The 57,671-nt window shown below is 42.9% G+C and carries 51 protein-coding genes (1 of these 51 only partly in view); 15 read left to right on the forward strand and 36 right to left on the reverse strand.

The window, feature by feature from the left end; genetic code table 11:
• Together BU202_RS02315 and BU202_RS02320 are read right to left on the reverse strand one after the other, a co-directional pair.
• A protein-coding gene (locus BU202_RS02315; protein ID WP_075104194.1) for an AcpB/EbpR/MafR family transcriptional regulator crosses the window boundary here: on the reverse strand, nt 1–537 show its 5' end (the start). 936 nt of this gene lie to the left of the window's left edge; only the first 537 of its 1,473 coding nucleotides appear in the window; the start codon lies at nt 535–537; its stop codon lies off the left edge, out of view.
• Nucleotides 527–1,867, reverse strand: a complete 1,341-nt coding sequence (locus BU202_RS02320) for an FAD-dependent oxidoreductase (RefSeq protein WP_075104195.1) — start codon at nt 1,865–1,867, stop codon at nt 527–529. Before BU202_RS02320 ends, BU202_RS02315 begins: the two co-directional genes overlap by 11 nt.
• Nucleotides 1,868–2,038: 171 nt before the next feature.
• Between BU202_RS02320 and BU202_RS02325 the strand changes: the two genes are divergently transcribed.
• Nucleotides 2,039–2,596 carry a GNAT family N-acetyltransferase gene (locus BU202_RS02325; RefSeq protein ID WP_075104196.1) on the forward strand — a complete coding sequence of 186 codons (558 nt, stop codon included), beginning with the start codon at nt 2,039–2,041 and terminating at the stop codon, nt 2,594–2,596.
• Between the two features lie 135 nt (nt 2,597–2,731).
• On the opposite strand, the gene BU202_RS02330 is transcribed toward BU202_RS02325, so the two are convergent.
• The 10 genes from BU202_RS02330 to BU202_RS02375 form a co-directional block, all read right to left on the reverse strand.
• Entirely contained in the window at nt 2,732–4,477 is a 1,746-nt protein-coding gene (locus BU202_RS02330; RefSeq protein ID WP_075104197.1) for an ABC transporter ATP-binding protein, read from the reverse strand.
• The gene (locus BU202_RS02335) at nt 4,446–6,212 is read right to left on the reverse strand and encodes an ABC transporter ATP-binding protein (protein WP_075104198.1); all 1,767 of its coding nucleotides are present in this window, start codon (nt 6,210–6,212) and stop codon (nt 4,446–4,448) included. Before BU202_RS02335 ends, BU202_RS02330 begins: the two co-directional genes overlap by 32 nt.
• 314 nt (nt 6,213–6,526) lie before the next feature.
• Nucleotides 6,527–8,266: an ABC transporter ATP-binding protein gene (locus tag BU202_RS02340; RefSeq protein ID WP_075104199.1), complete on the reverse strand. Its 1,740-nt coding sequence runs from the start codon at nt 8,264–8,266 to the stop codon at nt 6,527–6,529.
• Nucleotides 8,267–8,433: 167 nt separating this feature from the next.
• Nucleotides 8,434–9,039 (reverse strand): DUF624 domain-containing protein, encoded by a 606-nt coding sequence (locus BU202_RS02345; RefSeq protein WP_075104200.1) that lies wholly within the window; start codon nt 9,037–9,039, stop codon nt 8,434–8,436.
• An 87-nt stretch (nt 9,040–9,126) separates the two neighbouring features.
• Nucleotides 9,127–10,965, reverse strand: coding sequence for a glycoside hydrolase family 20 zincin-like fold domain-containing protein (locus BU202_RS02350; protein WP_075104201.1), 1,839 nt, complete (start codon nt 10,963–10,965; stop codon nt 9,127–9,129).
• A gap of 226 nt (nt 10,966–11,191) precedes the next feature.
• Nucleotides 11,192–11,758 (reverse strand): sialidase family protein, encoded by a 567-nt coding sequence (locus BU202_RS02355; protein ID WP_075104202.1) that lies wholly within the window; start codon nt 11,756–11,758, stop codon nt 11,192–11,194.
• 93 nt (nt 11,759–11,851) lie between these two features.
• Complete coding sequence (locus tag BU202_RS02360; RefSeq protein ID WP_075104203.1) at nt 11,852–13,342, reverse strand: ABC transporter substrate-binding protein; 1,491 nt, start codon at nt 13,340–13,342, stop codon at nt 11,852–11,854.
• 20 nt (nt 13,343–13,362) lie between these two features.
• Nucleotides 13,363–14,286, reverse strand: coding sequence for a carbohydrate ABC transporter permease (locus BU202_RS02365; protein WP_083605741.1), 924 nt, complete (start codon nt 14,284–14,286; stop codon nt 13,363–13,365).
• A 9-nt stretch (nt 14,287–14,295) separates the two neighbouring features.
• The gene (locus BU202_RS02370; RefSeq protein WP_075104204.1) at nt 14,296–15,201 is read right to left on the reverse strand and encodes an ABC transporter permease subunit; all 906 of its coding nucleotides are present in this window, start codon (nt 15,199–15,201) and stop codon (nt 14,296–14,298) included.
• Between the two features lie 2 nt (nt 15,202–15,203).
• On the reverse strand, nt 15,204–18,197 hold the full coding sequence (locus tag BU202_RS02375; RefSeq protein ID WP_075104205.1) for a glycoside hydrolase family 2: 2,994 nt from the start codon (nt 18,195–18,197) through the stop codon (nt 15,204–15,206).
• Nucleotides 18,198–18,351: 154 nt separating this feature from the next.
• Here BU202_RS02375 and BU202_RS02380 point away from each other — a divergent pair, with 154 nt between their 5' ends.
• The gene (locus BU202_RS02380) at nt 18,352–19,188 is read left to right on the forward strand and encodes an AraC family transcriptional regulator (RefSeq protein ID WP_075104206.1); all 837 of its coding nucleotides are present in this window, start codon (nt 18,352–18,354) and stop codon (nt 19,186–19,188) included.
• 225 nt (nt 19,189–19,413) lie between these two features.
• Here the strand turns inward: BU202_RS02380 and dapA are convergent, their stop codons facing one another.
• The 10 genes from dapA to BU202_RS02430 form a co-directional block, all read right to left on the reverse strand.
• Nucleotides 19,414–20,295, reverse strand: coding sequence for a 4-hydroxy-tetrahydrodipicolinate synthase (dapA, locus tag BU202_RS02385; protein WP_075104207.1), 882 nt, complete (start codon nt 20,293–20,295; stop codon nt 19,414–19,416).
• Nucleotides 20,296–20,326: 31 nt separating this feature from the next.
• Entirely contained in the window at nt 20,327–21,403 is a 1,077-nt protein-coding gene (locus BU202_RS02390; RefSeq protein WP_075104208.1) for an aspartate-semialdehyde dehydrogenase, read from the reverse strand.
• A 400-nt stretch (nt 21,404–21,803) separates the two neighbouring features.
• The gene (locus tag BU202_RS02395) at nt 21,804–22,325 is read right to left on the reverse strand and encodes a hypothetical protein (protein WP_244149006.1); all 522 of its coding nucleotides are present in this window, start codon (nt 22,323–22,325) and stop codon (nt 21,804–21,806) included.
• Between the two features lie 92 nt (nt 22,326–22,417).
• Nucleotides 22,418–22,939: a hypothetical protein gene (locus BU202_RS02400; protein WP_244149007.1), complete on the reverse strand. Its 522-nt coding sequence runs from the start codon at nt 22,937–22,939 to the stop codon at nt 22,418–22,420.
• Between the two features lie 92 nt (nt 22,940–23,031).
• Nucleotides 23,032–23,553, reverse strand: coding sequence for a hypothetical protein (locus BU202_RS02405; RefSeq protein WP_244149008.1), 522 nt, complete (start codon nt 23,551–23,553; stop codon nt 23,032–23,034).
• A 271-nt stretch (nt 23,554–23,824) separates the two neighbouring features.
• Nucleotides 23,825–24,478: a DNA alkylation repair protein gene (locus BU202_RS02410; RefSeq protein WP_075104210.1), complete on the reverse strand. Its 654-nt coding sequence runs from the start codon at nt 24,476–24,478 to the stop codon at nt 23,825–23,827.
• Nucleotides 24,479–24,976: a GNAT family N-acetyltransferase gene (locus BU202_RS02415; protein WP_075104211.1), complete on the reverse strand. Its 498-nt coding sequence runs from the start codon at nt 24,974–24,976 to the stop codon at nt 24,479–24,481.
• A gap of 37 nt (nt 24,977–25,013) precedes the next feature.
• The gene (locus BU202_RS02420) at nt 25,014–25,628 is read right to left on the reverse strand and encodes a DUF5052 family protein (RefSeq protein WP_075104212.1); all 615 of its coding nucleotides are present in this window, start codon (nt 25,626–25,628) and stop codon (nt 25,014–25,016) included.
• On the reverse strand, nt 25,628–26,008 hold the full coding sequence (locus BU202_RS02425) for a hypothetical protein (protein ID WP_075104213.1): 381 nt from the start codon (nt 26,006–26,008) through the stop codon (nt 25,628–25,630). Before BU202_RS02425 ends, BU202_RS02420 begins: the two co-directional genes overlap by 1 nt.
• A gap of 78 nt (nt 26,009–26,086) precedes the next feature.
• On the reverse strand, nt 26,087–27,757 hold the full coding sequence (locus BU202_RS02430; RefSeq protein ID WP_075104214.1) for a formate--tetrahydrofolate ligase: 1,671 nt from the start codon (nt 27,755–27,757) through the stop codon (nt 26,087–26,089).
• A gap of 215 nt (nt 27,758–27,972) precedes the next feature.
• Here BU202_RS02430 and BU202_RS02435 point away from each other — a divergent pair, with 215 nt between their 5' ends.
• From BU202_RS02435 to BU202_RS02450, 4 genes are all read left to right on the forward strand, one after another.
• Nucleotides 27,973–28,662, forward strand: a complete 690-nt coding sequence (locus tag BU202_RS02435; protein WP_075104215.1) for a phosphopantothenate--cysteine ligase — start codon at nt 27,973–27,975, stop codon at nt 28,660–28,662.
• Nucleotide 28,663: 1 nt separating this feature from the next.
• Complete coding sequence (gene coaC / locus BU202_RS02440; RefSeq protein ID WP_075104216.1) at nt 28,664–29,212, forward strand: phosphopantothenoylcysteine decarboxylase; 549 nt, start codon at nt 28,664–28,666, stop codon at nt 29,210–29,212.
• Nucleotides 29,199–29,768 carry an ECF transporter S component gene (locus BU202_RS02445; RefSeq protein WP_075104217.1) on the forward strand — a complete coding sequence of 190 codons (570 nt, stop codon included), beginning with the start codon at nt 29,199–29,201 and terminating at the stop codon, nt 29,766–29,768. The genes coaC and BU202_RS02445 overlap by 14 nt, the downstream gene beginning before the upstream one ends.
• A gap of 101 nt (nt 29,769–29,869) precedes the next feature.
• Nucleotides 29,870–31,591, forward strand: a complete 1,722-nt coding sequence (locus BU202_RS02450) for a phospho-sugar mutase (protein WP_075104218.1) — start codon at nt 29,870–29,872, stop codon at nt 31,589–31,591.
• Between the two features lie 67 nt (nt 31,592–31,658).
• Here BU202_RS02450 and BU202_RS02455 read toward each other — a convergent pair whose 3' ends face one another.
• From BU202_RS02455 to BU202_RS02470, 4 genes are all read right to left on the reverse strand, one after another.
• The gene (locus BU202_RS02455) at nt 31,659–33,878 is read right to left on the reverse strand and encodes an alpha-galactosidase (RefSeq protein ID WP_075104219.1); all 2,220 of its coding nucleotides are present in this window, start codon (nt 33,876–33,878) and stop codon (nt 31,659–31,661) included.
• Nucleotides 33,879–33,888: 10 nt separating this feature from the next.
• Complete coding sequence (locus tag BU202_RS02460; protein WP_075104220.1) at nt 33,889–34,719, reverse strand: carbohydrate ABC transporter permease; 831 nt, start codon at nt 34,717–34,719, stop codon at nt 33,889–33,891.
• A gap of 26 nt (nt 34,720–34,745) precedes the next feature.
• Nucleotides 34,746–35,639 (reverse strand): carbohydrate ABC transporter permease, encoded by an 894-nt coding sequence (locus BU202_RS02465; RefSeq protein WP_075104221.1) that lies wholly within the window; start codon nt 35,637–35,639, stop codon nt 34,746–34,748.
• 62 nt (nt 35,640–35,701) lie between these two features.
• Complete coding sequence (locus BU202_RS02470) at nt 35,702–36,961, reverse strand: sugar ABC transporter substrate-binding protein (protein WP_075104222.1); 1,260 nt, start codon at nt 36,959–36,961, stop codon at nt 35,702–35,704.
• Between the two features lie 294 nt (nt 36,962–37,255).
• Between BU202_RS02470 and BU202_RS02475 the strand changes: the two genes are divergently transcribed.
• Nucleotides 37,256–38,092, forward strand: coding sequence for an AraC family transcriptional regulator (locus BU202_RS02475; protein WP_075104223.1), 837 nt, complete (start codon nt 37,256–37,258; stop codon nt 38,090–38,092).
• Between the two features lie 483 nt (nt 38,093–38,575).
• Here BU202_RS02475 and mutY read toward each other — a convergent pair whose 3' ends face one another.
• From mutY to yjbM, 7 genes are all read right to left on the reverse strand, one after another.
• Nucleotides 38,576–39,733: an A/G-specific adenine glycosylase gene (mutY, locus tag BU202_RS02480; RefSeq protein ID WP_075104224.1), complete on the reverse strand. Its 1,158-nt coding sequence runs from the start codon at nt 39,731–39,733 to the stop codon at nt 38,576–38,578.
• A 243-nt stretch (nt 39,734–39,976) separates the two neighbouring features.
• Entirely contained in the window at nt 39,977–41,710 is a 1,734-nt protein-coding gene (locus BU202_RS02485) for an ABC transporter ATP-binding protein (protein ID WP_075104225.1), read from the reverse strand.
• The gene (locus BU202_RS02490; protein ID WP_075104226.1) at nt 41,700–43,433 is read right to left on the reverse strand and encodes an ABC transporter ATP-binding protein; all 1,734 of its coding nucleotides are present in this window, start codon (nt 43,431–43,433) and stop codon (nt 41,700–41,702) included. Before BU202_RS02490 ends, BU202_RS02485 begins: the two co-directional genes overlap by 11 nt.
• Nucleotide 43,434: 1 nt before the next feature.
• Nucleotides 43,435–44,430: a phosphate acetyltransferase gene (gene pta, locus BU202_RS02495; protein ID WP_075104227.1), complete on the reverse strand. Its 996-nt coding sequence runs from the start codon at nt 44,428–44,430 to the stop codon at nt 43,435–43,437.
• Between the two features lies 1 nt (nt 44,431).
• Nucleotides 44,432–45,346, reverse strand: a complete 915-nt coding sequence (locus BU202_RS02500) for an RluA family pseudouridine synthase (RefSeq protein ID WP_075104228.1) — start codon at nt 45,344–45,346, stop codon at nt 44,432–44,434.
• A complete protein-coding gene (locus BU202_RS02505; protein ID WP_089503430.1) occupies nt 45,346–46,164 on the reverse strand; it encodes an NAD kinase in 819 nt (272 codons plus the stop codon). Before BU202_RS02505 ends, BU202_RS02500 begins: the two co-directional genes overlap by 1 nt.
• Nucleotides 46,148–46,819 carry a GTP diphosphokinase gene (gene yjbM / locus BU202_RS02510; RefSeq protein ID WP_075104230.1) on the reverse strand — a complete coding sequence of 224 codons (672 nt, stop codon included), beginning with the start codon at nt 46,817–46,819 and terminating at the stop codon, nt 46,148–46,150. Before yjbM ends, BU202_RS02505 begins: the two co-directional genes overlap by 17 nt.
• An 82-nt stretch (nt 46,820–46,901) precedes the next feature.
• Between yjbM and BU202_RS02515 the strand changes: the two genes are divergently transcribed.
• From BU202_RS02515 to BU202_RS02545, 7 genes are all read left to right on the forward strand, one after another.
• On the forward strand, nt 46,902–47,480 hold the full coding sequence (locus BU202_RS02515) for a CYTH domain-containing protein (protein WP_075104231.1): 579 nt from the start codon (nt 46,902–46,904) through the stop codon (nt 47,478–47,480).
• 93 nt (nt 47,481–47,573) lie between these two features.
• Entirely contained in the window at nt 47,574–48,551 is a 978-nt protein-coding gene (locus BU202_RS02520; protein ID WP_075104232.1) for a ribose-phosphate diphosphokinase, read from the forward strand.
• A 9-nt stretch (nt 48,552–48,560) separates the two neighbouring features.
• Nucleotides 48,561–49,682, forward strand: coding sequence for a cysteine desulfurase family protein (locus BU202_RS02525; RefSeq protein WP_075104233.1), 1,122 nt, complete (start codon nt 48,561–48,563; stop codon nt 49,680–49,682).
• Nucleotides 49,682–50,035, forward strand: a complete 354-nt coding sequence (locus BU202_RS02530) for a DUF1831 domain-containing protein (RefSeq protein ID WP_075104234.1) — start codon at nt 49,682–49,684, stop codon at nt 50,033–50,035. Before BU202_RS02525 ends, BU202_RS02530 begins: the two co-directional genes overlap by 1 nt.
• Nucleotides 50,032–50,247, forward strand: coding sequence for a DUF4649 family protein (locus BU202_RS02535; protein ID WP_075104235.1), 216 nt, complete (start codon nt 50,032–50,034; stop codon nt 50,245–50,247). Before BU202_RS02530 ends, BU202_RS02535 begins: the two co-directional genes overlap by 4 nt.
• 109 nt (nt 50,248–50,356) lie before the next feature.
• Nucleotides 50,357–50,995 (forward strand): redox-sensing transcriptional repressor Rex, encoded by a 639-nt coding sequence (locus tag BU202_RS02540; protein WP_075104236.1) that lies wholly within the window; start codon nt 50,357–50,359, stop codon nt 50,993–50,995.
• A 3-nt stretch (nt 50,996–50,998) separates the two neighbouring features.
• Nucleotides 50,999–51,688, forward strand: a complete 690-nt coding sequence (locus BU202_RS02545) for a gamma-glutamyl-gamma-aminobutyrate hydrolase family protein (protein ID WP_075104237.1) — start codon at nt 50,999–51,001, stop codon at nt 51,686–51,688.
• Here the strand turns inward: BU202_RS02545 and radC are convergent.
• From radC to gyrA, 3 genes are all read right to left on the reverse strand, one after another.
• Nucleotides 51,685–52,365 (reverse strand): RadC family protein, encoded by a 681-nt coding sequence (gene radC / locus BU202_RS02550; protein WP_075104238.1) that lies wholly within the window; start codon nt 52,363–52,365, stop codon nt 51,685–51,687. The two genes, BU202_RS02545 and radC, sit on opposite strands and share 4 nt — an antisense overlap.
• Before the next feature lie 166 nt (nt 52,366–52,531).
• Nucleotides 52,532–53,299, reverse strand: a complete 768-nt coding sequence (locus BU202_RS02555) for a class A sortase (protein WP_075104239.1) — start codon at nt 53,297–53,299, stop codon at nt 52,532–52,534.
• Nucleotides 53,300–55,747, reverse strand: a complete 2,448-nt coding sequence (gene gyrA / locus BU202_RS02560; RefSeq protein WP_075104240.1) for a DNA gyrase subunit A — start codon at nt 55,745–55,747, stop codon at nt 53,300–53,302.
• 190 nt (nt 55,748–55,937) lie between these two features.
• Between gyrA and BU202_RS02565 the strand changes: the two genes are divergently transcribed.
• Complete coding sequence (locus tag BU202_RS02565) at nt 55,938–56,921, forward strand: L-lactate dehydrogenase (protein WP_075104241.1); 984 nt, start codon at nt 55,938–55,940, stop codon at nt 56,919–56,921.
• The last annotated feature ends 750 nt before the right edge of the window (nt 56,922–57,671 follow it).

Raw genomic sequence — 57,671 nt, forward strand, 5'->3', positions numbered from 1 at the left:
AATCTGACGAAAAGTAGTCTCGTTCTTTAGACTAGAGAGCGTCTTGGTCTGAAGAAAAAGCTGGTAATAGAAATAGCGGATTTGCAACTCGCTTCCCTTGAGGCGACCATTTCGGATACTCATCTGAAAATCCTGCAATAGATGATTGAGCGCAGCCAATTGCCGATTGAGACTGGCTTCACTAATGAGGAGATGCTGCGCGAGCGCTTGAATGGCAAATTCTTCCTTCTCAAAAAGATAGAGCAAAATCTGATACTTGGTGCTAAACTGGCACAGATAGGCCAACCACTCCGTATGAAGCAAGGTGTCTGTCCGCTGATGACTGACCTCTTCCTCTTTGATTGTGAGGGACAAGCCAAGTTTGCTTTGCCTTGCCTCTTCGTCAAAGGATTCGATATAGCGAGATAATGTGGTCCGTGACAACTGCAATCGTTGACTGATTTCCTTTAAGGAGAGACTGGAACGACTGTCTCTCAAATGCTCAACCAGAAGATAGATTGCCCGCTCTCTTTTTTCAAACAGATCTTCAATTCTCATGAGCATTCTCCTCTTGGCGATGGAGGTAGAGCTGGCAGGCCTCGGTCACAATCGGAACCAGATTGGTATAGCGCGGCAAGCACAACCAACTTTGTTCGACCATCTCCTGAGCTGTCATACCGTTTGAAATGGCGAGTGCCAAGGTATTCATTTGATGAATGTGGCGAGAAGTGGAAATCAGCTGTCCACCTAACAAGCGACCATCTGCACGTTGGACAATCAATTTAAAGGTCAACTCTTCTTTTTCCCATTGACTAAAAGGCGCTTGGATAGTCACAGTATCCACATCTGTCCAGAGTTGAGCCTGGCGCTCGGTCAGACCGACACTAGTGATATTGTAGCCAAAAAGGTGACTAGAAACGATGCGCTGTACTTCGTTTAAGGGACGTCTTTTGGTTACTAAATTGTAAGCGACTAAGCGCCCTGTTAAAATTGCATGATTGATGAGGGGAAGATAGGCCTTGCCAAAAAAAGCAAAGGGCAATTGAATCAAATCCCCAATCGCAAAGATATGGGGTTGACTGGTCTCCAAATACTCATCTACGACAATCGTCTTATCGGGATTACAGTCTACTATCCCTTCAACCAGCGCTGTATTGGGTTGAAAATTGGTCGCAAATAGCAAATAATCTGCTTCATAGCTAGCTTTTAGAGTATCAACCTTGACCTTATCACCAGCTGGCGAAAGGCTAATTTTCTCTACAATTTCTGCCGTATGTAGGTCAATCTTGCGTTTGGTTAATTCCTCTTCAATCCCTGCCATCAAGTCTGCATCGACATATTTGGCAAGAGGGGAGGTTTCTGCTTCAAACAGCGTCAGAGAAAGGGGGAGTTGACTGAGGGCATCGGCACTTTCTAGCCCAATCTGACCACCACCAATGATGATGACAGACTGCGCTTCCTCTATCTTCTGCTGACTGTTCTGGGCATCTGAAAAATACTTGGATGACAAGATCCGCTCTTGTAGCCTTTCATCTTCTAGATCCCAGACTTGCCCTGCTCCCATGGCTAAAATCAGCGCATCATAGGCTTCTTCGACCACCTGATTTCTCCTCTCAAGAGTTAGCGTTTGATGGTCAGCATCTAGTTGAACGAGCTTGGTTTCTAGCCGAATATCAATGGTCGTCTGCTGAACCTGAGCCCACAGTTCACTCCGTGCTTCTTCTAGCCTCCCTAACTCACCCTTTAGTTGCCAGTTGAAGACATTTGGAAAAAAGCCGACTTCCTTTTCCTTATCGACCAATACAATCTGCGCATCAGGATAGAGCTGCCGACATTCCAAGGCGGCGCTCATGCCTGCAAACGATGCTCCTACGATGATAATTTTCATAGCACGTCCTCCATTTTTCCTATTATACCATAAATTTGAAAGGGGTTACATCAACAAAACTCCTACTAACTATTTCAAGGTCTGTGGCACCTTTTCTCCAAGGAAAAGAGTTGTAACCCCTTTGCATCAATGATATAATAGCAATAAAACCACAGAGTTTGAGGTGCAAGAATGAAAAAAGTATATAAAGAGGCAGAAATATACGAAATCCTTAATCAGGTTTCTGCCCTGTATGATGAGATATATCGCCATGAAATTCAAAAAAACCATTCATTGAAAAGACGAATAGAAAATAGCCTTTCTTCAAATCTCCATCCGCTCATTGTCACCGAGGAACTGGATGGTCAGCTTCTTGGCTTCTTATTTGGCTTTGATTTTAAACCAGAAAATTGGTGGGCAAAACAGGTGGATAAAATTTTGCCTCTAAAGATAGACTGGTACCGCCACTCCTTTGAATTGAATGAGCTCTGTGTCCATGAACAGTATCGCGGAAAGGGTATCGGCTATCAGTTGATGGACTATTTGTCGTCAACCGACTTTGACTATATCTTGCTAAGCGCGCGGAGTGCTAATACCAAGGCGATGTCATTGTATACGAGACTTGGCTACCAGGTCCTGCACGATCATTTTTATTTTGAAGGGGGGCATACTCTTTTTCATATCATGTATAAAAGGAATAGAACAAGGCAAGGAGCTGCAGATAGAACTGGCGTTCATCAAAGCGACTGAACGATGTCCTAACCTTTATTCAATTCACTATATACGGAAAATCATTGACCTCACCATCAGAAAAACCGAATGCTTCAAGGAACATACTACTATTCCTTTGAAACATTCGGTTATTTTTTAGAAATATTGTATCAATCAAGCCTCTTTCATCATGCCTGCCTGCAATTGGTACATCTTATGATAAAGCCCTGCTTTTTCCAGCAACTCCTCATGCGTTCCACTTTCGATAATCTTGCCCTTGTCAAGAACGTAGATGCAGTTGGCATCTTGAATGGTTGATAGACGGTGGGCAATAGCAATGGTCGTGCGTCCTTGACGCATTTTTTCAAGGGAATGCTGGACGATTTGCTCGGTTTCAGAGTCGATATTGGCTGTTGCTTCATCCAGAATCAAAATCTTGGGCTGACTGGCAACTGTCCGTGCAAAGGCTAATAATTGCCGTTGACCTGTCGAAAAGCTACTGCCCCGCTCGGACACAGGGGACTTATAGCCATCTGGTAATTTCTGGATAAATTCGTTCGCATCAACAAATGCTGCAGCTGCACGCACTTCTTCATCGGAAATATCTTGGTACATCTTGATATTGGATTCGATTGTTCCGTGATAAAGGAAGGGATCTTGCAAGACAAGTCCAATCTTCTTGCGCAATTCTGCTTGTGAAAATTGACGAATATCCTGCCCGTCAATCAAGACCTGACCCGATTCAAATTCATAAAAGCGCATCAATACATTGATAATCGAAGATTTCCCAGAACCTGTTGCTCCGACAAAGGCAATCGTCTCTCCCTGCTTGACCTGAAAGGAAACGCCATCCAAAATTCGTCTTTTTCCATCATAGGAAAAAGATACCTCACGAAATTCGATAATGCCTTCTTCAATCTGCGCAGCACTATTTCCTTGAACTGGTTCAAAACCGGCCTCGTCAATCAAGTCAAAAACTCGACCTGCCGACACCATAGAGGTTTGCAAAGTAGAGAAATTCTGCGTCACTTCAATCAGAGGGTCAAACAAGCGATTGACATACTGGATAAAGGCATACATGAGCCCTGCTGAAATACCTATATTGAGACCACGGAAACCAAAATAGGCCATTAAAAGTGCGTAGGCAAGGAGTTTCAAGAGTGACATGGCAGGTCGTAAAAATAGGCTATCGAGAGCCATCGAGCGGTTAGCATAGGCCACATGCTCTCGATTGATTTCCTCAAATTCTGCTTTTAAGCGCTCTTCCTGGCTAAAAGCCTGAATAATTCGAATCCCCTCGATACTCTCTGCTAGTTTGCTATTGATGTCACTCAAAAGACTTCTAGTCTTAGCAATGACTGCTACCGATTTTTTGCGGTAGAGATTGACCAAGATAAAAATGACTGGTAGCAAAAGTGCCACTAAAGCTGTCAAGCGAACATCCAACATCAACATGGTGTAAAGCGTCACCGTAAAGATAAAGACTGCCGAGATGAAGCTCGATAAAATCCCTGAAAACATCTCTGAAACAGCCTCGGTATCGTTGGTAATTCGAGAGACAATCGAGCCAGCAGGTGTTCGATCAAAATAAGACATCCCTAAACGCTCCATGTTGGAGAAGGCATCCCTACGAATGTCACGCACAATGCTATAAGACACTCTAGCGAAAAAGAGATTTCCAAAATACTGAATAATGGTCTGCAAGACATACATCAGATAGTAACCGATTAAAAGCATAACTGCCGTCTGATTGACATGGTTCAAATAATAGTCGATAAAATGAGAGGCAATCAGGGGAATGATATTTTTCACAACGGTTGTCAACAAGAGCAGACCAAGAGCAAGTACCGTCAGCCATTTATAGGGCTTTAAGTAGGTCAATAAGCGTTTAAAAACAATCCATTGATTCGTTTTCGTCATTTGGCACTCCTTCCATTTCTAGCTGTTGTGAAGCGTAGGTTTCCGCATACCAGCCACCTTGCGCAAGCAAGTCCTCATGGCGGCCACGCTCAATGATTTTTCCGCCCTGCATGACCAAGATTAAGTCCGCATGGACAACTGCCGACAAGCGGTGGGCAGAGATAATCGTTGTCTTAGCTTGTCTTGTTTCCTTGAGGTTTTCAATAATCGCATACTCCGTTTTAGCATCGACTGCCGACAAGGAATCGTCCAAAATTAAAATTTCTGGATTTAAAATCATGGCACGGCTCATGGCCAGCCGTTGCTTTTGACCGCCTGACAAGGACACACCCTTTTCACCGATGACGGTATCAAAGCCTTCTGGCATAGCTACAATATCTTCATAGACCTGCGATAATTTTGTCGCTTCTTCTACTCTTTCTCGTGACAAGTCAGGATTACCAAAGCGAACATTTTCTAAAATCGTCGTCGCAAATAAGAATTGATCCTGCGGTACATAGCCGATGAGCTGGCGCAAGTCAGACAAGCGATAGTCCCGAATATCATGACCGTTGAGACTGATACTGCCTTTAGTCACATCGTGTTCTCGTAACAGCAGCTTGATCAAGCTGGTCTTACCAGAGCCAGTCTGTCCTACCAAACCCAAGGTCTGACCTTTTTCCAAGGCAAACTGAATATCAGAAAGTGTTTCTGTCTCTTCATAGCCGAATTGCTCTACATGATAAACCAAGCGCCCGTTTTTTACAACTTCAACAGGGAGACTGGCTTCTTTGACATCTGATTCTTGAGCGAGCAAGGCCTCAATCCGCTCATAGGAGACACGCCCGCGTTGCACCATATTAAAGAGAAATCCGACCGCCATCAAGGGCCAGACCAACATGTCCAGATAGGTCACAAAAGTCACCAAATCCCCGACCGTCACTTGGTTTTGCGCAATCATAAAAGCACCAACTGTCAAGGTCAAGACGTATGAAGCTCCGATAAAGAGCAAGACCAAGGGGTCAAACATGACATCGTATTTCATGGTGCGCATGTTTTTAGCAAAGGTCATCTCATTGACTTCCTGAAACGCCGCTATTTCTGCGTCCTGATAGCCGAAAGACTTGGTCACCTTAATCCCCGCTACGCTCTCTTGCACCTTATTGTTCAATTCCGAAAAAGCTGCCTGGGATTCTTTAAAGGTTTCATGGGTTTTACGACCTAACTTGCTGGTTGCAAGCGCCATAAATGGTAGCGGAATCACTGCAATCAAGGTCATCTGCCAAGAAATGGTGAAAAACATGGTCACCAAAGTTACCAAGGCTGTAATCGAAGCATCGACTGCCGACATAACGCCCCCGCCCGCCAAACGCGTCAAAGAGTTGATATCATTGGTTGCATGCGCCATCAAATCCCCTGTTCGGTATTTCTGATAAAAGGACGGAGACATCTTAGTAAAATGCTCAAATAGACGATAGCGAATGATTTGGCCCAAACGATAGGAAGTACCTAAAATATACATCCGCCAAATGTAGCGTAAACCATACATAGCAAAGGCTGCTAGCACTAAATACAAAAGTTGCAAAAGTAGGTCTGTCCTCGTCAAATTCCCACGTGTAATCGCATCAATGACCTGCCCCATAATTTTGGGTGGAATCAAATTTAAAACAGCGACTAAACTCAAAGAAACAATTCCAATGAGATATCGCCGTTTTTCTTCCTTAAAAAACCACCAGAGATTCTTAATAATCGACATGAATTTCCTTTCTTTTTCTCATGGTATAGTCAAATGAATGAACTTTCAGACCAGGAACGGAAGACGCGGACAGTACTTGATACTCTTCAAAAATCCAAAGCAGACGTTGTTGACTTGATTTGATGAACTTCAGTTCTATCTGCATCGGCCCTAGTCTGCTCTTGATTTTCATTGACTATGAGTACGGCAAGTCGAAAGTGACGATGTATCAAAGTTCATTCAAAAGACTATATTTCAACACATAGTTTTTATTATACCATAAGTGTCAGAAGAATTTTCATATCAGGATTGGACAAAGAGATGACCTCGCCTATTTAGGAGCCTGATTTCCCAACCTCTCGTTCCAACTGTTGTGACGCGTAGGTTTCCGCATACCAGCCACCCTGCGCAAGTAAGTCCTCATGACGACCCCGCTCGATAATCTGGCCATTTTGCAACACCAAAATCAGATCCGCATGTACAACGGCCGACAGGCGATGGGCAGCGATAATGGTCGTCTTGGATTCTCGCGTTTCTTTCAGATTTTCAATGATGGCATGCTCTGTTTTCGCATCCACCGCTGATAAGGAATCATCCAAGATTAAAATCTCGGGATCTAAAATCATGGCACGGCTCATGGCCAGCCGTTGCTTTTGACCACCTGACAAAGATACACCCTTTTCACCGATGACCGTGTCAAAGCCCTCTGGCATGGCCATAATATCTTCATATACTTGGGAGAGCTTGGTTGCTGCTACCACTTCTTCTTGTGACAAACTTGGATCTCCAAAGCGGACATTTCCCAAGATTGTGGTCGCAAATAAGAATTGATCCTGCGGTACATAGCCAATCAACCGGCGCAAGTCAGACAGGCGATAGTCCCGAATATCATGACCGTTGAGGCTGATACTGCCTTTTGTCGCATCGTGTTCCCGCAAAAGTAGTTTGATCAAACTGGTCTTACCCGAGCCGGTCTGTCCCACTAAGCCTAAGGTCTGACCTTTTTCCAAGGCAAAGCAAATATCGGCTAGGATTTCGTCCTCTCCATGGCTGAATTGCTCCACATGATAGACCAAGCGCCCATTTGCTACTATTTCAACAGGATTTTCGGGTTCTGCAATATCCGATGTTTGCGATAGCAAGTTCTGAACTCGGTCATAGGAGACACGACCACGCTGTACCAGATTGATTAAAAATCCGACCGCCATCAAGGGCCAGATCAACATGTCTAGATAGGTCACAAAAGTCACAAAATCCCCTATGGTCACTCGCCCTTGAGCAATCATGAGAGCGCCAGTAGTCAAGGTCAAAACATAAGAAGCCCCGATAAAAAGAAGAGCAAGAGGATCAAGGAGCGCATGGTAGGTCATGGTCTGCATTTTTTGGGTAAAGGCTCTCTCATTGACTTCCTGAAAGGCTGCAATTTCCTCTTCTTGATAACCAAAGGACTTGCCCACCTTGATACCAGCTACACTTTCCTGGACCTTGTTGTTTAAGTCTGAAAAGACTGTTCGCGATTCTTTTACTGCGCCATGTAGCTTGCGACCTAATTGATGTGTCGCAAGTACCATAAAAGGAAAGGGCAGCACCGCCACCAAGGTCATCGGCCAGGAAATGGTCCACACCATCGTCGCTAGAGTAACAAGAGCCGTCATGGAAGAATTCACAACTGTCAGAACCCCTACACCTGCTAGGCTGGTCAAGGCGTTCATATCATTGGTCGCATGCGCCATCAAATCCCCTGTCCGGTATGCTTGGTAAAAGGACGGGGACATCTTAGTGAAATGCGTAAACAGACGGTAACGCATGATTTGCCCCAAGCGATAGGAAGTCCCTAAAATATAGAGACGCCAGATATAGCGCAACCCATACATGGCAAGGGCAGCAAGAATTAAGTAGAGGAGCTGAACGAGCAATTCCGTTCGGGTCAAATCACCATGTGTTATCGCATCAATCACCCGCCCCATGATTTTGGGCGGAATGACATTTAGCATAGCCACCAAACTCAAAGAAGCAATTCCAATAAGATAGCGCCGTTTTTCTTCCTTAAAAAACCACCAGAGATGTCGAATCATCTTTTTCCTTTCTTCACTGAAGAGACTGGACACAAAGTCCAGCCTCAAGTTATATTGCTTTCTATCGTAAAAAGTCATGCGGCTTATGAAGCACTGGCATCACTCGTCTTATCGGGATAAGAACTTCTACTAGATAGAATGGTCTAAAGTCCTTTGCCATGCTTTCCTTAAGAATTTTCCAGCAATTCAAACATATCCTTCATTATCAAGGTAATGATGCAACTAGGAAGCGTTACACCCAGTAGGAAAATAACAGGAGCTAGTATCCTAAAAAAGACCTGACAAACCATGACATATCCCAGTAATAAGGCCATGATACCAATAGTCCTCGGTGCAAAAGCAATCACCAGTTTCACAGCATTGAGTAGATGATGTTCCAGCGAGGTCTCATAACGTGAAATAATCGCTATCAAATAGAGAACAATCACAGTTGAATAGCCTATCCAAGCATAGCCTACTACTTTTAGCACAAAATAAGTACTGCCATACACAAAAATCAAGGTCGCTCCTGCCACAACCGATAGCAAAAATAAACCTGTCATCACCACGGTCTGTTTTAAATTTTGCTGAAAGGCGTGGAAAAACGTTTTAAAAATAGCTGTATCATCCCCCTCTATCATTCGGAATAACACATAACTCATAGCGGTCAAAGACGTCCCAATCGTAAAAATGGGAAAGGATGTTAAGACGACCAAGAGATTTAACCACATTAAATTAAAGACCTTAGCCAAAAACTGCATCACTGGATTTTCTGGATCAAATAAGCGTTTCATGCAACTCCTCTCATACTTGTTGTTCTGACGAGTCAGAGGTCATGGTCTCCATCTTTTCCTAACCTGCTCCTAGAACAAGCTCTTCCCCTAACTAATCTGATCAATGCTTTCAGAACGAAGAAGATCTGCCGTCCAGAAGATGATCTCTTGAACTCTGTATAATTCGGACTCTTGGCTGACCTTGCGCCACGATACTTTATAATGATAAAACCATTGTTCAAGAGAAGAAGCAAGGTCTACAGAAGACATTTCTACATGAGGCGGTAGCTGATAGTAGCGTTCAAGCAAGGAAATCCCAATTTTTTGTAATAAGGCCATCCCATCTAAAGCAAGGAAATAAGGCTGAACCCGATACCTACTGCTGGTCTCTAAATGAGAAACCACTCGTGCTAATTCTTGTTTTATCCGCTCAATGCTTGCTAGAGCCTCTAAATAATCGTGAATCTTTTCAGCTTCAACAAGTTCAGACACCTGTTCTTTATAGTTCACTAAATCGCGCCACTTATAGGTCCATGCCTTAGACATCTGATTGATGACGGAGAGTAGTTGTCCTGAAGTATCCCGAAATTCCAAGCGTGAGATGACCTCATTTAGTTGATCGAAAGGCCGTCGTGTACGATTCCAGGAGCATTCGGCACCTATCATTAGCCCTGGTAGACTCATATCTGGATGATTGATGTGTCCGCAATCGCCCCAATCTGTATTCAGAATTCCTTCTGCCTGATATGCGATTGCATAGTCACACATTCTTCTAATATTTTCATAGGAAACTTCAATCTGTGGAACCAATTGATCCCATCCAGACACCCCTGGACAACAGTACTGATGGGCCCCAGTTGCTGCAACCTTTTGAATCGCTTCATCATCTTGGTCTGCCTCATATCCCCAGCTTAAGCAAATCGTTTCCTTGGGTAATCGTTTGAGATTCTCTGGGGCATTGACAATGATATCTCCCCAAAACATCGGAATTTTTCCTTTTTCCACTAGATAATGGCACAGTTTGGCAACAAATTGGACATACAATTCATTCACTCCAACCTTGTCTGCCATCTTCTTGCTTTTCCCTTTCCCTAAATCAAAGGTTTCATCCCCACAGATATTAAACTTATTCGATGTAAAAAGTGGCAGGTATTCCTCAATCAAGGAAATAGTAAATGCAAAACTATCGGGATTTGTGATATCAAGTGTATGGTGGAACTGGCGATCGACAAAAGAAAATGGATCATCCACCAAGTCTGGCATTTCACACAGATGCCTAAATGATTTGGTTCTTAACACTTTATAGAAGTGACCGAAGGTTGCTATACTTGGAACGAGTTCGATATTTCGCTCGATACAGTACTGATCCAGCTCCAAAATATCTTTCGCTGTTAAAGGAGTATCATCTCGCCAGACCTCACTCCACCCCTCAAACAAAAAGCTATGCTCAATATACAATTGAAACTGATTGATTTTATAATAAGCTAACTTATCAATGAAACTTTTTAGATAGGAGATTTTAGGAATTCGGCACCGAGTAACATCCAAATAATAGCCACGCGTTTGAATCGCAGGATAATCTTCAATGATTAAATAAGGAAGGGTGACAGCATACTCTGCAATGATTTGTCTGAGTGTTTGAATACCGTATAATAGTCCTTCCTTACTGCTTCCATCAATCCGAATGCCTTTTTCAGAAATGCTTAATCGGTAGTGTTGCTTGGGTAAACTCTCATCCTTGACCAATCGAATCGCTGCATGGTCACTGCTTCTCGTCACTTGCAAGTCAAATCCAAGGTATTGCTCGATATCTGCATGCAAAAATCTGACACACGCATAGACCGAATGCTCAAATGCGGGATCGATAACAATACGATCCATGTACGATAGGACGTAGTATTTTTCTTCCTGTACGTCAATGTGTTGTGGGAATGGTAAAATATTCATCTAAGACCTCCATTTAAGACCAACATTCTGTTAATTCAGTGAGGGGAATTTTTCGGATTCTACATCTCGTGAGACAAGAACCATCTTCTTTTCCACCTGCACAATAGGCTAGTAGCAAGTAACTTTGGCTGGAAAAACATGGCACAGTAACAATAGCCCCTATCCTGATGAGCTTCAAAAGCAACTAAGTCTCCATCGAACTCTACTGTAGGACTTAGCCTCGTCATCACATAAGGGGTTCGACCACTAAAAAATATGGGGTATCTGGTTTTTCCCGCCCGTTGTATTCAGGAATAGGATTCCAGATTGCGTAGAGGATATGATTTCGATTTTTTTGGATGGATAAGGGACTATTGGGGGACGTGAAGATGGAAGGCTCTACTTGTGACCATGTCTCACCAGGTGTACATAAGATTCGATTGCTCCAAGTTTTCACATCATCACTCGATGTCCGTAAGCACATATTCAGTTTTGCCTTGCTTTCTCTCACGAGATAAAATAGACCGATTGCCTCTCCTAAATCGAGCAAAGAAACCGACATGATGTTGATGGCTTGCTCACTCTGATAATCTAAAAGAAGAAGGGAATCACCAAATGATTCTCCATCATCTTCTGATAGCATGCCACAAATCGTTGAGGGAGCTTCATCTTCAGCCTCTGATCCCACAAAACGGCTATAGGCAAATAAAATGGAATTGTTGCTCAGTCTCACAAATGCTCCCTCACTATTACGTGGATTTGTTTCACTAGAAGGCAGATCCTTAACAATCTTCCCCATTGATCTATCGTTCATATCATTTCCTCAAAAAGTATCCAGCTATGGAAAACTGGATACTTCCTCCCCACTCATCTCTGACGGGATGAAGCAATCATCCAAGGGATTTTTCTACTGTTTTGCTTTCCAGTCTGCATATTGTTTTTGCACATCTTTCAACAAGTCTTGATAGCCAGCTTCATCTAAGGCCTGATAATATTCTTTCAAAGCTTTTTCAATTTCTTTTGGCTTGTACCCACCATTTTCAAGAGGACCTGCATACTTATCAACGACCGCACGGACTGCACTCACGAGAGCTTCGGTTTCTGTCGCATCATATCGGAAACCAGAAGTTAGGGACTTTTTAATGTCTGCATTGAATGTATCGTACAGCTCAACCTTATTTTCTGGCTCCCCTTTTTGGAGACTAGGCGCTTTAAAGCTAGTTGACTCCCAGGCACTGTGTTTAAATTTATCACTATTTGCAACTACATAACCGTCCTGAATGGTGTAATCTTCTCCCTCAATACCATATGTAAATAGGTCTGCAATTTCCTTGTCGGTATACAAATCACCTAAAAATTCAACGGCTGCTTTGGCTTCGGTTTCAGTTGATGTAGAGGAAATCGCATAGACAGAACCGAGAGTGGTATTAGAATCAACAAAGTTTCCAGTCATGTGGACTGTTTCAACAGCTTGTTTGTAACGGGTAGAGGCATTGGTATTATCTGGAACATCTGTCCACCAGCTGATTCCCCAGAAATCCGATTGAAGGGCATCCGATGGATTGGTATTGGTCAAATCACCTTCTTGAATATACCCCTTGTCTGCCCAATCCGCCATCAGCTTCACATATGTTACATAGTTATCTGTCTTTGTAACATCAACAATCTCTCCTGTTTCACGATCGACTCCCACATAAGATCCAAGAATCCAAGCAAAGTCATTCAACAAGAATTTATAGCCAAACGGAGTTGCTTGGGTAAACAATGGCGCTTTGATACCATCTTTTTTGGCATCTGCAAGCATAGGCTCAATATCTTTTAAAGCTGTCACCTTTGATAAATCCCAGTTATGTTTTTTGACCAAATCTTGACGGAACATCAAATCGTAGCCTTCTGCGATTTCTTTATAGACAGGGATAAAGTAGTTTTTACCGTTATAAGAAGATGCGTCCCAGACTTCCTTAGGCATAGAATCTCCTAATTTAGTATCTGGTAAGAGTTTCGAAATATCATAGACGCCGTTTGCTTTTACCATAGCATCTGTTGATACAGCTCCCATCCAGCTCGCTGTCCAAAAGAGATCAATTTCACCATTTGCCAAGGCTAAATTCGTTTTATTCGTGTATTCTCCACTTGGATATTCAGCATATTCAATATAGACATCTGCACCTATCTTCTTCAATCGTTCGTTAATCTTATCCTGCACTTTTTTGACTTGCTCACTATTAGAGGATGATAATTCTTGAACTGGTCGGACGACCTTAATCACTGTTCTACCATCTTCACTGGTTGAAGTCTTGGCTTTTTTATCAGAACTTTCACCTGAACAAGCTGTCAATAGACTAGACACTACTACGGTTGCTAGAGCAACAGACGACCATTTTGTAAACTTTTTCATTTTATTTCCTCCAAATAGTTTTATCCTTTAACTGAACCCATTGTTAATCCTTTAATAAAGTATTTTTGGAAAAATGGGTATAAGATCATAATTGGCCCGATAACGATTAAAACCGTGGCCATGGTTGCCGAATTAGATGGAATTGCCCCATGAAGCGCATTTAAGGCTTCTGCTGGGATATTGTTATTATTGATGAGCATGTCAATGCTTTTAGAAATGTTAATTAATAATAGCTGAAGAGGTCTTTTGCTATCACTTTCAATGTAAAGAAGTGCTCCTTGCCAATCATTCCAATAGCCAGTTGCCATCATAAAACCGATGGCAGCAAGCACTGGTTTCATCAAGGGTAGAATGATTTGAAAGAAGGTCCTTGCTTCACCTGCCCCATCAATCGCTGCTGAATCAACCAGCTCTTCTGGAATACTATTTTGAATATAGGTTCGCATGATAATGATATTCATCGTCCCAACAGTCCCTGGCAGAATCAACAACAGCAATGAATCCTTTAAATGATAGATGTTCGTATTCACGATATAAGATGCTAGCGCACCTCCGCTAAAGAGCATTGGAATCGTAATCAATACAATTAACAAACCGCGTAGAGCAAATGTTTTTTTCGTCAATACATAGGCGAACATGCTCATGAAGAATAAGCCTAAAAAGGTTCCTGTCACTGTAATAAAAATAGTAACTCCATACGATACAGCTAGTTGCTTCCCGTATCGCAACACGACCATAAATCCATCAACAGACCACTTATCAGGCAGATAGGTAAACCCTTTGTTTAAGATGACCGATTCATCTGTAAACGAAGCAATAAAGATGAGGAGAATAGGGAGTAAACAGATACAAGTGTACAAGCCTAGAACTCCAAACAGTACATATTGTCCCCAGCCTTTGCGCTCTCTCCTATTGGTAGGGGATTTCTTTTTTGTCAACATCATCGTTTCCTCCTAGAACAATGCATTATCAGGTTCAAGTTTACGGACAATCAAATTAGAAATCACAATTAGTATCAGACCAACCAGTGACTGCAATAATGCGGTTGCTGCTGTAAAACCAAAATTTGAACTATTAAAAATAGCATTCAATACATACGAATCAATGACCTGCGTCGTATCATTTAACATAGCTGAATTTCTCGTCACTTGGTAAAATAAACCTGTATCTGAGTGCATGACTCCTCCTACGCTGAGTAGCAGTTGAATGGTCACCATGGGCAAAAGAGAAGGCAGGGTAATATTTTTAATTTGTTGCCATTTATTAGCCCCATCCATTTCAGCAGATTCATATAAACTCTTATCGATCCCAGCCAAAACAGACATGTAAATAATAGAGCCATACCCGATACCATTCCAAATCTTCACAAGTGTCAAGATGATGGGCCAGTATTTGCCTTCTGTATACCAACTAATATCCAGTCCAAACATCTGGTTGATCATACCATTCGTTGAATTTAAGTAGGCATACACTACAAATTGTACAGCAGCATAAGAAATAAATGCGGGGATAATCATAATCGTTTGCATCGCTTTCCCTACTCTCTTAAACAGAAATTGATCAATGGCAATGGCTAACGAAATACTCAATATCGTTCCAACGACTGTAAAGATGACATAGTACATAATCGTATTCGTCAGCATATTTTGAAAAAGAGCTTTGGACGATAACAGAAATTTAAAATTCTCTAGACCGACCCAGGGACTACCAAACATCCCTAGCGTATAGTCAAAACGTTTAAAGGCTAAAATGACCCCAATCATCGGTACATAGCTAAAGAGCAACAAAATGAGGACAACTGGAATAGACATGGCCATGATGGCCCTATGCTGCCAAATATTCTTAAAAAACTTCAACATGTTCACTCCTCCTCTTTCATCTGATGTAAAAAGGTAAAACGTAATGTAAAATGAAACTTCTCTGGATCCAAACGATATTGGACATCTAAGTCTGGACCACACGATGTGCTACCTACTCCGCTTTGATCATAGTCTAGATGTAGGTAATGGTGATCTCCTTTGACTAACTCATCCCAGTGCGGTACCTCCGTGAGCTGTTGATCAGAGTAAGGCGATAAAGAAAACGAAAACGGTCGATCATCGGATTGGATGATTATCTGTTGCTGGCTATGGACATTACGAAGGACTAACTCCCTTACATCCATTCTATTTCCATTTTCTTGTGGCTTGATATAATACTCCTGTAAATCATGAACCGACTGCTCATGCAAGGCTAAAAAATTGGCGGCTTTCTTGTCCTGATAGGACTCGTTGGGACCTAAGCCGATATAGCGAACTTGCTCAAACTGTGGAGAGAGTGAATAATACAGCCCAAATCGTGGTAGATATGGCATGTCTTGGTTTTTTTCAGCCGTAACCTCCAGTTTTAGCTCACCCGTCGTGGTTACCGTCCAGAGAATATCCATTTTTAAAATCCATTGACGTCCTACACTCAACAACTTAGAAGAAAATTGAATGCTTACTTGATCCAAGTCTTCTTTGATGGAATCTTGATAGACTCTCAACAATGCCTTATCAAAATTTGCCCACTTCCATTCTTCCACAATCCGCTTATCATTATCAATCGGAGCTCGCCAGATAGACCAGTTAGCGACCACTGGGTCTAAGATCACATCATCTCCTATTTGGATGTAATCCACAAGGGCACTTTCCTTATTGAAGCGATACACTATGTCCCCACAAGAGACATGAATGGCATCCGTATCCTCCATCACCGCTAAGGGATTGAGTGCTTGAGGAGGCTGATAGCGGCTCTTAAACTCTCGTAGTGAAATCTGATCAAAGCCCAATTCGCCATATCCTAGTTTGCTAATGTATTTGACCAATATGGAAGAGACTTGATCTGCTACATCAAGTGTCATCACCTCTTGGTAATCATACACTACTAATTCTTTGGCCTCTATTTTCTCACCGTAGGCATTCAAATAATCAACGGTCACCCCAACCATATCAGAGGCATCAACATCCGTATAGCGATGCGTCAACTGTAGCTCTAGTTGATGGCTAGATGGCACATAGCTATAATCACTCACAGAGACTGGTTTAAAGACTTGTCGGTGTTCCAATGCCCCCATATGCAGCTCTCGTGTAGGGAGAACCAACCCATCCAAACAGAAGGAGCCAAAGTGTGGAAATTCGCCAAAATCACCGCCATATCGATAGCGTGGGAGGTCATGGCTCCCAATACTAATCGCATGATCTGCCCACTCCCAGACGAATACTCCGATAAATTCATCGACTTGATCAAGCAATAAACGATAGTCCGTTAAGCCTCCAGGCCCATTTCCCATAGCGTGGGCATACTCGCATAGCATTACAGGCTTTGTTAGCTGCTCTTTTTTTAGGAAATACTCATCGTTCAATTGATCAATAGAGAGATACATTCGACTATGAACATCTAACAACTCACTTGAATAGTCTTTGTCTCTATTTCGATATTCAAAGCCCTCATAATGGAGCAGACGTCCATCTTTTTCGGCTCTAGCCAAACGAAGCATTTCTTCTATCACAATACCATAACCAGCCTCATTTCCCGCCGACCACATGATAATGGAGCCGAAATTTCGAAAAGAAGAGATATTGGATTTCATTCGTTCAACGCCTGCATCGACAAACGAAGCATCTTCAGCAATCATGTTATAGTTGTCATTCCACCCCAATCCTTGTAAGGCGACCACGCCATGTGCTTCAAAATCTGTCTCACTGATGACATAAAATCCCAACTCATCACACAACTCATAAAATTCCCCTGTTTTAGGATAATGGGCTGTTCGGATGGCATTGAAATTTAACCCTTTCATCAACAATAAATCTTTTCGGTATTCTTCAAGGGTTACGACTGGACCTGTCTCTAACACGGAATCATGATGATTCACCCCAATAAGCTTTTTCTTAGCACCATTTAAGTAAAGAACATTCTGAACAATCTGAATATCCCGTAAGGCTAGTTTTTGTCGGATGACTTCACCTTCAGTCATCAGTAATAAACTATAGAGGTGTGGACGTTCATCTGACCAGAGATAGGGCTTAGGAAGCGTCAAGTGATAGGGCTTTTGTGAGTTAATCGTTTCTTCTTGAATCGTCTTTCCGAAGGGGTCTATCAACTTATACCGAATCGTATGTAATGTATCGGATGTTACAGAAAGAGAAAGTTTTGCAATTTCTGAAGAGATCGCTTCTTGCTGAATCAGATAATCCTCTATCCGTGAAGCGGCTCTTCTCAACAGATATACATCGCGAATAATTCCTGACGTCCTAAACTTGTCTTGATCTTCTAGGTATGTTCCATCACACCATTTTAAAACCACTACTTCAATCGTATTTGAGCCTGCTTCAACATAGTCACTAATGTCAAAAATAGAGGTGCTGTGACTTATTTGGGCATATCCGACAAACTGGTGATTGATATAAAGATAGTAGGCAGAATCAACTCCTTCTAATACCAGCTCTAGTCTATCCTGACCGAGATCTGACACATAAAATTCACGTGCGTAATATGCGCCCGGTAATCTGCTTGGAACAAATGGCGGGTCATATGGAATCACATACTCAACATTCGAATATTGATTCTGATCATAGCCATTTAATTGCCAACACGAGGGGACTTGGATGGTCTCATCACAGTCGACCGTTTGAAAATGATTCAATAAGGGCCGAATATTGCTAAAATATCGAAATCGCCACTCACCGTTTAAGCTTGTCAATAAGCTAGACTCTCTTCTGCTCTGAGAAGCAAGGAGCTCTTGCTCAGACTGAAATGGAATATAATAACTTCTGTGAGGCAAAGCCCCCACACGACTGACCTGTAAGTCCTCAAAAAATGCTTGTGATGTCATAAAAACCTCTTCCATTTTTTAAAACGCTTTCAACAAATTTATTTTATCAAATCTTTTCAAAATAAATATACAAAAAAGTATCAATCATTTGTTTTTTTGTTCATTCTTTGTGTATAATAGCAGTGAATATGAATTCAAAAGGATTTTATAGTATATGAGAGACGTATGGAAACATTTTGATATTTCTACAGATAATATTGTGCTTTCTGAATGTGGCATCCAACAATTTCTTCCTGGGCAACGCTATAGTTATACCGTCACAGAGAACTTTGTCCTCCACTATATCGAATCTGGCACTGGAACTGTGCGAATCAATCATAAAACCTATTACTCAGATAGCTTCAACGGCTACATACTGAAACGTGGGGAAAATGTTGATTATTTTGGAGATGAAATAGATCCTTGGAAAACATATTGGGTCGGTCTGACAGGAAGTTACTTTCAAGACTTACTAAATCGACTACAATTAAGCGATGCCGATGTGATTCAATTCAAAGAAGATAGTCCGATTATTCGGGTTATCAAAGAAATTTGCCATGAGACTGAAGCAAATCCTGAAATTTCGAATTATTGGTATAAAAGTAAAACGTATGAATTGTTATTATATTTGGAACAGGAGTTTATTTCCAATGATTTTATCAATCTCAATATGGATCCGATCCTAGGCATCTATGATTTTATTTGTAAAAATTACTACAAAGCGCTCAATGTTGATGATTTAGCAACCTTATTCGGAATCAGTCGGAGCAATCTCTTTAAACAATTTAAAAAGCTCTATCATATTACTCCTAAACAATTTATTCTCGAACTACGAATCAACAAGGCCTGCCAGCTCCTGCGGGAGACAAACAATCCCATCAAAACCATCTCCAATCAGGTCGGTTTTGAGGAATATGTTGTTTTTACGAAAGCCTTTAAACGAATCCTCCAGCAATCGCCAACAGAGTATCGAAAATCGGGTGGCCAAAAAGAAATCCATGAAATTTCTTAATATGCCATCATCCTTATTTTCAAATAAGCTACTTCTTTCTAGAAAACAATAAAGCTTCCTTAAAAGGAGAGCTTTTTCATTGCACATAATAAATAGTTAACAGACAGCCATGATGACAAGCTTGCTAGCAGGTGATTCCTACTTTTTCTTACGACCCTCGCCTGTATGTTGACTTTGAATAAAAATCAAAAAACTCCAAAATGTTCATTTCAGAGTTTTCTTTTCTTATTTTTCCATGACGGCGATAATCGCCTTTGCTTCTTCTTCCGTACAAGCAACTAGTGGTAAGCGAAGCGGCCCTACTTCAAATCCTTGGTGGTTGAGAACTGCTTTTAACGGTGCTGGGCTCGTCGTTGAAAAGAGAGCATCGACTTTTGGCAACAATTTCCGCTGAATCGCTGCTGCCTCTAGCACATCTCCCTTGTCCAAGGCATCGAACATGGCATAGAAATCATCCCCATTGGTATGTGCTGCTACGCTGATGACCCCTTGCGCTCCTAGCGCTTTAGCATGGAAGGCCTCGCCGTCTTCACCCGTATAGACCAGAAAATCTTCAGGTGCATTTTCTACGAGGTGAGAGATGGTAGCTACGCCCGTACAGTCCTTTATCGCAATAATGTTTGGATGTTGCGCCAAGCGAAGCGACGTTTCTACTGTCAAGCCTGCTACGGTGCGCCCAGGTACATTATAGACCATAATTGGCAAACTGCTGGCATCCGCAATCGCCTTGTAGTGCTGATAAAGCCCTTCTTGCGTTGGTTTGTTGTAATAAGGTGTGACAGCAAGACCAGCCGCAAAACCACCAAAGGCTGCTACTTCACGGGCAAATGCAATCGAATCCCGCGTATCATTGGTTCCGATACCTGCAATCAAGGGCACACGACCATCCACAATCCGCTGGACTTCCGCAAAGAGTTGCAACTCCTCCTCGTGGGTCAGCGTTGGACTTTCTCCCGTTGTCCCTGCCAAAATCAAGCCTTCTGTATGGTGGGTAAGGAGGTGTTCAATCAACTTAGGCAATGCCTTAAAGTTGATACTTCCATCTTCATGAAAAGGCGTCACAAGCGCCGTAATAATGCGTGCGTTTCTCAAATCCTCTAATGACATTTTCTTCCTCCTAAGTGATGATATGATTGGTTTATTTTAATTCAAATACAAGCTCTTCTGTCGGGCGAACGAGACCGCGTTCGTGTAGCGTTTCAGCGATTTGAACAGAGTTCCATGCTGCCCCTTTTAAGAGGTTGTCCGATACAACCCACATGTGAATACCTTTTTCAGCATCCAAGTCCTTACGGATACGACCAACAAAGGTTTCGCGTTTGCCAACTGCATTGATAGCTTGTGGGTAGATTTGATGGGCTACATCATCTTCTAAGACCGCACCTGGGAAGGCTGCGATGGCTGCTTTGACTTCTTCAATCGGCGCTACTTCTTTGGTTTCAATATAGACAGATTCTGAATGGGCTGACAAGACTGGAATGCGAACACAGGTCGCAGAAACGGCAATGCTATCATCTTCCATGATTTTCTTGGTTTCATTGGTCATTTTCATCTCTTCATAGGTGTAATCATTGTCGGTAAAGACATCGATTTGTGGAAGAGCGTTAAATCCGATTGGATAGTGCTTTTTGTCGCCACCAGACGGTAAAATGTTAGCTTCTACATCTTTTGGTGCCACCCCGTCATTCAAGACAGCACGGAGTTGCGCTTGAGTTTCCAAAATAGCTCCCATACCAGCTCCAGAAACTGCTTGGTAGGTGGAGACGATAATGCGTTCCAAGCCCCATTGTTGACGGACAGGCTCCAGAGCTACCATCATCTGAATGGTTGAACAGTTTGGACAAGCGATAATCCCCTTGTGGGCATCCAACGCATGCGCATTGACTTCTGGCACGACTAGCGGGACATCAGGATTTTGACGGAAATAAGAGGTATTGTCTACCACGACCGCACCTGCTTTGACCGCATAAGGAGCATACTTAGCTGAGGTTGAGCCACCTGCAGAGAAAAGGGCAATATCTACACCTTCAAAGGCATCTTCTGTCGTTTCTTCAATAACGACATCTTGTCCCTTGAATGACAAGACCTTGCCAGCTGAACGAGCAGACGCCAAATAACGCACCTTGTCAATCGGCAAGCTAGATTCTTCCAACATCTGAATCATTTGCGCCCCAACGGCACCAGTTGCACCTACAACAGCTACTGTATATCCCATAAATTACCTCTTTTTTCGAATTTTCTAAAAATTTGTATATGCTTGCTATTATACACTTTTTTTAAGGAATTGAAAAGTGATTCTTGCAAAAAATATTAAAAATAGCAAATAAAAAAGACCAAGATTTCTCCTGGTCTAAGGGCACTTTCGTGTGATAAGCAGGTTCACACAACTTATCAAGGTCCGCTCCTGCGTATTGACCTCCCTAGCGTGAAAGTGGCTACTGCCACATTCGGCTCATCGCATGAGTCTATTATAGCAGATATAGGTATGCTTGTCTAGCCATGCCCTCATCCATTCCTCTACTTCATCAAGTGGCTAGCCATTTTTTATATATACTCAATAAGAGGAGAACTGATAAACCTGAACCTTGCCAAAACCAGAAAAATCAGGAATTCGGCTACTGCCATTTGTCATCAACCTCTCCTTGAATAATTTCTACATTATAGACAATTTCTGCATTAGGGCTACCACCGTCCTGCTTATAGATAGCTGTTAGTTGACAATCAGCTATCAGAGCGTCAATATTGTCATCAATATCTCTTGATTTTTCAAGCCTTGCAGCTTCAGGCAAAACAGTTGAATTAGACACATCTATTTCTCCACCATCTTTAGAAGCATCCAGATAAATTATATGTTTACCGCTGTGGTCGAAACCGAGAGAGTAGAATCCTGTAGGAACACCAAATCCTGAAAAAACAATGTTCTGACTCCGAATATTTCCACCCAAAATAGCTCGATTGCCTGACTGATCATAAATGACAGGAACCGTTTCAATCGTATCGATACTCCAATCCACATAAATCGGGGAGAACTCTACTTTACTCACTCCGGCATAATGTTCCACGATATAGGTTGCAATTTGCTCCTCCAAGAGCGAGAAACCGTGACGATATAAGTCGTCCACTTTCTTTCTGTCCATATAAAATTTCCCACCTATTCCAAGTGCTATGACTAAAAATAGGATTCCAATCATTTTTTTCCACCTTGACTTCTTGGGTACATTCTTAGCAGCTACTGCCATTTGTCATCAACCTCTCCTCGAATAATTTCTAAATTATAGACAATTTCTGCATTAGGGCTACCTCCGTCCTGCTTATAGATAGCTGTTAGTTGACCATCAGCTATCAGAGCGTCAATATTGTCATCAATCCGTGTTGACGTTGAGAGTTTTGCTTCCTCTGGTAAACGATTTTCAGTAGACACATCTATTTTTCCACCATCTTTAGAAGCTCCCAGATAGATAAAATGTTTACCGCTATAATCGAAATCGAGATCATAGAATCCTGTAGGAACACCAAATCCTGAAAAACTAATGTTCTGGCTCCGAATATTTCCACCCAAAATAGCTCGATTGCCTGACTGATCATAAATGACAGGAACCGTTTCAATCGTATCGATACTCCAATCCACATAAATCGGTGAAAACTCTACTTTACTCACTCCGGCATAATGTTCCACGATATAGGTTGCAATTTGTTCCTCCAAGAGCGAGAAACCGTGACGATACAGGTCGTCCACTTTTTTTCTGTCCATATAAAATTTTCCCCCTATTCCAAGTGCTATGATTAAGAATAGGATGCCAATCATTTTTTTCCACCTTGACTTCTTGGGTATATTTTTATCGGCTACTGCCATTCGTCATCAACCTCCCCTCTAATAATTTTTACATTATAGATGATTTCTGCATCAGGACTACCAACGGCATTTTTAACGACACCCTGTAGTTGATTATCAGCAACCAGTGCTTCTATATTGTTATCAATTCGTGTTGATTTTGAGAGTTTTGCTTCCTCTGGTAAACGATTTTCAGTAGATACATCTATTTCTCCACCATCTCTAGAAGCTCCCAGATAAATTATCTGTTTACCGCTATAGTTGAACTCAAGAGCATAGAATCCTGTAGGAACACCAAATCCTGAAAAACTAATATTCTGACTTCGAATATTTCCACCCAAAATAGCTCGATTGCCTGACTGATCATAAATGACTGGAACCGTTTCGATCGTATCGATACTCCAATCCACATAAATCGGAGAAAACTCGACCTTGCTCACTCCGGCATAATGTTCCACGATATAGGTTGCAATTTGCTCCTCCAAGAGCGAGAAACCGTGACGATACAGGTCGTCCACTTTCTTTCTGTCCATATAAAATTTTCCCCCTATTCCAAGTGCTATGACTAAAAATAGGATTCCAATCATTTTTTTCCACCTTGACTTCTTGGGTACATTCTTAGCGGTTAGCGCCATTTGTCATCAATCTCCCTACTAAATAATTGCTAAATAATCGCTCATGTTCACATCGGGACTTCCAGCTTCATGCTTATCATTATCCTTTCATCAATCCCTTGCCAAACTTTTCCCTTATCTGACACAGGGTGAATCTCGGCTTGAAATCTATATTTTTTTCATTTTCTTCCTACAAATATTTACTAGCTTCACGAATGCTGAGAGGAGCCAATTGCTCTTTATAGCGAGCGATAAAATCCCTTACCCATACTGGATTGACTTTGGAATAATCCCGCAAACTCCAACCGATGGCTTTATTGATGAAAAACTCTGTCTGTCCGAGATTATTGACCAAGATTTTTTCTAGCAACTCCGTATCCGTATCGTGCTTGCGCAGTAATTGATGATCAATCGCAACCCTACGCAACCAAATATTGTCAGAAATACTCCAAGCAAGCAGGATGGACTTAGCTTTTGGATAACGAAAGGCAATTTCTCCCGCAATCTTATCCAGTCCATCTACTGAATCCCACCACGAGTTTGTCGTGATTAAGCGCTCCAAACGTGGTAAGTCTTTAGGAGTTAAGCTCTGCTTATTCATGGCTAGATAATCAATTGCAACATAATGCAATTCTCGATACGGATTCTCCCATGCTTGCCAGATAAAGTCCCAATGGATGGGATTGTTCTTATAAGGCTTTAGAAATTCCCTGCTTATCTTCCTGCGCACTACCGTTTTCACACCCAGAAAAGAAAACTGATACCGAAGATAGGCCGACATTTTCTCTGCATCTTGAGCAGAAGCAACGGTTTCCAATTGCTGTTGAATCACTTCTACCTGCATTTATTCCTCCACCAGACTTTTTTGTAACCAGACAATGTCGTGCCATTTGTCAAACTTATAGCCTACTTTCTTGAAATGCGCGACCTGTTCATAGCCTCGCTTCTCGTGAAAGGCGATACTAGCGTCATTGGGCAGGGAAATGCAAGCGACAAAATTCTTAAAATTCCGCTTGATTAACTCTTCTTCTAGCATATCGTAGAGAACACTTCCTAATCGTAACCCACGCTTGTTTTCATCCATATAGATGGTTAATTCTGCTGTCCAGTCATAGGCTGATTTATCGTAATAAGTCGAAGCGTAGGCATAGCCAATAACCTTCCCTTCAGATTCAGCGACCAAAAATGGATGGCGTTCTTGGACACTTGCTATTTTTTGCGCAAAATCTGCCTCACTTGGCACGTCAAAATCAAAGGTAATCGCTGTTTTTACCACATAGGGTTCATAAATAGCGCGAAGCGCTGCAGCGTCAGACACCTCTGCTGTACGGATGGAAATCATACTCTCCCTCTTTCTGTCTCGTAGGCATAGATTTGTCTCATTTTTCCAATAACTCCTTGTCATAAATCGTGTAATCGCAACGATAGATAATCAAGCGCTTGCCGTCAATCAAGAGTTCGGAAGTCTTTGGGGCATCCGAAGCGTACAAGGATACCTTGTTTCCTGCGTAGGTCGCAAGCGGTGTACCATTTTGCGAACGAATCAAAATCACCTTTTCTTTTCCTGTAAAGTCATTTTTGAATTTGGATACCATGCGGTTAAGAATCGGAACAGCTGCCTGTTGATCATCTGCGGTCGCATTCTTCTGGTATTTGAGGAAAATGTCTTCCAGACCATCTTCTACTGCAATCAAGGACGAACCTACATGGTCAATCTCATATTTGCCCAAGGTGATTTTCAAGACCGAGCTATCTCCTTTGGAATTGCCTTCACTATCCACTGAGTCAAACTCCTCATTGCGGGCAATGGACAGCGATTTTCCAGACATCTGGTCAATCAACTGGGAATTCTCATCATAAGTGCGCACGGTCATCTCAAGCCCAATCCATTCTGCCTTGGTATTCTTCCACCAGTTTTCAATCGACTGACAGCCTGACAAGATAGTGACAGATAAGCCTAGCACTAAAGCCATTTTCAATACGTTCTTTTTCATTATTTTTCTTCCTCCCTATATTTTTTTGAAAAAACTAATACAGCTAATATCAGAGATTGAATGCCTAATCCTGGTAGCGTAACAATATATAAAGGCGAATAGGTTGCAAACATTGCCATAATATGGAAAATCAAGGCAAATCTTAATCCCCATTTATGATAAGACGAAATGACAGAAAGTAATGTCGCCATCCCTAAAACTAATACTACCAAATGGGGCATTAAGAAAATCAACAGAAAAGCCAATCCATCTCCTATCGAAGCATCCCCACTCCCAGCATTTCCCTGAAAAAAAAGAAACAGACCAAATAAGTATAGCGCATCTAAAGTAAGAGCGATAATCATTCTCCGCTTCCGTTGTTCTTCTTGTTCATACGTCATTTTTCTTCCTCCTTAATCTATCATAATATTATACCAAAAAAACTGGAGAAAATCCCCAGTTTTGACGTTTGTCAATGATTAGAATAAGCCAATCGCATCTCCGTTTTCTGCCACATCCATGTTGAGCGCCGCTGGTTGCTTGGGCAAACCTGGCATGGTCATGACATCGCCTGTTAAAGCGACGATGAAGCCTGCGCCTAGTTTTGGTACAAATTCACGCACGGTGATGTCAAAGTTTTCAGGCGCTCCAAGTGCTGTCGGATCATCTGAAAAACTGTATTGCGTTTTGGCCATACATACTGGCAAGCTATCCCAACCGTTTTTAGCGAATTCTGCCAATTGAGTGCGGGCTTTCTTTTCAAAGACCACTCCTGTTCCGCCGTAAATCTCTGTGACAATCTTGGTCACTTTTTCTTCTAGACTATCGTCTGCCTTGTATAGTCGTTGATAGTTCGCTGGGTTTGTCGCAATAGTTTCTACAAGGGTTTCTGCCAAGTCCACTCCGCCTTCAGCTCCATTTGCCCAGACACTCGCAAGCTCAACAGGCACGTCAATTGTCGCACAGAGTTCTTTTAAGGCGGCAATTTCTGCTGGCGTGTCTGATACAAATTCGTTGATGGCAACGACTGCTGGAATGCCATATTTTTTCACATTTTGAACGTGACGTTTGAGGTTGGCAAAACCTGCTCGTACCGCTGCTACATTTTCTTCTGACAGCTGGTCTTTTGCTAGGCCGCCGTGCATTTTAAGGGCACGAAGGGTCGCGACAATCACCACCGCATCAGGAGCCTTAGGCAGATTTGGCGTTTTAATATCGAGGAATTTCTCCGCACCAAGGTCAGCCCCAAATCCTGCTTCGGTCACCACATAATCTGTCAAGCGAAGGGCTGTGGAGGTCGCTAGAACCGAATTACAGCCATGGGCGATATTGGCAAAAGGACCGCCGTGAACAAAGGCAGGCGTACCATAAATCGTCTGAACAAGATTTGGTTTCAGCGCGTCTTTTAACAGCAAGGTCAAAGCGCCTTCTACTGCCAAATCTCTGACATAGACTGGACTGCGGTCAAAGCGATAGCCAATCACGATACGAGCCAAACGCTCTTTCAAATCATTCACATCCGTTGCAAGGCACAAGATGGCCATGATTTCAGAGGCAACTGTGATGTCAAAACCGTCCTCACGCGGAATACCATTTAGGGGACCACCCAAGCCAACTGTCACCTTACGAAGGGCACGGTCATTCAAATCCACCACGCGCTTCCAGATAATCCGACGCTGGTCAATGCCCAAGCTATTTCCCTGATGAAGATGGTTATCAATCAAGGCAGAAAGAGCATTATTTGCCGTGGTAATAGCGTGCATATCCCCTGTAAAATGCAGGTTGATGTCCTCCATCGGCAAGACCTGGGCATAGCCACCACCAGCAGCTCCCCCCTTAATCCCCATCACAGGACCGAGCGACGGTTCCCGCAGGGCAATCATGGTCTTCTTGCCAATCTTGGAAAGCGCATCCGCTAGCCCAATCGTCACCGTTGACTTGCCCTCACCGGCAGGCGTAGGATTGATAGCCGTCACCAAAATCAACTTCCCAAGGTCATTTTCCTTGACTGCTTCAATCTTGTCAAAGGATAACTTGGCCTTGTATTTGCCGTATAATTCCAAATCATCATAGCCAATACCGACCTTCTCCACCACATCGACAATCGGCTGTAACACCACGTTTTGTGCAATTTCAATATCTGTTTTCATAGCAACTCCTCATCCTTTTCTTGACAATAGTATATCAGAAACTCGATAGAAACGCACGTTTTTAGAGTAAATTATTTTTAATATACGGTTTTTGCTTATTTTCAAGCTATTACCACACAAAACATTCAGATACGGAAGACAAATCCTTCTCTCCTTATAAAAGATAGCTATCCCTAAAACTTTACCTAAAGCAGATTTTCTAGTACAATAAAAGCATGAAAATTTTGATTACATCTGGTGGCACCAGCGAAGCCATTGACCAGGTCCGCTCTATTACCAACCACGCTACAGGTAGCCTCGGAAAAATCATGGCTGAAAAGTATCTAGCAAAAGAGCTGGAAGTGACCCTTGTCACCACAAAAACAGCTGTCAAACCCGAGCCACAGCTTGGTCTAACCATTGTCGAAATCACCGACGTCGCAAGTCTAATGGAGACTTTGGAACAACTGGTTCCCAAGCACGACGTCATGATTCATAGTATGGCGGTCTCTGACTACAGCCCTGTTTACATGACGAGCCTTGACGAGGTGAAAGCTAGCCCAAATATCGACAACCTACTTGAGAAAACCAATGCTGAAGGCAAAATTTCATCAACCGATGACTACCAAGTGCTCTTTCTCAAAAAAACACCAAAGGTCATCTCTTTCATCAAGCAATGGAATCCTGCCATCCAGCTGATTGGTTTTAAACTCTTGGTCAATGTCACAAAAGAAGAACTCTTTCAAGTCGCACGCGCAAGCCTCATCCACAATCAAGCTGATTATATCCTTGCTAATGATTTAGCAGACATTGGTCCAGAAAGACACGGTGCTTATCTGGTCGACCATGAGCATTCCTACTCTGCTCAGGCCAAGGAAGAAATCGCAGATATCATTCTCGAAAAAGTATTGGAAAAAAGGAGATAGTATGGCCCGTATCACCCTAGCCGTCACAGGCTCCATCTCAGCCTACAAAGCAGCAGATTTGACCAGCCAACTCGGAAAGCTAGGTCATTCGGTCACGGTCTTAATGACCTCTGCTGCCACCCAATTCATCACACCGCTGACCTTTCAGGCTTTATCAAAAAATCTGGTGCATACCGATGTGATGACTGAAGAAGACCCTAGCTCGATTAAGCACATCGACCTTGCCAAGCAGACAGACCTCTTTCTTGTAGCACCTGCTTCTGCCCAAACCATTGCCAAACTGGCTCATGGTTTTGCGGATAATATCGTCACAGCAGTTGCACTTGCCCTTCCTGCTACGACACCAAAACTGCTTGCTCCAGCCATGAATACCAATATGTACCTCAACCCTGCCACTCAAGAAAATTTACAGCGGCTTCAAGGTTACGGCTTTGTGGAAATCCCTCCTCGGAATGCCGTACTGGCCTGCGGTGATATTGGAACAGGTGCCCTAGCTACCATTGATATTATTTTAGAGAAAGTGAGTGAAACGCTTCATGAGACAAACTAAATCAACCCACGTTGCAACCTTAGCTATCTTTTTTGCGGTGATGATTGTGATTGATATTGTCAGCTCTGTCATCTTCAATCTCTTACCAGTCCCGATTAAGCCAACCATCGTCCATATCCCCGTGATTATTGCTTCTATCCTCTACGGACCAAAAATCGGTGCAACCTTGGGAGGTATGATGGGGATTTTGAGCGTCGTTCACAATACGATTATCCTCTTGCCAACCAGCTACCTCTTTTCTCCCTTCGTTGAAAATGGACAATGGTATTCACTCATCGTTGCTATTGTTCCTCGGGTTTTAATCGGGGTCACACCTTACTTCATCTATCGCTTATCCCACAAGCATGTAGGGCTGTTAATCGCTGGTGCCATTGGCTCCATAACCAATACCGTCTTTGTCCTGGGCAGTATCTTTTTCCTCTTTTCTGGGGTCTATAACGGCAATATCCAAGCCATGCTAGCGACCATTATCGGAACCAATTCAATCGCTGAAATGGTGATTGCAGCCTTTCTGACAGCAGCTATTGTCCCTACCCTGCAAAAAGCAAAAAATTAAAAAGAAAATCACGTGAAAGCGTGCTTTTTTTTTTCAAAAATGATATAATGAAAGCGTTTAATAGAATATCAATACTCTATAAAAAGAAAAGGAGAACTACAATGACCTATCAAGAACAGTATCAAGCGTGGCTTGACTATGCAGAACTCCCTGACTATTTACAGGAAGACTTGCGCAAGATGGATGAGAAAACCAAAGAAGATGCCTTTTATACATCTCTTGAGTTTGGAACAGCTGGTATGCGTGGATTGATTGGGGCAGGTACCAACCGTATTAACATTTACGTTGTCCGCCAAGCGACTGAAGGGTTAGCCCGCCTTATCGAATCAAAAGGTCAAGAGGCAAAAGATAGAGGAGTTGCCATCGCCTACGATTCCCGCCACTTCTCCCAAGAATTTGCCTTTGATGCAGCCCGCGTGCTCGCTCAACATGGTATCAAGGCCTATGTCTTTGAAGAATTGCGCCCAACCCCTGAACTTTCGTTTGCTGTTCGCCATCTCCACACCGTTGCTGGGATCATGATTACGGCTAGCCACAATCCTGCACCTTACAACGGCTATAAGGTATACGGAGAAGACGGTGGCCAAATGCCGCCAGCAGATGCAGACGCGCTGACAGACTATATCCGTGACATTACCGACCCATTTGCGATTGCTGTCGCTGATTTGGATGCAGCAAAAGAACAGGGGCTTATCGAAGTAATTGGGGAAGCCGTTGACAGCGAGTACCTCAAGGAAATTAAAGATGTCAATATCAACCAAGATTTGATTAACGAGTATGGTCGCGATATGAAGATTGTCTTTACACCGCTTCATGGTACTGGTGAAATGCTAGCTCGTCGTGCGCTTGCCCAAGCTGGCTTTGAATCTGTCCAAGTCGTAGAAAGTCAAGCAAATCCTGATCCAAACTTCTCAACCGTAAAATCACCAAATCCAGAAAGCCAGTCTGCCTTTGCTCTTGCAGAAGAATTAGGCCGTCAAGTGGATGCCGATGTATTGGTGGCAACCGACCCTGACGCGGACCGCCTCGGAGTGGAAATCCGTCAAGCAGACGGCAGCTACCGCAACCTTTCTGGTAACCAAATCGGAGCTCTCATCGCTAAATACATTTTGGAAGCCCACAAACAAGCAGGAACATTACCAGCAAATGCGGCCCTTGCGAAGTCTATCGTATCGACCGAACTCGTGACCAAGATTGCAGAAAGCTACGGCGCAACCATGTTCAATGTCTTGACTGGTTTCAAATTTATCGCTGAAAAAATCCAAGAATTTGAAGAAAAACACAACCATACCTACATGTTTGGTTTTGAAGAAAGTTTCGGCTACCTCATCAAACCATTTGTCCGTGACAAAGATGCCATTCAGGCAGTCCTTATCGTCGCTGAAATTGCTGCCTACTACCGCTCGAAAGGCTTGACCTTGGCAGACGGCATTGACCAAATCTTTGAAGAATACGGCTACTATGCAGAAAAAACCATTTCTGTTACCCTATCAGGTGTGGACGGAAAAGCGGAAATCAAGAAAATCATGGATAAATTCCGTGGCAATGCCCCAACCCAATTCAACCAAACAGATATTGCCTTGTTGGAAGATTTCCAAGAACAAACTGCAACAGACAAAGAGGGCAATGTAGCAACCTTGACCACTCCACCGAGCAACGTCTTGAAATATACCTTGACAGACGATTCTTGGTTTGCCGTGCGTCCGTCTGGAACAGAACCAAAAATCAAGTTCTACATCGCCACCGTTGGTACAGACATGCTCGATGCTGAAAACAAAATTGCTGCTATCGAAGCTGAAATCAACGCATTCGTAAAAGAATAAGCAACAATAAATATAAAAGTCCAACCGCCAGTCAATCGGGGTTGGATTTTTTCTATCAGAAAATAGGTTAAACATCAAGACATTCTAAAATGAACAACTCTGAACTAAAGTCTTTCTGCTGATCAGCAAAGCATTCAAAGCGAATAGGGAGTCCTGCATACATGAGCTGGTTTCCATAATAGACCTGTCCTTTGAACCGATAACGTTTGTCAGGAGCTAGTCCCTGAAGACGAAGACGTGTAAAACCTGCATTAACTGTTATCAAACGCCGATAATATCCTATGATAACCTCTTTTTGATCCTCTGAAATCACCTGCCAGGCAGTCTCTTCTCCCTCAAATGGACTAAGCAGACGCGTAAACTGCCCAAATTGGAAGGTTCTGCGATGCTCTTTATAAAAGGCAATCTGCTGGGTAATCTCCTCTAGTTCTTCCGAGCTCGATTGCAATAAATCCAACTCGTAGCCAAAACTACCAAAAAAGGCAACATTCCCTCTCGTCTCCAAAGAGGTTTCTCGACCAACTTGCTGGTTAGGAGTTGCTGAGACGTGACATCCCATACTGATTAAGGGATAAACGATAGAGGTGCCATACTGGATTTTTAAACGTTCTATGGCATCTGTATCATCACTCGTCCAAGTCTGGGGAGCATAATAGAGCATACCGGGATCAAATCGGCCGCCTCCGCTCGAACAAGACTCAAAGAGAACATGCGGAAAGGCCGTGATTAAGCTGTCATACAGGCGATACAGATTGAGGATATAGCGGTGAAAAATCTCACCTTGCTGTTCAGATGGTAGTGCGCTACTAAAGACCTCTGTCATATAGCGATTCATATCCCATTTAATGTAATCAATCTCATGATTGGCAAGTAAGGTATATAGTTGATGATGGATATTTTGATAAACATCTTCTCGTGATAAATCAAGTGTAAATTGATGGCGACCATGGGACTGGCTATGCTTAGGGTGATGCAAAATCCAGTCAGGATGCTCGCGATAGAGATTACTATCTTTATTGACCATTTCTGGTTCAATCCACAAGCCAAACTTTAGACCCATACTCTTGACTTTTTTTATCAAGCCAGTGAGACCAGACGGTAGTTTGTCTCTATTGACCTGCCAATCTCCCAAGCCTGCTCGGTCATGATTGCGCTGACCAAACCAACCATCATCTAAGACAAATAACTCCGCACCAACTGCCGCAGCTTGTTCAGCTAGTTTTACGAGTCGCTCCTCGTCAAAGTCAAATTCCATAGCTTCCCAGTTATTTAACAAGACTGGGCGCTCTTTATCTCGCCACTTTCCGCGCATCAAGTGCTTTTGATACAATTTATGATAGACTTGGCTCATACCGCTCAAGCCTGTACTGCTATAGACCATGACTACTTCAGGCGTCTGAAAACTCTGACCTTTTTCTAAAAGCCAAGAAAAACGCTCGGGGTGAATCCCCATCGTAATCCGAGATTGTCCAAAAGACGTCACATCAACTTGAGCCAGAAAATTCCCGCTGTAAACCAGAGAAAAGCCTAGCACTTCTCCTTGTTGCTCATTAGCAGTGAAACGTTTGAGAGCGATAAAAGGATTGTGCTCTGCACTACTAGCTCCTTTTAGACTATAGATGGCCTGACTACCTTGATGTAGCGGGCTATGCTTGAGATAGCGTTCCCGTCCCCAAGCTCCATCTAAATGAAGCCATTCATACTCTTTATCAGGCAAATCCAAACTGAAGGACAAGGCCTTGGTCAACCGAACGGGCTTTTCGCCCAAGTGTTGAAAACGCGCTGACCGACTAAAGGCCGCAAAATCCTTAAAAATACTGTAGGATAAGGTTAAGAGAGTCTCGCTATTTACATCTACTAGATCAATTTCCAAGGTCTCTGCTTCTTCGTCATGATTAGTATAGGTATGCGGCAACCCCTCAAGTCGAGGCTTCCCACTTAGCATACGATGGTCTCTGTAGACAAAATGAGAAAGTCTACTTCCGTCTATTTGCTCCATTTCAAATGCTGGTAGGGAAAAATCTGTCGTACCGTAACAAGCATATTCCTGTCTCGTATGCTGCAAGGATAAAAAACAATCATTGTCGTAAACATAGGAAGTATGTGGACGATTACCATTTTCTCTCAACTCATTTTCTCTTAAATATTGATAGGACACCTCCTCGCTTACCCTAGGGCCATAATAAAGATTTCCAATATGACCATTTTCTAAAATGCAAATAATATAGCTGATGTCTTTATTAAATAAATGAAACTCACCCGTTTCTTTGCGAAATTCAATTCCCATCTCTTTCCTCCTATAATTTACCACCTGATGTGGCAATCCCTTGAATAAATTGTTTTTGGAAGATGATATACAATACAACCATCGGCCAAATCGCAAGGACACTCGCTGCCATCAACTGCGGATAATTGACCGTATAAGCTCCCTGAATCTTTGAAAGAGCACTCGACAAGGTCGCCTTATCAGCATCTGAATTGATGATTAAGGGCCATAGCAAATCTTTAAAGGCAAAGAGAGCCGTAAAAATAGCTAGGGCTATCAAGCCTGATTTGGCTAAAGGTAGCATGATTTTAAAGAAGGTCTGCCCAATATTACACCCATCTAAACGGGCTGATTCTTCCAACTCTTTTGGTAATCCTGCAAAGAACTGTCGAAGCAAGAAAGTACCAAAAGCGCTAACAAGACCTGGAAAGACTAAGGCAAAAATAGTATTGCGCATTCCCAACGTATCAATCATCAGATACTGGGGAATGACAAATAATTGGGGCGGTACCATCATCTGAAACAAGACCAAGCCAAAGAGTATTTTCCGTCCTGGAAACTCTAAACGGGCAAAGGCATAGGCTGCCATAGCAGAAAACATGACCGAACTAAAAATCCGCCAGAGCATCATGAGGATGGTATTAACATATAAAATTGGAAAATTATTGGTTCGAATGACTTCGGTATAATTGCTCACTAACCATTGACTAGGTAAGAGATGAAAGGGATTCATCTGCGTTGATTCTGTCACCGTTTTAAAGGATGTTAAAATCATCCAGATAAAGGGCAGAATCATTCCCAAGGATACAATGATTAGAAAGACATGGATGCAAATTCTTGCTTTAAGTGTATATTCTTTCATATAAGATCTCCTCATCTATACAAAACTTAATTGTAGTGAACCCACTTCTTCTGTAATTTCATTTGAACGACGGTAATCAACAAAATAATGACTAATAATAGCATCACAATCGTTGAACCATAGCCCTTATCTGAATATTTAAAGGAACTATTATAGAAAAGATACACCAATGATACGGTTTTATCGTAGGCTGGACTCTTAATATCCTCCATCATATAGATGACATCAAAGACCTGCATGGACTGAATGATACTGGTTACCACAACAAAGAAGAGAGTTGGAGATACCAGAGGAAGCGTAATTTGAAAAAATTGCTTGGCAGGGCTTGCACCATCGATACGAGCGGCTTCATAATAATCATTTGGAATTTCTTGTAATCCGGCCAAGATTAAAATCATACTGTAACCAACCGTACTCCAAATACCAATCACAGCAATCGCATAAAGTGCTATTTGCGGATCCTCCACCCAGGCAATCGGTCCTAGGCCGAGTTTTGATAGCATGAGATTTAAGATACCGAAATCCTTGTTATATAGCCATTTCCATAGCATGGTGACCGCAGCGGGTGCTGCAACCATCGGAAGGAAAAAGATGGTCCGATAGACATGCTTGCCCTTCAACTTAGAATTCAGCAAGACAGCTAATAGCATTGCAAGGGCAATAGTGGCTGGAACTACCAAAATGCTATATTTCAAGGTATTCCACGTCGCCTGCCACACTTGCGCATCCCCAAGCATGCGTCGGTAATTATCCAAGCCGATAAAAATATCATTTTTCCCAAAATCACCACTCTTGTAAAAACTCATTTTAAAGGTCTGAAAAATGGGGATAATATTCAGAACGATTAACCCGATGATGGTGGGAGCAACCATTCCCCAGCCCCACAGGGCTTCATTCAAACTTCCTTTCTTTTTAAACATCTTCCTTCTCCTTGTTACAAATATAGGTCTGGAGAAATGCACCTTCTCTCCAGACCACCCATTTATTTTTCTGAAGCCAATTCTTCATTCATCATATCTGCTGTTTTCTTAGCAGCATCTTCGACTTTCTCATCACCGAGGTAAGCTGGTTTCAACAGTTCATAAGCCTTATCTTCCCATTTGGCAGTTGATTGAGAATAAGGACGAATCTGTGCATAATCTATCATATCAATATAATTTTTGATATGGAAATTTGGGTTAGAGTCAACCCAAGTATCTGCAGAACCCTTGTAGGCTGAAATCGCAACGCCTAAGGAAGCCTGCATATCCTGACCTTCTTTTGAGCTTAAAAATTCAACCCATTTCCAGGCTTCATCTGGGTGCTTGGTGTTTGCTGCAATGGCATTTCCTAAGCCGTTAAAGATTGTTGAACGCTTGCCATCTGGGCCTTTTGGTAGAACAGCAACATCCGCATTCTCACGGACATAATCGTTTTCAGTCAATCCAGAGAGACTCCATGAACCAAAGAGGCTCATCGCTACTTGTCCATTTTGGAAGGCTTCTGCGTTTTCTTTATCAACTGTAATTGCTGGAGAGAGTTTCTCTCTGACAAAGCTAAAGTAGTAGTCGATTGCCTCAATGGTCTTTGGATCATCATAGCCTGATTTTTTATCATCCGTAATGATGGTTCCACCATTTTGATAAACGAAATTATAGTAACCCACTTGATTTTGAAAACTTGCTCCAAAGCCGTATTGGCTGCCATCTGCTTTCGTTAATTTCTTAGCTACTTCTTTTAGCTTGTTCCAATCCCAAGTATCATCTGGATAAGGAATTCCTGCTTCATCAAACATCTTCTTGTTGTACCACAGACCAATCGTGTCATAGTCTTTTGGTACTGCATATTGAGCGCCCTCAATATTGTAAATGTCATTCAAACCAGTTGGGAAGTTGCTCAATTGCGCTTCCTTGCTCTTAGCTAAATAATCATCTAGCGGTAAGAGCAACTTATTTGACCCATAGCGGTAAATTTCATTTGAGTGCATCCAGAAGGTATCTGGAAGAGCTCCTCCTGTTGCCCCAGCTTCTAAAGCTGTCCAATAGGAATCCCAGTTCGATACTTGAATTTTGATTTTGATATTGGGATTTTTTTCTTCAAACTTATCTGCGATTTTCCGTAATCCTGGTTCTTGACCCGAATCCCAAATCGCATAGGTGATTTCTGTTTTCCCAGACGACGCTTGAGAATCAGATGTGCCTGAACATGCGCCTAACAGCATGGCTGCTGAAAGACAAGTCAGCGTAGAAACAAATTTTTTCATCTTGGTACTCCTCCTTTTCTAACAGTTTCCTGATGAAAAATGATATGTTGATAGCTCAATTATATAGTGTAAGCGCTTTTCTTGGAATAGTCATTCGTGACCTCTTTTATATTTTTTCACCATTTTTCTTTCTTTTCTCATATAAAAAGTCGCAAATACATATAATTTGTGATAAACTATAGGTAAGCACATTCTAAGTACAAGACAATCTCTATTTCAGAATTTATGATTTATTTAAGTGGAATATAGAAAATCTTTTTTGACAAGCCAATATTATTCAGAAGGAGAAAATAGATGACCACTAAACCAACATTCTACGTTTTTAATAACCCTTCCTATGTCGATTTTTACCCCATTCAATTTGGCTATGAACGCTGCAAATCACTCCATTCCGTTGGTCCTATGATGAAAAAGCACTATCTCTTTCATTATATTATTTCGGGAAAAGGAACTTTCTATGTTACCGATGAGCAGGATGAATACAAACTTTCTGCAGGACAAGGATTTTTAATCACATCTGACACCATCTGTAGCTATGAAGCAGATAAAGACCAGCCCTGGACCTATACTTGGATTGAATTTGATGGCTTAAAAACGGAACACTTCCTAAGGGCTGCTGGTCTCTCCAACAAGCAACCGATTTTCACTCAAGCTGAGCCCGCGGAGACCAGTCCACTCCTTGCTGCAATGCAAGCACTTCTCAAGTCTCATCATGCTAGCAATGCGGAGATTATTGGTCATACCTATCTCTTTATTTCCAAATTAGTCGAACTATCCCAGTCGAAAACCTATGCCCACCAACACGAAACCAAGGAATTTTATATTCGGGAGAGTATCAATTTCATTGAACGAAATTATAAAAATAAAATCACTATCGAGGAATTGGCGGACCAGTGCAATCTCAATCGCCACTATTTTACGCGTTTGTTCAAGGAGTATATGCAGATTTCTCCCCTGCAATTTCTGATTGAGTACCGACTAAGTAAATCCTGTGAGTTGTTAGCTAACACTTCAAAGAGCCTTCAAGAAATCGCTGAAGAAATTGGCTATTCCAACCAATTCAACTACTCTACCGCCTTTAAACGTCGTTATCACATCTCGCCTTATCAATGGCGAAAAGAGCATCGCTAAACTCTAGCTACAATTGAACATAGAAAAAGAAGCTGAACTTGAATTCTGCTTCTTTTGTCTATCAGGTTATAAGAGAAAGGAATCCAACATTAGGAAAAGTCCACCATCAAGGAAGTGATTATTTTGGAAATAAGATAGTGTGTTAATGTTCGTTAGCCACCCTAACAAATTCATACGTACCTACACTTATCTATTTAGATTACAAACCGATTTCTACAGTTCGTTCATTACTTTTATACATATCACATGTAATCAATATAGGGCAGCTTGATTTGTGCAATTTGAGTTCGAGAAGGAGACTCAATGTTTCGATATTATTATATAGTAAAACTTGGTGGACTTTTCCCCTTACTTCTTCTCCTCGGAGAAGAGCTTGTAAGCGATTTAATGATACCCCTTTCCTTCTTTTCACCCTTATCATATCACTTTTGTAAAGCGTTTTCAAGTATTTATATGCTCTACTCTTAAGATTTTTGTAATAGATTAAGTCAACCCTTGCTTGCCTGCCAGATAGCTGTCCCACATTTTTTGCTGGGGTTTAGCAAAGGGATAGCGATGGAAATCTTCAACAGCGACCCACTGGAGTTCACGATCAGGTGGCAACGTTCCTAGCAAGGCACGACCTTCTAACAACTCAATCTGCCATTTACGGTGGCTAAAGACATGCTGAACAGGGGCAAATGTATCTTGCTGCCACTCAACCTTCAAAGGATAGGCCTTGCTAAATGCCTGCTTGACATCGATTTGCGGTCCGTCTTCTGCGACTTCAAATAAAGACACCTGCGGGGGGATAAACGCTCCTTTTTCCATCAAGGGAAAGGACCAAAATCCGGCCAATAAATTGGACTGCTGGTTTTTCTCCAGTAAAAATTCATTCTTTTCATTTCGGATAATAAAGGCCTGATAAGCGACTGGAACAGGCTTTTTCTTAGGCGCCTTTATCGGGTATTTGCCCATGGTTCCATTGCGATATGCTGCGCTGAACTCCTTAACGGGACTGTCTTCAGGGCGAGGATTGACAGGTGCTTCAATGTCAGAGCCCAAATCCATTAGAGCCTGATTAAAATCACCTGGGCGTTCTGGATCAATCAATTCTTCCATCAAAGCCTGAAAAATCTTGCGGTTGCCAGGCACCCCAATATCATAGTCAACCTCAAACAAGCGGCTCATGACCCGCATGACATTGCCATCCACAGCTGGTTCTGGTAAGTCAAAGGCGATGCTAGCGATAGCGCCTGCGGTATAAGGCCCGATTCCCTTTAAACTAGCAATTTCAGCATAGGTCTTTGGAAAAGCACCACCAAAGTCGGCCACCATCTGCTGGGCAGCCTTTTGCATATTCCGTACTCGAGAATAATACCCCAGTCCCTCCCAGAGTTTCAAAATCACCTCTTCTTTTGCTTCTGCCAAATCTCGAATGGTCGGCAGATGATATAAAAAGCGCTCATAATAGGGCTTGACCGTATCAACCCGCGTCTGTTGGAGCATGATTTCAGATACCCAAATCGCATAGGGATCTTTGGTTCGCCGCCATGGTAAATCCCGTTTATGCTCATCATACCAATCAAGCAAGGCTTTTCTAAATGCTACTATCTTATCCTGTGGCCACATTTCAATGCCGTATTTCTTAAAATCAAACATGTAACCAGTATATCATAAAAATCGCCCATCTCCCTAGTCCATAATCTAAGAAAAAAGACTGGACAAATGTCCAGCCTCTCATATTGAAGAAAAAATTCTTTTGTACTACTTTTCTTAGATGGTGCAGACGGTAGGGGGGGCGACAGAAATCGGTAACTCGTAAGAGTTCGATTTTGTAGTCCTCGCTTTCTAATTTCTAGGCTCGGGCTAAAATAATCCACTGGATTATTTTACTCCCACTCCCTATTCAGTAACTCCTTGACTCGTCTGCAGTTGGTAATAAAATCCTTTTGCCTGCATGAGTTGCTCATGATTGCCCTGCTCCACAATCTGACCAGCTACCATGACCAAAATCATATCAGCAGACTGGATGGTGGACAGGCGGTGAGCAATAATAAAGCTGGTCCGACCTTGCATCAGACGTTCAAAGGCCTGCTGGACAAGAATTTCTGTCCGTGTATCAATGGACGATGTCGCCTCATCCAAAATGAGAATATTAGGAAGATGGACAAAGACCCGCGCAATCGATAGCAATTGTCGTTGCCCTTGAGACAGGGAAGCTCCGCCATCTCTTAATTCTGTATCGTAACCTTGTGGCAACTGACGAATGAAGAAATCAGCATTGGCAGCCTTGGCCGCTTCTATCACCATTTCACGTGTCGCCTCGGGATAACCATAGGCGATATTTTCATGGATTGTCCCTGTTTTCATCCACGTTTCCTGCAAGACCATACCGATTTGACGGCGCACATCCTTACGGCTGTAACGCGAAATGGGGACATTGTCCAGTAAAATTTGGCCTTTATTGACCTCATAAAAACGCATCAAAAGATTGATAACCGTTGATTTTCCAGCCCCAGTCGGGCCTACAATAGCCACCCTAGCACCTGCTGGAACATGAACCGTCAAATTTTCAATCAAAGGCTGAAGAGGATTGTAGGAAAAATCCACCTCTTCAAAGCGAATCTCTCCGCGTACCTCTTCTTCTATCAGCGGCAATACATCCCCTTCTTCAACTGGCTCTTGCTCCAAGATTTCAAAGAGACGTTCTGCACAGACAAGGGCGCTCTGCAATTCTGACAAGACCGAGGAAATATCGTTGAAAGGCTTTGTATATTGGCTGGCATAATTGAGAAAGGTCGTGAGTTCTCCCACGGTGAAATTCCCTGCCATAATCCGCATAGCACCGAGTCCAGCCAACAAGGCATAAATCAAGGCATTGATAAAACGGGTCATCGGATTGCTCGTTGAAGAAGCAAAAATCGCTGCTTGCGAATAGGTCGCATAGGTCTGGTTGACTTCCTCAAACTGGTCGATCAATTGCTCCTGAGCATTGAAGGCCTGAATCAGGGGCAATTGACGAATACTTTCTTCCAGTAACTTGGTCTGCTGCCCACGCGATTGGGTCTGCTGTTGATAGTACCCATAACTTTTTTTAGCAATGAAGCGCGCGACAAACAGCGAAATCGGAGTCAATACCACCACCAGTAGCATCATGGTTCGATCCAGCCTTGCCATGCTAAAAATCGTCAGGAAAATGGTGAGCACACCGATAAGAAATTGGCTGAAAATCATGGTCAAACCATTGGTTAATTGTTCGCTATCGCTAGCAAGGCGGGCAACAATATCACCGATACTCTGACGATCCAGATAAGCCAGGGGCAGACGATGGATTTTCTCATAGACCTCTTGGCGTAGCTCATTCATCATGCGGAAAATCAGCTGATTGATGAAAAGTGGTAAAAAGAATTGGATAAAGGTATTGATTGCAATGACCAGCGCCATTCTCACCAACAACTGGACAAAGCGGTCTGTATTTCCTTCAACCAACACCGCATCTACTGCCTGCCCAACCAAGACTGGTAGGTAAACAGACAATATCACCTGTCCCAAACTTCCGATAAGAATAGTCAGGGCCCGAACAGGCTGCCGCAAGATACGAGCTAAGAGTTGAGCCAAACTTGTCTTAGTGTTCATGAGACACCTCCTGACCATGTTGAGACTGATCAATCTCCTGATAGATTGCACAGGTCCGCAACAATTCCTCATGGCTTCCTAAACCAACTTGCCGTCCCTGATCCAAGACCAAAATCTGATCTGCCTTAGAAAGACTATTGGTCCGCTGGGAAATCATGATGAGCAATTTATCAGGCAATTCTCTCTGAATAGCTGTTAGTAAGTTTCTTTCTGTCAGATAATCAAGGGCTGAAGTCGCATCATCTAAGATTAAAATAGGTGCTTCCTGCAAGAGGGCGCGTGCAATGGTCAACCGCTGGCGCTGGCCTCCTGAAAAGTTACGCCCAAATGCTTCAACGCTTGTTTCTAAGCCCCCTTTTTCAAGGATAAAGTCCTTGGCCTGCGCCATCTCTAGAGCCTGCCACAAGTCTTCATCTGATGCAGACTGCCGACCAAGCAAAAGATTGGAGCGAATCGTCCCGCTAAAGAGCTGGGCCTGTTGGCCAACCAAGGCAAATTGCTCGCGCCATTCTCTCAAATTGACAGGCGAATGACCATCTAGTTTAAATAAGGCTAGGTGATGAGGAGCTACAGGATAGAGTTGCAGCAACAAGTCGACCAAGGTTGATTTTCCAGCACCCGTTCCTCCGATGATACCAAGAAATTCTCCTTTTTTAGCCCGAAAAGAAAGAGCTGTCAAGGCAGACTCTGCTGCCCTAGGATAGGTAAAGGACAAATCGTCCACCACCAAGGTCCACTCCTCTGATACACTTGCATACGGAAATGGCTGGTCAATATCTTCTGATTTCTGCTCAAAAATTTCATTCAAGCGACCAGCGCTGATAAAACTCTGGTTTAAAGTCGAAATGACCATGACCATTTTCACCAATTCCACCAGAATTTGCGATAAATAGTTAATCAAGGCAACCAGCATACCTTGGTCTAAACTCCCTTGACCAATGGCTAGTTTCCCCTGATACAGCAAAATAAGCAGTGTGCTATTAACCACCAAAAAGGTAGCCGGTGTCAGTAAAGAGGACCAAAAACCAGCGGTCAATTGCTCTCGGGTATAGGTCAGATTAGCCTGCTGGAAAAACCGTATTTCACGCAATGTTTGTCCGAAAGCACGGATAACCCGCATGCCCATTAGACTTTCCCGAACCTGCCCTACTAGACGGTCAAGGCTTTTGCGCATGAGGAGGTAAAACCTGCTCGCCATGACCGAAACGACAGAAACAATTAAAAACAACAGGGCAATCATGGCCAAGAAATCTAGTGATAAGCTAGGACTGATGTAAAAAGCCATCACGAGAGAGCCAAATACCACAATCGGTGCCCGCAAAAAGAGGCGCAAGAAGATGTTAATGCCCGTCTGAATTTGCAGGGTATCGCTCGACAAACGTGTCAGCAAGCTATCACTGGACAAATGGTCACGACTAGATTTGGGGAGGGATAGGACTTTTTTGTAGAGATCCAGAGTTAGTTCCTTGGTGTAGCCTACTGCTGCCTTGGCTGAATAATATTGGGCGGTAAGTGCCACAATCACACCAACTACTGCAAAAAGGACCAATAACAAAATCATAGCAATCAACTGTTCGTGATTGCTATGAGGAATTATGGTATCAACAATAAAGGCAATGATGAGAGGGACAGCTAGTTCAAAACAGGCTTCTAGGAGTTTGAACAAAGGAGCAAAAATCGCTTCTTTTACATAGCCCTTCCCATACTTCCTAAATCGTCTCATCTTATTTTTCGTTTTCTAGGGCTTGCGCAGCAGTAATAATAGCAAGTTTGTAAATATCGTCCGCACTTGAACCACGAGAAAGGTCGTTAACAGGCATGTTCAAACCTTGCAAGATTGGCCCGATAGCATCAAACATTCCCAAGCGTTGCGCAATTTTGTAGCCGATATTTCCTGCTTGCAAGTCTGGGAAGACAAAGACATTTGCCTGACCAGCTACATCGCTGTCTGGCGCTTTGATAGCCGCTGTTTCTGGTACAAAGGCTGCGTCAAACTGCAATTCACCATCCAAGGCTAAATCTGGCGCTAACTCCTTAGCAATACGTGTTGCTTCTGCTACCTTATCAACTTGAGGGGCTTTACCACTACCTTTTGTTGAGAAGCTCAACATGGCAACTTTTGGCTCAATGTCAAAGATACTTGCTGTTTCTGCTGTATTGACAGCAATTTCAGCCAACTCTTGAGCATTTGGATCAATGTTAATCGCACAATCCGCAAAGACATAGCGCTCATTGGTATTCTCACGGTTCATCAAGAAGACACCTGATGTACGAGAAATACCTGGTTTGGTTTTAATGATTTGTAGCGCTGGACGCACTGTATCAGCTGTTGAATGGATAGCACCTGACACCATACCATCAGCCAAGCCCATTTTCACGAGCATCACACCGAAGTAGTTGACATCGCGGAGCAATTTATCCGCATCTTCCATCGTTGCTTTCCCTTTACGAACTTCTACAAACGCTTCTTTCATCGCTTCAAAATCCGCATATTCATTTGGATTGATGATGGTACAATGTGGGTCTGCAAATCCAAATTCTGACAATAGACCGCGCACATCATCAGGGTCACCGAGAATAATTGGTTCCAACAAACCCTCGAATTTCAAACGTGCAGCAGCACGCACCACGCGCTCATCGTTTCCTTCTGGAAAGACAATTTTCACTTGTTGTCCAACAATCTTCTCACGTAAACCACCAAATAGTGAACGAATTCCCATTTTAATTACCTTTTTTCTTTCTATTTTTATTTTGCAAATTCATGATAACGCTTTTAAAGTCATTTGTCAAATCGCTTTCACTGATCAGTTCTTTTTCTGTAAATGGATTAAAAAAAACAATCCGATGACAATGCAAGGCCTGCCGCTCTATCCCATGCTCCATACTACCACCATACAAATCATCCCCTAACAAGGGAAAACCAATATGGGCAAAATGTACACGAATCTGGTGCGTCCGCCCCGTATGCAAACGAATATCGACCAGATGCACATCGCCCCAAGACTGGACAATCTTATAAGAGGTATGGGCATATTTTCCTGTCGGGGTCACACAGCGCGTGATAATGCTATCTTCTGGACGACCGATTGGCGCAATAATGTCACCACTCTGTGCCAATTGACCCGCACCATGAACCAGAGCAAAGTAGCGTTTTTGAATCAATTTTTGCTGGAGCTGTTTATCCAACCTCGCATGGGCATAGCCATGTTTGGCAAAGAGCATGAGACCTGACGTATCACGATCGAGACGCGTTACAATGTGAACTTGCTTATTTTCATAGCCCTGCTCTATATAATAGCCTTTGACAAAATTTGCAATCGTTGACGAATGTAAGACGCTCGGAATTGAGGCAAAACCTGCTGGCTTATTGATAAGCATGAAATGGTCATCCTCATAAACAATATCCAAGGGATGGGCAATCGGCTCTAACTTCCCTGTCAAGTCTTCCTCGCTCGGAATCTCAATGCGAAGATGGTCCCCAATGTCTAACAAATAGGTCGCATTCTGCGGCTGCCCATTGACGACAATAGCTCCACCTTCATACTTAATCTTTGCCAGCAAGCCTTTTGAAATATCGTGTTTTTTCAAAAACGTCTTGATTTTCACATGCTGATCCACGATGAATTCAAAGCGCATTACTCCACCTCACCGATGAAGGCATCCTTGACCCGATTCCAGAAACTTGTATGGCTCGGCGTCGCCAGAAAATGAATCTTGCTATTATCAATCTGATATTCAATCTGCTCAATATTGTCATAGACAAAGGTCCGATTATCAATTGAGATAGAATACCTATCATCATGCTTAGGCTCAATGACAATCTTATCTTTTTTTGGCACGACAATCGAAGATCCCAAGGTCCGATAAACACGGTTGTTCAAGCTCGCAACCTCTGCAATCTGCAAGGCTTCGATGGTCGGATGTAAGACCGCACCTCCTAGAGATTTGTTATAGGCCGTTGAACCTGTCGGGGTTGATACGGAAATCCCATCCCCTCGGAAACGTTCAAAAGGAACCTTATTGATAAAGACATCTGCAACCATGGTCTTTGATAAGCGTTTGATAGTGGCTTCATTTAAGGCTCGCATGACAATCTCACGCCCGTTCATCAGCTTGACCCGGACATGTAAAATCGGATAAGACACGCGCGCGCCCGTATCCAACTTCAAATTCTCAATCAATTTATCAACTTCAAAGTCGCGGTAATCCGTATAAAAGCCAAGATGCCCTGTATGGATACCGACAAAGCGGACCCGATCCATGATGGCTTCATACTTGTGAAAGGCGGACAAGAGCATGCCGTCACCACCGATTGAAATCACAATATCTGGATTTTTGGGGGTCAAAATAAACTGCGCTTCTTTTAATTTGGTCCACAGTTCATTCATCACTGCTTGACTTTTAGGATTTTTGCTACTCAGTAGAGCGATTTTTTTTCTATCTGTATTCTTCATCTGTATCATCGCTATTTCCCACTCCGTCATTCAATTTGCGATGGGCAGGATCAAATAAAGCCTGTGCCTCTTGAATATCGTCGCGGATTTTGCGCATCTCCTCATCTAATTGGTAAGCAATCTTAGCCGTAATTTCCAAGCGCTGTTTGATTTCTTCTGGAAAATTTCCCTTATACTTATAATTCAAGGAATGTTCAATCGTTGCCCAAAAGTTCATGGACAAGGTGCGAATCTGAATTTCAGCCAGCACCGTCTCATTGCCGTTAATGGTGTCAACCGGATACTCAATCACGACATGATAGGAACGGTAGCCTGATGATTTCATATTATTGATATAATCGCGTTCATGAACAATCTGCATGTCTTTTCGCTTCCTAAGAATCTCAAGCACTTCTTCCACGTCATCGACAAATTGCACCATGATCCGAACACCTGCTATATCCTGCATATCTTGAGCCAGATTTTCCAGTTGGATATGGCGCAAGGCCATCTTCTCCTTAATCGATTCGATTGGCTTGACACGACCTGTCACAAATTCAATCGGAGAATGTTTATTGGCCTTTCGATATTGCTTGCGGACGCCACGCAGTTTAATTTTTAATTCCCCAACCGCTTGAATATACGGATCTAGGAACTCTTCCCAATTCATTTCCATGGCTGCTCCTTTCTTGTCAAATACTTGTTTTTATAATAGAATAGCACAAGAACTATTATACCATACGAAAAGGTTTTATCCTATGAAAAAAAATCATTTAGAAATTGAATACAAGACACTACTGACTAAGACAGAATTTGAACGTCTGTTAGCAGAATTTGCTGATGTAACGCCAGTTATCCAGACCAACTATTATATTGATACGCCAGAGTTTAGCCTACGCAAACACCGTCATGCCTTACGCATCCGCACCTTAGAAGACCGAGCGGAGTTGACCTTGAAAATCCCGCAGGACATCGGCAATCAAGAATACAATCAAGACTTGACTTTGGAGCAGGCACAAACCATTCTCCAAAAGGTAGAGCTGCCTGAAAGCGACATTTTAAGCCTGATTCAAGAGACGGGAACAAGGATTGAAGACCTGTTTGCCTGGGGACAGTTGACTACGAAACGCTATGAAAAAGAGACTGCGATTGGCCTGATGGCTCTGGATGAAAACACCTATCAAGGCCAGAAAGACTATGAACTAGAAGTCGAGGTCCAAGATGCCCAACAAGGCAAGATAGCCTTTGAACAGTATTTAAAAGAGCATCATATTGCCTTTAAATATGCCAGTAGCAAGGTTGCCCGCACCGCTGCTACCCTCCAGAGCAAATCCTAACTCGCAAATAATCAACGAAATCCATTTCATTACTGAAAATTTTTAGATTTTTTGATAAAATAGAGCTATCGAATAAAAGGAGTATTTCTGATTATGGTTCAACCTTATGGTGATAAACAAATTAAACTGTTTTCTTTGAATGCCAACCGCGCAATTGCTGAAAAAATTGCAGAAGCATCTGGTATTCCACTCGGAAAAATGACGACCCGACAATTCTCTGATGGAGAAATTCAAGTCAACATCGAAGAGAGCGTGCGTGGAGTTGATGTCTACATCATCCAATCAACCAGCTATCCTGTCAATAACCACCTCTGGGAATTGTTGATTATGGTAGACGCATGTAAGCGTGCCAGCGCTCATTCTGTCACAGTTGTGATGCCTTATTTTGGCTACGCTCGTCAGGACCGTACAGCTGCTCCTCGCGAACCGATTACTGCAAAACTTGTTGCCAATATGCTGGTAAAAGCAGGCGTTGACCGCGTACTTTCACTTGATTTGCATGCTGTTCAGGTACAAGGATTCTTTGATATTCCTGTCGATAACCTCTTTACGGTACCATTGTTTGCTGAACATTACATGGAAAAAGGCTTGTGCGGTGAAAATGTCGTCATTGTCAGCCCTAAAAATTCTGGTATCAAACGCGCACGTAGCTTAGCGGAATACCTCAACTCACCAATTGCCATTATCGATTATGCTCAAGATGATGCGGACCGTACAGAAGGCTACATTATCGGAGATGTCGCTGGCAAAACAGCCATCCTAATCGATGATATTTTAAATACTGGTCGGACCTTCTCAGAAGCCGCTCGTATCGTACAAGAAGGCGGGGCAACTGAAATCTATGCAGTAGCTAGTCACGGTCTATTTGCTGGAACGGCTGCTGAACTTTTGGATCAAGCACCGATTAAGGAAGTTCTGGTTACTGACTCCGTAGCAAGTAAAGAACAACTTCCTCAGAATATCGCCTTTATCACCGCTAGCGAGTTGATTGCCGATGCGATTATCCGTATCCACGAACGCCGTCCAGTCAGCCCACTCTTTAACTTTACCAATCCCAATAAAGATAACTAGGAGTTTTCTTTGATTTATTTAGACCATGCAGCAACCACATCGCTGTCTGATGCTGCCCTTCAAACCTTTATAGATATTTCAAAAGAATACTATGGCAATCCCTCTAGTATTCATTGGGCAGGCAGAAAGGCAAACAGCATTCTTCGTCAAGCCAGACTTGACATTGCTCAAATTTTTGATACCAAGCCAGAGCACATCATCTTTACATCTGGCGGTTCAGAAGCCGACACGCTGGCGATTCAAGGCTACGCCCTTGCCAATCAGCACAAGGGCAAACACCTGATTACTACAGCCATTGAACACCATGCCGTTCTTCATACCATGGAGTACCTAGAAAAGCGCTTTGGCTTTGACGTGACCTACATTGAACCTGTCAATCACACGATTTCAGCCCAACAAATAAAAGAAGCTCTGCGACCAGATACAATCTTAGTGAGTGTCATGTATGCCAATAATGAAACTGGACTGCTACTTCCTATTCGAGAAATCGGAGAAATCCTCGCCGACCACCAGGCTGTTTTTCACGTGGACGCAGTTCAAGCAGTTGGAAAAATTGCTATCTCACCTCAACAGCTAGGAATTGATTTTCTCTCTGCTGCTGCCCACAAGTTTCACGGTCCAAAAGGTGTCGGTTTCCTCTATAGTCGGATTCCCAACTTTGACTCGCTCATTCACGGTGGACGACAAGAAGACCAGCACCGAGCAGGTACCGAAAATCTGGCTGGAATTGCTGCCATGGCAACCGCTTTGAAAGAACAAACCGAACAGCTAGGACAACACTACCAGACTGTGACTGACTTAAAAGCCTACTTGCTGGACAAGTTGTCACCTAGCAACTACTATCTCAACGAAACTGGTCCTAGTCTACCCTACGTGGTGAACATTGGTTTTCCACACCAGCTCAATGAACAGCTCCTCATGCGCCTTGATCTCGCAGGAATCGCTGTGTCAAGTGGCTCTGCCTGCACAGCTGGTGTCATTCAAACGAGTCATGTCCTAGAAGCCCTGTACGGTCAGGATTCACATCGGCTGAAGGAATCGATTCGGATTAGCTTTTCCCACGAAACGACCAAAGAGGAACTCGACTTCCTCGTTCAACAACTACATCAAATCATCGGAGGCACTCAATAATGGCTTTTGCAACATCTGTAACGCTTAAAAATTGTGACTATAGCTACACTATTAGTCCAGCAATTAAAAAATACACTTTGCGCGACAACACATTTGAACAAACTCATGTCGGCAATTATCAACTGACCCGCATGTTAGAGGAAATCCCTAACTCAAATCAAGGATTCCTCCTAAAAATCATCATCAACAAGGATTTGACTGGTTTCAAAATCAATATCACAGACAAGTCAGGCTTACACTTGGTAGATATTTTTAAGGCAGGTGGAAATGCCGTCATTCAAGAGAAATTTTATTTCCTCATGGATAGTTTAGTTGACCGCGATATTTTCACAAAAGAAAGCACAAAAGCATGATTGAATTACGTTATCAAGATTCCTATCAGCAAATTCGTTCACAAACGTTTGAAAACTTTGATGCCCTGCTTCTTGCTTTCTCAGGTTGTGTAACTATTCCTGATCACCTCAAGGTTCTCTCCTTGACTCAGGACGGGAAAGACTTAGGCTATCAAGGATTGATCGGTGATTTATACCGCTATTTACAAACAATCAACCCTATAAATCAGTAGAAAAACAAGAGCAATTCTTGTTTTTTTCTCTGTTTTTTAAGTGTAATCTGTTGCTTTTTTCACAAACTTTTACTAAAATAGAATAAATAACCAAAAGGAGTAAAAGATTGTGAAAAACGAAAAAAAATCTGCTATCCCTCGTGCTACTGCCAAACGTTTATCCATCTACTACCGCATCTTCAAACGATTCCATGCTGGAAATATTGAAAAGGCTAGTTCAAAAGAAATTGCTGAAGCTATCGGTATTGATTCTGCTACTGTTCGCCGTGACTTCTCCTACTTTGGTGAGCTTGGTCGGCGCGGATTTGGTTATGATGTCAAGAAATTGATGGATTTCTTTGCGGATATCCTAAACGATAACTCAATCACAAACGTGATGCTAATCGGAGTCGGAAATATGGGACGTGCTCTCCTTCATTACCGCTTCCACGAACGCAATAAAATGAAAATTGTCATGGCCTTTGAAGCGGATAACCATCCGGCGGTCGGTACCATTGATGAAAATGTACCGATTTATGCCATTTCCGATATCGAAGAGAAAATCAAGGAAGCCAATGCCCAAACAGCTATTCTGACAGTTCCAAGTAGTAAGGCACAGGAAGTTGCCAACGTGCTTGTAAAAGCAGGAGTCAAAGGAATTTTGAGCTTCTCTCCTGTCAATTTATCTGTTCCAAAAGATGTTGTTGTCCAATATGTAGATTTGACAAGCGAATTACAGACCCTCCTTTACTTCATGAGAAAGGGTTAAGCTATGAAACCCATTATCGGCATTTCTGGAAATGAATTTAACAATGCCAAAGATGATACAGAACCACTTTTAGCCTATGCTGCTAGCAGTTTTGTACAGGCTATTGAAGATGCTGGTGGCATTCCCCTTATCCTGCCAATCGTATCTCCTGATACTGCAAAACAATACGTGGGCATGATTGATAAGCTCATCTTGACCGGTGGACAAAATGTCCTACCGCACTATTATGGACAAGAAAAGACAATCGATAGCGATAATTACCATGCTAAACGTGATGCCTTTGACTTTGCCCTCATTCAAGAAGCGATAGCACAGCAAAAACCGATTTTAGGCATCTGTCGTGGAATGCAACTCTTCAATGTTGCCATGGGGGGAACCCTGCATCAAGCCATTCCCAATCATTGGCAGACGATTACGGCTGATACTCCTTCTCAGACAATCCAACTAGTAGCTGAAACAGCACTGACTAGAATTTATGGAGAGCAACCGCAAGTCAATTCCTTCCACAGACAAGCCTTGGATCAAGTAGCACCTAACTTACAGGTCATCGGCCAAGCAGCTGATGGAATCATAGAGGCTGTTCTCATGACGGAAAACCCACCCTTTCTCGGTGTTCAATGGCATCCTGAAATGCTCTACGATACCTGTCCAGAATCGCAAGAATTGTTCAGATATTTTGTGCAAGACTATTAGTCAAGCTGATTTTCCTCGCGCAAGCTATAGTAGCTTGACCTTCCAACAATTAAATGGTCTAACAGTATAAGTCCTAGCATATCGCAGGACTTTTTTAGTGCTTGGGTAAATGCAATATCATTGCTACTAGGCTGAACAAAGCCTGACGGATGATTATGTACAACGATAATTGAAGTCGCCATATGCTTAACCGCGTAGTGTAAAATTTCACGTGGCTCTGCGATACTACGGTTGACACTGCCTATAAAAATGGTGCGTTGACTGATAATCTTATTCTGGGTATCCAGATAAATGGCGACTAAATGTTCCTGTTTTTTAGAACCAAATTCCTGAATCATTTTTCTTGCAAGTAACTCGCTACCAACAATCTGTTCCTCGACAAGCAATTCAGACTGATTGATTCTTCTACCTAACTCAATCATGGCTTTTATCTCAATCGCCTTAACTTGACCAATTCCTGCTAACTCCTGTAATTCTGCAATGGATAAGTCCTTTAACATAGCAAGGTTGTCAATCCTTGCTAATAGATTATTTGAGACAGCAGAAACAGGTTGGTTTTTTGTACCTGTACGGATAAAAATCGCGAGCAATTCTTGGTTGCTAAGGCGTTCAGCTCCTACTTCCAATAACCTTTCCCGTGGCAATAAACGTTCCTCTTTAAATGTAATCTTATACATCTCTAGCATTCCTCCTCATACTATTGATTCGTAAAAAGGAAGAAGAAATTCCATCAACATCATGATTTTCTTATTTTAGAGTAAAATAAGAGACTAGAATCATCCAGCCTCTTTAAATGTATATGGCAATCATAGCGAAACACCATTGAAATTTTTTCTCCACACCTTATAATTGAACTTGGTTGTATTTCTTTTCGAAGTGTTTGAGAATGCTTTTAGGAACTTCTTTATACGGCGTGCTGTTCTCTAAGGTTCCTTTGACGATTGTCCGTCTGGTAGCATCCATATCCTCGCATGTCACAAGCGTAATCTCAGTCTTTCCTTCGGTATCATTGATGACCTCAACACTCTCTGGAGAGACTGACTCAACCGCTGTTATAACGTAGGTATACATGTTCTGCTTATCTGTCACATAGATTTTCATTCCCGGTTTTGCACGATCTAAAGGTGCAAAGAGGGTTTCACTCGCTCCAGCGATTCCAAAGATATGATGGCTAGCAAGGGCATAGTTACCCTGCCCCATTTCTTGCGTTTCCTTCATCGTTCCTGCGCCATACATGAGCGAAACATTAGACACACCTTTAAAAATCGGTAAATTGATATTCAAATCAGGAATCGCAATTCCACCAATGACAGGAAGTTCTTGAGATGCCCACTGTGCCTTTAGAACGGCCTCAGTAGAGATAGAATTTACTTGTTCAAAATCAAATGTTGCTTTAGCATTCTTATTTTTTAATAAGTCTTCCTCTGTAAATTTGCTCACCTGATAGCGATTGCTATTCCAGGCAATGACCATGTTGCGAATAGAGGTGTTAAAAATCAATAGGAAGGCAATAAGCAGCAAAGCAACTGTTAAGATTGCTCGTCCAAGCGAAGGCTTAAACTTACTGACACGCTTTCCGTTTTTTCTACTTTCTTTGCTTCGTTTTGCCATCTATTCTTCCTCTGAATCTTTAGAATCTGCAGCGTCTACCAAGGCAAAGGTGACGATACTTGCTTCCTCATCGAGACGCATGACCTTAACCCCCATGGTAGACCGACCTGTTTGGGAGATGTTGGCCACATTTGTCCGAATGATGACACCAGTATCTGTAATGACCATGACATCTTCATCACCTGAAATGGTCGTCAAGCCTGCTAGGTAACCATTCTTTTCGGCGACTTTCACCGTCTTGATTCCTTTACCGCCACGACCTTTGGTTGGATATTCTGTAGCAGGGGTGCGTTTTCCGAACCCATTTTCCGTCAAGACGAGAACCTCTTGGTCGTCTGAAATGACTGCTGCTCCGACAAGGCAATCCCCTTCACGCAGTTTCATTCCCCGCACACCAGTCGCGATACGACTCATGTTACGGACATCTGTTTCTGTGAAACGAACGGCGTAGCCGAATTTAGACCCCATGATAACATCTGTTTGACCATCTGTCAAGAAAACGTTAATCAATTCATCATCTTCTCTCAGATTGAGGGCTTTCAAACCATTCTGACGGATGTTGCCAAATTCAGCAACGCTGGTCCGTTTGACAATCCCTTGGCGGGTGGTAAAGAAGAGATAGTGGCCCTCTTCTTGTTCCTTGGTCACATTGATAATGGTTTGAATAGACTCATTTTCTTCCAGTTTCAAGAGGTTAACAACTGGCAATCCCTTGGCTGTACGGCCGTATTCAGGGATTTCATATCCTTTTAGACGGTAGACACGTCCTTTGTTGGTAAAGAATAAGAGTCGGTCATGGGTGCTAGTCGAAACCAATTCGCGGACGAAGTCGTCGTCTTTGACACCTGTCCCCTGAACACCACGACCTCCACGTTTTTGAGCATGGAATTCATCCTGGGCAAGACGCTTGATATAACCTTGATTTGACAGGGTAATCAAAACATCTGCCTCTTCAATCAAGTCCTCATCTTCTAGGGATAACACTTCTCCGACCATCAATTCTGTCCGACGAGGGTCAGCATACTTACGCTTAATGTCCTCTAACTCGTCCTTGATAATTTGTACGACACGCTCTGGCTTTGCCAAAATGTCTGCCAAATCTGCAATCAAGGCGACCAGTTCATCGTATTCTGACTGAATCTTGTCGCGTTCCAAGCCTGTCAAACGACGAAGACGCATATCAAGAATAGCTTGACTTTGACGTTCTGATAGTTCAAAGCGAGTCATCAATTCAGCCTGCGCAATCGCATCGGTCTCACTGTTTCTGATGACCTTGATGACCTCATCAATATGGTCAAGTGCAATCAGTAACCCTTCTAAAATGTGAGCACGAGCTTCTGCTTTTTCCTTGTCAAATTGTGTCCGACGGGTCACCACTTCTTTTTGGTGCTCCACGTAAGCATCTAAAATTTGACGGACAGAGAGAATCTTCGGCACACCATTTTGAATGGCCAGCATATTAAAGCTAAAGTTGGTTTGCAGTTGGGTCAGCTTGAAGAGGTTGTTCAAAATGACATTAGCTGACGCATCGCGTCGAACCTCAATGACAAAGCGGACACCTTCACGGTTGGATTCGTCACGAACTGCGGTAATTCCGTCGATGCGCTTTTCCTGCACCAAGCGAACAATATGCTCATGAACCTTGGTCTTATTAACCATGTATGGAAATTCGGTGACCACGATGCGTTCACGCCCATTGCCATACTCTTCGATTTCTGTACGAGAACGAAGGACAATAGAGCCTTTTCCTGTCTCATAGGCACGGTGAATACCTGATTTTCCCATCACAAGAGCGCCTGTCGGAAAGTCAGGTCCAGGTAAGACTTCCATGATGTCGCGAGTCGTCGCATCTGGATTGTCAATAATCAGATTAACCGCATCAATCGTCTCACCAAGATTGTGAGGCGGGATATTCGTCGCCATCCCAACGGCAATCCCTGTCGTACCGTTGACAAGGAGATTTGGGAAACGAGCTGGTAGCACTTCTGGTTCACGTTCACTAGCATCGTAGTTGTCAGCAAAATTGACGGTATTCTTGTTGATGTCACGTAGCATTTCGAGGGCAATTTTGGTCATACGAGCCTCGGTATACCGCTGTGCGGCCGCTCCGTCTCCATCCATCGAGCCAAAGTTTCCATGGCCATCCACTAACATGTAACGGTAGCTCCACCATTGCGCCATCCGCACCATCGCCTCATAAATCGCGCTGTCACCATGTGGGTGGTATTTACCCATAACATCCCCTGTGATACGGGCTGATTTTTTATGTGGCTTATCTGGTGTAATGCCCAGTTCATTCATTCCGTACAAAATACGACGATGAACGGGTTTTAGACCATCGCGGACATCGGGAAGGGCCCGAGCTACGATAACGCTCATTGCATAGTCAATGAAACTGGTCTTCATTTCACTGGTCAGATTTACATCTACTAAATTTTTATCATGCATTAAATCTGTCTCTTTTCTTAGAAAGTATCTACTATATTATAACATATTGTGAAGAAATTTTCTTGTCGAGACGCTATAATGTAAACATTTTCAAATTGACTTTCACAAGTGACAAACCACCTAAAAAGTGCTAGAATGATAGATGGTTGGGACGTATGTCCCCAAATAAAACTAAGGAGATGTTTAGAACATGACTGCAACTAAACAACATAAAAAAGTTATCCTTGTCGGTGATGGTGCCGTAGGTTCTGCATACGCTTATGCACTTGTCAACCAAGGAATTGGTCAAGAATTAGGTATCGTTGATATCAACAAAGACCGCACACAAGGTGATGCAGAAGATTTAAGCCACGCTCTTGCATTCACTTCACCTAAAAAAATCTACTCTGCTGAATATTCTGATGCACACGATGCAGATCTTGTTGTTCTTACAGCAGGTTTGCCACAAAAACCAGGTGAAACTCGTCTTCAATTGATTGAGAAAAACCTTCGTATCAACCAACAAATCGTTAGCGAAATTGTCGCTTCTGGCTTCAACGGAATCTTCCTTGTCGCTGCTAATCCTGTTGATATCCTTACTTACTCAACTTGGAAATTCTCAGGTTTCCCTAAAGAGCGCGTTATCGGTTCTGGTACTTCTCTTGACTCTGCTCGTTTCCGTCAAGCACTAGCTGAAAAAATCGGTATCGATGCACGTTCCGTCCACGCCTACATCATGGGTGAGCATGGTGACTCAGAATTTGCGGTATGGTCACATGCAAACGTTGCGGGGGTTAAGTTAGAGCGCTGGTTGCAAGATAACCGTGATATTGATGAGCAAGGTCTCGTTGACTTGTTTGTATCTGTTCGTGACGCTGCTTACTCAATCATCAACAAAAAAGGGGCAACTTACTACGGTATCGGTGCTGCACTTGCTCGTATCACAAAAGCTATCTTTGATGATGAAAATGCCGTACTTCCACTTTCTGTTTACCAATCAGGTCAATACGAAGGTGTTGAAGATGTCTTTATCGGACAACCAGCAATTATCGGTGCACACGGTATCGTTCGTCCAGTAAATATCCCATTGAGCGAAGCTGAATTGCAAAAAATGCAAGCATCTGCTAAACAATTGAAAGAGATTATGGATGACGCATTTGCGAATCCAGAAATCGCTGCTTCAATCAAAAACTAAGCCAAAAAACCTTGCCTTGCAAGGTTTTTTTATGTAAAATTAATACTCTATAAAAATCAAAATCTGACTAGCTTTCACAATTGAGAATTGTGAAAGGCTGGAAATAGGACGAGCACAGCTCGCTCCTTACAATTGAGAATTGTGAAAGGATGGAAATAGGACGAGCACAGCTCACCCCTTGCAATTGAGAATTGTGGAAGGCTGGAAATAGGACGAGCACAGCTCACCCCTTGCAATTGAGAATTGTGGAAGGCTGGAAATAGGACGAGCACAGCTCGCCCCGTGCAATTGAGAATTGTGGAAGCTAGTCAACTTGCGGATATCAACAGTCAGGGGAGTGACTGTTGATACCCGAGCCCAGAAACTAGAGAGCGAGGACAGTCAGGGGAGTGACTGTTGATACCCGAGCCCAGAAACTAGAGAGCGAGGACAGTCAGGGAAGTGACTGTCAATACCCGAGCCTAAAAACTAGAGAGCGAGGACAGTCAGGGGAGTGACTGTTGATACCCGAGCCCAGAAACTAGAGAGCGAGGACAGTCAGGGAAGTGACTGTCAATACCCGAGCCTAAAAACTAGAGAGCGAGGACAGTCAGGGGAGTGACTGTTGATACCCGAGCCCAGAAACTAGAGAGCGAGGACAGTCAGGGAAGTGACTGTCAATACCCGAGCCTAAAAACTAGAGAGCGAGGACAGTCAGGGGAGTGACTGTTGATACCCGAGCCCAGAAACTAGAGAGCGAGGACAGTCAGG

It is taken from the genome of Streptococcus cuniculi (genome assembly GCF_001921845.1).
Classification (GTDB): domain Bacteria; phylum Bacillota; class Bacilli; order Lactobacillales; family Streptococcaceae; genus Streptococcus; species Streptococcus cuniculi.

Coding starts and splice junctions, on each gene's coding strand:
- BU202_RS02325 (WP_075104196.1), top strand. CDS start 2,039: ATGAAAAAAGTATATAAAGAGGCAGAAATATACGAAATCCTTAATCAG.
- BU202_RS02320 (WP_075104195.1), bottom strand. CDS start 1,867: ATGAAAATTATCATCGTAGGAGCATCGTTTGCAGGCATGAGCGCCGCC.
- BU202_RS02330 (WP_075104197.1), bottom strand. CDS start 4,477: ATGACGAAAACGAATCAATGGATTGTTTTTAAACGCTTATTGACCTAC.
- BU202_RS02535 (WP_075104235.1), top strand. CDS start 50,032: ATGATTGAATTACGTTATCAAGATTCCTATCAGCAAATTCGTTCACAA.
- BU202_RS02520 (WP_075104232.1), top strand. CDS start 47,574: ATGGTTCAACCTTATGGTGATAAACAAATTAAACTGTTTTCTTTGAAT.
- BU202_RS02350 (WP_075104201.1), bottom strand. CDS start 10,965: ATGAATATTTTACCATTCCCACAACACATTGACGTACAGGAAGAAAAA.
- coaC (WP_075104216.1), top strand. CDS start 28,664: ATGGCCCGTATCACCCTAGCCGTCACAGGCTCCATCTCAGCCTACAAA.
- BU202_RS02405 (WP_244149008.1), bottom strand. CDS start 23,553: ATGGACAGAAAGAAAGTGGACGACCTGTATCGTCACGGTTTCTCGCTC.
- BU202_RS02565 (WP_075104241.1), top strand. CDS start 55,938: ATGACTGCAACTAAACAACATAAAAAAGTTATCCTTGTCGGTGATGGT.
- BU202_RS02375 (WP_075104205.1), bottom strand. CDS start 18,197: ATGACATCACAAGCATTTTTTGAGGACTTACAGGTCAGTCGTGTGGGG.
- yjbM (WP_075104230.1), bottom strand. CDS start 46,819: ATGGAAATGAATTGGGAAGAGTTCCTAGATCCGTATATTCAAGCGGTT.
- BU202_RS02530 (WP_075104234.1), top strand. CDS start 49,682: ATGGCTTTTGCAACATCTGTAACGCTTAAAAATTGTGACTATAGCTAC.
- BU202_RS02340 (WP_075104199.1), bottom strand. CDS start 8,266: ATGATTCGACATCTCTGGTGGTTTTTTAAGGAAGAAAAACGGCGCTAT.
- BU202_RS02545 (WP_075104237.1), top strand. CDS start 50,999: ATGAAACCCATTATCGGCATTTCTGGAAATGAATTTAACAATGCCAAA.
- BU202_RS02460 (WP_075104220.1), bottom strand. CDS start 34,719: ATGAAAGAATATACACTTAAAGCAAGAATTTGCATCCATGTCTTTCTA.
- BU202_RS02515 (WP_075104231.1), top strand. CDS start 46,902: ATGAAAAAAAATCATTTAGAAATTGAATACAAGACACTACTGACTAAG.
- BU202_RS02470 (WP_075104222.1), bottom strand. CDS start 36,961: ATGAAAAAATTTGTTTCTACGCTGACTTGTCTTTCAGCAGCCATGCTG.
- BU202_RS02395 (WP_244149006.1), bottom strand. CDS start 22,325: ATGGACAGAAAGAAAGTGGACGACTTATATCGTCACGGTTTCTCGCTC.
- BU202_RS02490 (WP_075104226.1), bottom strand. CDS start 43,433: ATGAGACGATTTAGGAAGTATGGGAAGGGCTATGTAAAAGAAGCGATT.
- BU202_RS02425 (WP_075104213.1), bottom strand. CDS start 26,008: ATGACGTATGAACAAGAAGAACAACGGAAGCGGAGAATGATTATCGCT.
- BU202_RS02445 (WP_075104217.1), top strand. CDS start 29,199: ATGAGACAAACTAAATCAACCCACGTTGCAACCTTAGCTATCTTTTTT.
- BU202_RS02485 (WP_075104225.1), bottom strand. CDS start 41,710: ATGAACACTAAGACAAGTTTGGCTCAACTCTTAGCTCGTATCTTGCGG.
- BU202_RS02455 (WP_075104219.1), bottom strand. CDS start 33,878: ATGGGAATTGAATTTCGCAAAGAAACGGGTGAGTTTCATTTATTTAAT.
- radC (WP_075104238.1), bottom strand. CDS start 52,365: ATGTATAAGATTACATTTAAAGAGGAACGTTTATTGCCACGGGAAAGG.
- BU202_RS02345 (WP_075104200.1), bottom strand. CDS start 9,039: ATGAAACGCTTATTTGATCCAGAAAATCCAGTGATGCAGTTTTTGGCT.
- dapA (WP_075104207.1), bottom strand. CDS start 20,295: ATGTCATTAGAGGATTTGAGAAACGCACGCATTATTACGGCGCTTGTG.
- BU202_RS02465 (WP_075104221.1), bottom strand. CDS start 35,639: ATGTTTAAAAAGAAAGGAAGTTTGAATGAAGCCCTGTGGGGCTGGGGA.
- BU202_RS02435 (WP_075104215.1), top strand. CDS start 27,973: ATGAAAATTTTGATTACATCTGGTGGCACCAGCGAAGCCATTGACCAG.
- BU202_RS02360 (WP_075104203.1), bottom strand. CDS start 13,342: ATGAAAAAGTTTACAAAATGGTCGTCTGTTGCTCTAGCAACCGTAGTA.
- pta (WP_075104227.1), bottom strand. CDS start 44,430: ATGGGAATTCGTTCACTATTTGGTGGTTTACGTGAGAAGATTGTTGGA.
- BU202_RS02420 (WP_075104212.1), bottom strand. CDS start 25,628: ATGAAAAAGAACGTATTGAAAATGGCTTTAGTGCTAGGCTTATCTGTC.
- gyrA (WP_075104240.1), bottom strand. CDS start 55,747: ATGCATGATAAAAATTTAGTAGATGTAAATCTGACCAGTGAAATGAAG.
- BU202_RS02505 (WP_089503430.1), bottom strand. CDS start 46,164: ATGAAGAATACAGATAGAAAAAAAATCGCTCTACTGAGTAGCAAAAAT.
- BU202_RS02400 (WP_244149007.1), bottom strand. CDS start 22,939: ATGGACAGAAAAAAAGTGGACGACCTGTATCGTCACGGTTTCTCGCTC.
- BU202_RS02555 (WP_075104239.1), bottom strand. CDS start 53,299: ATGGCAAAACGAAGCAAAGAAAGTAGAAAAAACGGAAAGCGTGTCAGT.
- BU202_RS02380 (WP_075104206.1), top strand. CDS start 18,352: ATGAGAGACGTATGGAAACATTTTGATATTTCTACAGATAATATTGTG.
- BU202_RS02475 (WP_075104223.1), top strand. CDS start 37,256: ATGACCACTAAACCAACATTCTACGTTTTTAATAACCCTTCCTATGTC.
- BU202_RS02410 (WP_075104210.1), bottom strand. CDS start 24,478: ATGCAGGTAGAAGTGATTCAACAGCAATTGGAAACCGTTGCTTCTGCT.
- BU202_RS02335 (WP_075104198.1), bottom strand. CDS start 6,212: ATGTCGATTATTAAGAATCTCTGGTGGTTTTTTAAGGAAGAAAAACGG.
- BU202_RS02450 (WP_075104218.1), top strand. CDS start 29,870: ATGACCTATCAAGAACAGTATCAAGCGTGGCTTGACTATGCAGAACTC.
- BU202_RS02500 (WP_075104228.1), bottom strand. CDS start 45,346: ATGCGCTTTGAATTCATCGTGGATCAGCATGTGAAAATCAAGACGTTT.
- BU202_RS02370 (WP_075104204.1), bottom strand. CDS start 15,201: ATGTTGAAGTTTTTTAAGAATATTTGGCAGCATAGGGCCATCATGGCC.
- mutY (WP_075104224.1), bottom strand. CDS start 39,733: ATGTTTGATTTTAAGAAATACGGCATTGAAATGTGGCCACAGGATAAG.
- BU202_RS02365 (WP_083605741.1), bottom strand. CDS start 14,286: ATGATGTTGACAAAAAAGAAATCCCCTACCAATAGGAGAGAGCGCAAA.
- BU202_RS02430 (WP_075104214.1), bottom strand. CDS start 27,757: ATGAAAACAGATATTGAAATTGCACAAAACGTGGTGTTACAGCCGATT.
- BU202_RS02415 (WP_075104211.1), bottom strand. CDS start 24,976: ATGATTTCCATCCGTACAGCAGAGGTGTCTGACGCTGCAGCGCTTCGC.
- BU202_RS02355 (WP_075104202.1), bottom strand. CDS start 11,758: ATGAACGATAGATCAATGGGGAAGATTGTTAAGGATCTGCCTTCTAGT.
- BU202_RS02390 (WP_075104208.1), bottom strand. CDS start 21,403: ATGGGATATACAGTAGCTGTTGTAGGTGCAACTGGTGCCGTTGGGGCG.